We start from the raw sequence: 53218 nt of genomic DNA, 5'->3' as shown, positions 1-53218 counted from the left end.
CGGCGATCCTGCGGCCCTCAGCTCCTGGTACCGCGACTGTCTCGGTCTCGACGTCGACGAGCACGGGCTGTGGCAGCAGGAAGCCGGGCCGACGGTGTTCGCGGCCTTTCCCGCCGACACCGACTACTTCGGGTCCCGTACGCAGCAGACCATGCTCAACTTCCGGGTCCGCGACCTCGACGCGATGCTCGCGCAGTTGCGTGCCAAGGGTGCGGACGTGGATGCGGAGACGCAGGACATGGACGGCGTCGGACGGTTCGGCTGGGTCACCGACCCCGAGGGCAACCGCATCGAACTGTGGCAGCCCGCCTGACCGGCGCTTCACGCAGGCGGGCCCGCACGGNCGTCGTACGCGGCGCGGATGCGGTCGAGGAAGGCCGCGCGGATGATGCAGCCGCCGCGCCAGATCGAGGAGACCGCGCCGAGGTCGACGTTCCAGTCGTACTCCTCGCTGCCCGCCGCGATCTCGTGGAAGCCCTGCGTGTACGACACGATCTTCGACGCGTACAGCGCCTGCTCGACCCGGTCGGCGAAGGCCGCCGCCTCGGCCTCGCCCAGGGGGGTCGCCGTCGGTCCGGCCAGACCCCGTGATGCCTCGCGCAGGGCCGCGTGTCCGGAGAGGGAGCGGGCGAAGACCGCCTCGGCGATGCCGGAGACCGGGACGCCGAGGTCGAGGGCGATCTGGACCGTCCAGCGGCCGGTGCCCTTCTGCTCGGCCTGGTCGACGACGACGTCCACGAACGGCTTGCCGGTGGCCGCGTCCACGTGGGACAGCACCTCAGCGGTGATCTCGATCAGGTAGGAGTCCAGCCGGCCCGTGTTCCAAGTGCGGAAGATGTCGGCGATCTGCGCGGGGGAGTACCCGGCGACATCGCGCAGCAGCTGGTAGGCCTCGCCGATCAGCTGCATGTCGGCGTACTCGATGCCGTTGTGCACCATCTTCACGAAGTGCCCGGCGCCGTCGGGACCCACATGGGTCACACAGGGCGCCCCGTCCGCGGCCTTCGCGGAGATCTTCTCCAGCATGGGACCGAGCGAGTCGTACGACTCCTTCGGGCCGCCGGGCATGATGCTCGGGCCGTGCAGCGCGCCCTCCTCGCCGCCGGAGACGCCCATGCCGACGAAGTGGATGCCCTGTTCGCGCAGGTCGCGCTCGCGACGCCGGGTGTCCGCGAAGTGGGCGTTGCCGCCGTCGATGATCATGTCGCCGGGTTCGAGGAGCGGGGCGAACTCCTGGATCACCGCGTCCGTCGGGTCACCGGCCTTGACCATGATGACCAGGCGGCGCGGACGCTCCAGCGCGGTCACGAAGTCCTTGGCCGTCTCCGCCGCGATGAAGTCGCCCTCGCCGCCGAACTCCTCCACCAGGGCGTGGGTGCGGGACGCGGTCCGGTTGTGCACGGCGACCGTGTAGCCGTTGCGCGCGAAGTTCCGGGCGAGGTTGCGGCCCATGACCGCGAGGCCCGTGACGCCGATCTGCGCTGAAGTGCTCATTCGGTTGGCTCCTAAGGATCAGGAAATCAAGCCTAAAGATCAGGAAGGTCCTGAACGTCGGTGGTACCGGTCGTGCTCGCCAGTATTGCCGCTCGGTCCATCCTGGCCTGCCGGTACCCCGACCGCACGTGCTCACCGCAACCGGAGGGGCCCGCTCGCCACTTGAGCCACAGGGCGGCCGGTTGCCGTCTTGTCATGGCCTGTTCGTGGCGCTTACTTTTGGCCCTCCTGACGTATGTCGAGGGGGATTCTCCATGGCCGTACGCGGCCGGCACCGCCGGTATCAGCCGAACAGGATCAACCGTTCCTCGCTCCTCACGGTCACGGCGGGCGGTGCGGGCCTCGCGATACCCCTCGTCGGCGCCGGTGCGGGCAGCGCCCAGGCAGCCGATGTGAGCACCTGGAACAAGGTCGCCGCCTGCGAGTCCAGCGGCGACTGGAGCATCAACACCGGCAACGGGTACTACGGCGGGCTCCAGTTCACCCAGTCCACCTGGGAGGCCTACGGCGGTACGGCGTACGCGAGCCGCGCGGATCTGGCCACCCGGGACCAGCAGATCGCCGTGGCGGAGAAGGTACTCAAGGGGCAGGGACCCGGCGCCTGGCCGGTGTGCTCGGTGCGCGCCGGGCTCACCCGGGGCGGCGACACCCCCGACATCCACGTCGGCGGCACGAAGACCACCGACACGGCCAAGACCAAGACCAAGGCCGAGGACGCCAAGGCGCAGACCGTCAAGCGGTCCGTGAAGGACGTACAGCCGCAGACCACACCGCAGTCCCGCGCGGGCACCGTCGAGATGTACACGGTGGTGCGCGGCGACACCCTCTCCGGGATCGCCGAGACCGAGCGCGTCGACGGCGGCTGGCACGGGCTCTACGCCGCGAACCGTACGACCGTAGGCGACGACCCGGACCTGATCCTGCCGGGCCAGCGGCTGAACCTGCACGGCAAGGCCGACACCACGACCCGCACCACGACGAAACCGGCCACCAAACCGGCCACCAAGTCCGCGACGAAGAAGGCCACTTCGCACACCGCGGAGAAGAAGACCACCACCAAGAAGTCGACGAGTCACTCCCTCGTCGCCCCCGTCGACGCCCCCATCGGCACGGCGTACCACGCGGAGGGCTCCGCCTGGTCGAAGGGCTACCACACCGGCGTCGACTTCCTTGTCCCCACCGGCACTTCGGTGAAGGCCATCGAGGCCGGGCAGGTCGTCACCGCGGGCTGGGGCGGCTCGTACGGCTACCAGGTGGTGATCCGGCACGCCGACGGGCGGTACTCGCAGTACGCGCATCTGTCCGCGATCTCGGTGCGGGACGGCCAGTCCGTCGGCGCCGGACAGCGCATCGGGCGGTCGGGGTCCACCGGCAACACCACGGGCCCGCATCTGCACTTCGAGGTGCGGACGGGGCCCGGGTTCGGTACCGACATCGACCCGCTCGCCTATCTGCGGGACGGCGGCGTCAGGATTTGACTCGTGTGCGATGCCGGTCGTGGACCGGCATCATCACGTACAGCCCGGCGTGGAACGGGCCGAAGTAGCTCGGCGCTTCGGCCGACCCGGCCGGTTCCAGGGTCCCGTAACCCTCGTCGGCCGGGATCGCCGCCGGGGCCGGGACGAGGATGTCCCCGCCCGTGATGCCGAGGTCCGCGTCGACGTTCGCGCTCACGTCGACGGGCTGTCCAGGGAGGGCGTCCAGCAACTCCTCGATGGGCGACGGCGCGACGGGAGTCGCCGCGGGGGAGTCCGCGTGCTCGCTCTCCAGCCGCTCCGTGGTCAGCAGGATCAGGCCACCGGCGGCGACCACTCCGGCGCTCAGGGCGAGCAGGGTGCCCGTCGTGCCGTAGCGGAAGGTCTCGCCGAACATCGTGATGCCGACGACGGCCGCCACCACCGGGTTCACCACGGTCAGGACCGCCAGCGGAGCCGCCAGGCCCGCGCCCCGGTAGGAGGCCTGCGAGAGCATCAGACCGGCGACCGCGAAGACGGCGATCACGGCCAGGAAGGGGATGTCGGACGCCGATATCGCGCCGTTGTCCCAGTCGACCGTCACCGTCTTCGTGAACACCGAGGACATGCCGAACGCTATGCCGGACGCCGTCGCCAGCAGCACGCTGCGCACCGCCGGGTGCCGGTGTGCCGCGCGGCCCGCGATCATCAGGGTCACGACCACCGCACCGGTGAACACCGCCACGGACACCCGCTGGGCGGTGCTCAGCGAGTGGCTGTCGGACGCGCCGACCAGGGACAGCAGACCGGCGAGACCGATCGTCGCCATGATCGCGCCGCGCCAGGCGGTGGAACCGGCCTTGCGGCCGACGAACAGGGCCGCCATCGGCAGCGCGAACACGATGGTCAGCGCACCCAGCGGCTGCACCAGGCTCAGCGGGCCGTAGGCCAGCGCCACCACGTGCAGCAGACCGCCCGAACCGTTCAACGCGACCGCCGCCCACCAGCTCGGGCGGCGCAGCGGCGCGTACTCCTGGTCGGGAGAGGACACCGCGACGCGCTCCTGCACGATCGCTCCGCCCGCGTAGGCCACGGCGGAGACGAGCGACAGCACGATGGACAACGCGAGGGCGCTCATCGGCAGCTCCTCTGCGTCAGGCGGGTACCTCTGGCACCACGCGGCGAACGGTCGGCTTTCATACAGAACACGATGCCGCGTGATGTTCTTCCCGTCGTCGTACCTGAGCACCGATTGGGTAGTACTGCCGATGGAGTACGAAAGGCCCTCTGTCCTCCCCAAGGTGGGTGACACCGGACGACACCCCCTGGGTGAAACCCCTAAGAGCCTTGGTACTACTGCTGTTCGTGGACCTCGACCCCGAACTCGCCGCGCTCCGCGCCCTCGGTGGCTTCTTCGTACTACGCACGGGCGCAGCACCGAACGGCCCGCTGCCGACGCTCGCGACGATCTACGAAAACCCCGTGTCGGATGTTTACGGAAATTCACTGACTTTCCGTGTCCATAACGTCGCGGAGCGTCTCCGGGCCCCTGAGCTGCGGATTGCCGCCTCGGTCGCACAGCAGGCGCTCGCGGCCCGCTTGTGGTCGGCGGCCCTCGGCTGCGCCGCCCTCTACGGCCGCATCCCGGACCTCGACCCGCGCCTGCTGCACTGGGACGCGGGCAGCGCCGCACCGGACGACCTGTGGCTGGCCGAGGTCCGCCCGCTGCCCGTCGACGCGCTGGTGGACGTCGTGCTCCACGGCCACCTGGAACCCCTGAACGCGGCCCTGGCCGCCCACCACCGCATCTCCGCCGGCCTGCTGTGGGGCAACGCTGCCTCCGCGCTGGCGGGCGCGGCCCGCGAACTCGACCGCTGGGCACGCGCGCGTGGCCGTCCGGAAGTGGCCACGCGCGCGCGTGCCCTCACCGCGGAACTCCTCGCCCACCCCCTCCTCGCCGACACCGGAACCCTCACCGGAACCGCCTTCCGGCGCCGCAGCTGCTGCCTCTACTACCGGGTCCCCGGCGGCGGGGTCTGCGGAGACTGCTGCTTCACACAACCGCCCGGCTCTTCCGCGAAAGCCGCTTCTGGGTGACCATGAGTGCAATCAGCCGCTGAGAACAAGGGGTTACGGGTGCGAGTGGGACTGCTGACCCGGGAGTACCCGCCGGATGTGTACGGCGGCGCGGGCGTCCATGTGGAGTTCCTGGCCCGGGAGTTGAGGCCCCTGGTCGACCTGGACGTGCACTGCTGGGGCGAGGGCCGCACGGAGGGCGTCGTACGCCACCGCTCCTGGCCGACCCTGGACGGCGCCAACGACGCCCTGCGCACCTTCTCCGTGGACCTCTCCATGGCCGCCGCCCTCGAAGGCCGCGAGCTCGTCCACTCGCACACCTGGTACGCCAACCTCGCCGGCCACTTCGCCAAGCTCCTCTACGGCGTCCCGCACGTGATGACCGCCCACTCCCTGGAGCCGCTGCGCCCCTGGAAGGCCGAGCAGCTCGGCGGCGGATACGCCCTCTCCAGCTGGGCCGAGCGCACCGCGATCGAGGCCGCGGACGCCGTGGTCGCCGTATCGGGCGCCATGCGCGAGGACATCCTCGCCTGCTACCCGTCGCTGGACCCCGCCGCGGTGCGGGTCATCCACAACGGCATCGACACCACGCTCTACCGCCCCGACCACGGCACCGACGTCCTCACCCGGCTCGGCATCGACCCCGACCGCCCCTACGTCCTGTTCGTCGGCCGTATCACCCGCCAGAAGGGCGTGCCGCATCTGCTGCGCGCGGTGCGCGACCTCGACCCGGCCGCGCAGGTCGTGCTGTGCGCCGGCGCGCCCGACACGCCGGAGATCGACCGTGAGTTCCGCGACCTCTTCGAGGAGCTGAGCCGGGTCCGCGAGGGCGTGCACTGGATCCCGCAGATGCTGCCCCGCCCTGAGGTCATCCAGCTCCTCACCCACGCCACCGTCTTCGCCTGCCCCTCGGTCTACGAGCCCCTGGGGATCGTCAACCTGGAGGCGATGGCCTGCGGTACGGCCGTGGTCGCGTCGCGTGTCGGGGGCATCCCGGAGGTCGTGGCGGACGGCGAGACCGGCCTGCTGGTGTCCATCGAGGAAAACTTCGAGGAGAACCTGGCGTCGGCACTCGACTCCGTGCTCGCCGACCCGGAGACTGCGAAGCGCATGGGCGAGGCAGGGCGGAAGCGCGCGGTGGGCGAGTTCGGCTGGGACGCCGTGGCGCTGCGTACCGCGCGGCTCTACGAGGAGATCCTCAAACAGGCTTAGTGTGCGCTGCTCAGGGGCAGGCTGGGGTCAACCAGGGTGAGGGGAGCGGCCATGCGTCGTGGCGGACCTTCGGTGCTCGGGATCGTACTGGCGGGCGGTGAGGGCAAGCGGCTGATGCCCTTGACCGCCGACCGGGCCAAACCCGCGGTCACCTTCGGCGGAACGTACCGCCTCGTGGATTTCGTACTGTCCAATCTCGTCAACGCCGACATCCTGCGCATCTGCGTCCTCACGCAGTACAAGTCGCACTCGCTGGACCGCCACATCACCACCACGTGGCGCATGTCCAGCCTGCTCGGCAACTACGTCACACCCGTCCCGGCGCAGCAGCGCCTGGGCCCGCGCTGGTACCTCGGCAGCGCGGACGCGATCCTCCAGTCGCTGAACCTGATCTACGACGAGCGCCCCGAGTACGTCGCGGTCTTCGGCGCCGACCACGTCTACCGGATGGACCCCCGGCAGATGCTCGCCCAGCACATCGACAGCGGCGCGGGCGTCACCGTGGCCGGAATCCGTGTCCCGCGCGCGGAGTCCTCGCAGTTCGGCGTGATCACCCCGGGCTCGGACGGCCAGACGGTCGAGCGCTTCCTGGAGAAGCCGGCCGACCCGCCGGGCCTGGTCGACGACCCGGAGTGCGTCTACGCCTCCATGGGCAACTACATCTTCACCACCAAGACCCTGATAGAGGCCCTCCAGCGGGACGCCGAGGACATCGGCTCGGTGCACGACATGGGCGGCTCGATCCTGCCCGCGCTCACCGACCGGGGTGAGGCCGCGCTCTACGACTTCAGCGCCAACCACGTCCCCGGCGAGACCACCCGCGACCAGGGCTACTGGCGGGACGTCGGCACCCTGGACGCCTACTACGACGCCCACATGGACCTCATCGCCGAGCGCCCCGCCTTCAACCTCTACAACCGCAACTGGCCGATCTACACGCACTCCGGCCAGCTCTCCCCGGCCCGCTTCAACGCCGGCGGCATGGCCAGCGAGTCGATCATCAGCTCCGGGTGCCTCATCCGCGGTCAGGTCACGCGCTCGGTGCTGTCCCCGGGCGTGGTGGTCGACCCCGGAGCGGTCGTCCAGGGTTCGATCCTGCACGACAACGTCCACATCGGGCGCGGCGCGGTGGTCCGCGGCGCCGTCCTGGACAAGAACGTCGAGGTACCGCCGGGCGCGACGATCGGGGTCAACCCGGAGCGCGACGCCGACCTGTACACGGTCTCCAAGGGGGGCGTCATCGCCCTGGGGAAGGGCCAACTGGTCACGTAGGCACCGAACATCGGCCCCGGTGCGTCCCGACCGCACCGGGGCTTTGCCGTGCCATGACCCAGGATTGTCATGTCCCTGGACGGAAGGCGGAATCCGTGTTGTCATGCCAACTGCTGCCCATGACAACGTTGTTATGGAGGTTCCGTTGCGCATCAGACGTCTCAGAGACCGACTCGCGTTACTGCTAGCGCTGGCACTCGGCATCGCCGCCCTGGCCGCCGTCCCCACCGCGAACGCCACCACCGCCGAGGACCTCGTCGAGATCCACGGCCTGAAGGGCGAGTACTACACCCAATCCGCCCCAGGAGCCTTCGACTTCGCCGACCTCAAGGCCACCGGCGTCGACCCGAACCTCGACTTCGACAACCTGGAACCCCGACTCGCCTTCGCCACCGGCCAGTCGGACGACGTGAGCATCCGCTGGACCGGAAAGATCGTCCCGACGAAGTCCGGCCCCCACACCTTCTCGATCATCGGCGACAACGGCTTCCGCCTCTGGATCGGCGGACAGCTCGCCATCGACCACTGGGTCGACGACTGGGACCACGAACAGACCGCCGCACCCGTCGAGTTGACCGCCGGCACGGCCTACGACATCAAGGTCGAGTACTTCGAGCACTACGGCGGCTCCAACCTCCACCTCCGCTGGACCGAACCCGGCGACACCAAGGTGCCCGTCCCGCAGTCGGCCTTCCGCCTCCCCGACGGCTACGACTACGACGGCGCCCTCGCCACCACGGTCACCCGTACCGGCCGCACCCTGAAACTCGACTTCGCCCAGCCCCTCGCCACACCCCCGGCCGACCTGACCGACCACCTCGAAGCGGTGATCGGCGGCGCCAAGTGGCCCTTGGGGACGGCTCAGTTGGACCCGAAGGACTCGCGGACCCTGCTCGTCCCGCTCACCGAACCCGTCGTCGGCAACAAGACGGGCACCGCCCCCGGCACCGCCGACATCCGCTATGACGGAAACGCCGGCCTCACCGCGTCCAATGGCAACGTTATCAACGCGTTCTGGAGCACCGGCCCGAACCGTTCCACCCACGAACTGCGCACCCAGTGGGCCGACCAGGTCGGCCCGCACAACGCCCTCCCCGAGTACCCCCGCCCTCAGCTCACCCGCACCGACTGGCGCAACCTCAACGGCAGTTGGCAGTTCGCGGCGGCCACGGCGGGTGAACAGCCGCCGGTCGGCCGTGACCTCACCGAGCGCATCCTCGTCCCGTACCCCGTCGAGTCCCAGCTCTCCGGCCTGGAACGGCACGAGGACCGCATGTGGTACCGCCGCACCTTCAGCGTCCCCGCCGACTGGAAGATCGGCTCGGGCAAGCGCCTGATGCTCAACTTCGGTGCCGTCGACTGGCGGGCCGAGGTCTACGTCAACGGCACGAAGGTCACCGAACACCAGGGCGGCTACGACAAGTTCAGCACCGACGTCACCGACGCCCTGAAGCCCGGCCGCACCCAGGAACTGATCGTCGGCGTCTACGACCCCACCGACGCGGCGAACGGCGAGAACCCGCCGATCGGCAAACAGCGCCTCGACCCGAGCGGCATCTGGTACACCCCGACCTCGGGCATCTGGCAGACCGTCTGGATGGAACCGGTCGCCCCCGACCACGTCGACTCCCTCAAACTCACCCCGGACGTCACCAGGAGCCAACTCACCGTACAAGCAAAGGGAGTTCGGGACGGCGTACCGATCACGGCGACGGCGTACGACGGAAAGCGAGCGGTGGCCACCGCACACGGCCGCACCGGCACCCCGCTCACTCTGACCATCAAGAACCCCCAACTCTGGTCGCCCGACAACCCGTTCCTCTACGACCTGAAGGTCACCATCGGCAAGGACCGCGTCGGCAGCTACTTCGGGATGCGCTCGATCGCCGTCGAGAAGGTGAACGGCGTCCCGCGCACGGTCCTCAACGGCAAGCCGGTCTTCATGATGGCCACCCTCGACCAGGGCTTCTGGCCCGACGGCCTCTACACCGCCCCGACCGACGAGGCACTCGCCCATGACCTCAAAGTGCACAAGGAGTTGGGCTTCAACGCGGTGCGCAAGCACATCAAGGTCGAGCCGGACCGCTGGTTCTACTGGGCCGACCGGCTCGGCCTCATGGTGTGGCAGGACATGCCCGCGATGACCGCCGGGGTGAACCCGTCGCCCGCTGCCCGCGCCGAGTACGAGCGCGAGCTGAAGCAGATGATCGACCAGCACATCAGCAGCCCGTCGATCGTCATGTGGGTGACGTTCAACGAGGGTTGGGGCCAGTACGACGAGGCCCGCATCGCCGACCAGGCGAAGGCCTGGGACCCGACCCGGCTCGTCAACAGCATGTCCGGCATCAACCTCGGCGTGGACGGCGGCACCGGCGACATCATCGACGAGCACGGCTATCCCAGCCCCGCCCTGCCACCTCACCCGGACGGTCAACGCGCCCTGGTGAGTGGCGAGTACGGCGGCCTCGGGCTCGCGGTGCCGGGACACGCCTGGTCGGTCCAGCAGTCGTACATCGACGTCGACCCGGCCGCCTACACCGACGACTACCTCGCCAAGCTCGCCGAGGTGCACGCGCTGACCTGCCAGGGCGGCAACGGCGCGGTCTACACCCAGATCTCCGACGTCGAGGGCGAGTTGAACGGCCTGATGACCTACGACCGGCGGGTGCTCAAGCCAGACGCGCGGCGGGTGAAGGCCGCCCAGCAGGCCCTGATCCGCGACGCCTCGCAGGCGACCCCCGCAGGGTGCCCCACCACCTGAACTCCCTTGGAGGACCCATGAGATGGACCCGACGCCTGCGGTTGTGCATGGCGGGGGCGGTGGCAGTCTCCGCGCTGTTCGCCGCCCCCGCCGCAGCCTCCGTCAGCGGTCAACTCACCGACCTGGTCAACCCGTTCATCGGTACCGAGAACGACGGGAACACATACCCCGGCGCCGCCGTGCCCTTCGGCATGGTGCAGTTCTCGCCGGACACCGGCCACAACACCGGCTACGACTACTCCCAGAACCACATCCGCGGTTTCTCCCTCGTGCACCTCTCCGGCGTCGGCTGCGGCCTCGGCGGCGACCTGCCCGTACTGCCCACGACCGGCGAGGTGACACAGACCGACTACGCCCAGTACGCGGCCGAGTTCAGCCACGACGACGAGCACGCGAGCCCCGGCTACTACCAAGTCGGCCTGAAAACAGGCATCGAGGCCGAACTCACGGCGACCGCGCGCACCGGCGTCCAGCGCTATACCTTCCCGGCCACCGACAAGGCCAACGTCCTGCTCAACGCGGCCCAGTCGCTGCACTCCGGCGTCTCCTCGAAGGTGGACGTCCTCGACAACCGGACCGTGCGCACCACCATCACCGGCCGCGGCTTCTGCCAGGACACCAAGCCCTACACCGTCTACACGATCACCCGCTTCGACCGGCCGTTCACCACCTACGGCACCTGGAACGGTCCAACGGTGGCCGCCGGTTCCAGGACCGGGAGCGGCGGCGCGTACGTCCGCTTCGACACGACGAAGGATCGTACGGTCGAGGCGACCACCGCCCTGTCGTACGTCGACGCGCACGGTGCGGCCGTCAACCTCCGTGCGGAGGGCGGGAGTTCGTTCGACGCGGTACGCCACCGGGCCCAGCAGGCCTGGGAGGACCGGCTCGACGACGTCCGCGCCCAGGGCGGCTCGGACAGCCTGCGCCGGACCTTCTACTCGTCCTTGTACCGGTCCTTCCTCGCGCCCAACATCGGCAGCGACGCCGACGGCCGCTACACCGGCTGGGACCAGAAGATCCACCGCGCGAAGGGCTTCACCTACTACCAGAACTGGTCCCTGTGGGACACCTATCGCACCCAGTCACAGCTCCTCGCCCTGCTCGCACCCCGCGAGGCCCGGGACATGGCGATCTCCGTCATCAAGATCGACGAGGAGAGCGGCTGGCTGCCCAAGTGGGGCTACAGCACGGTCGAGACGAACATCATGACCGGGGACCCGGTCACGCCGTTCCTCACGAACGCTTACCAGCAAGGCCTGTTGAAGGGCTACGAGGAGCGTGCCTACCGGGCGTTGAAGCAGAACGCCGACGGCGTGCCGCCCACCGCGTCGGCGGCGGTCGGGCGGGAAGCCAACAAGGAGTACATCGCCGAAGGCTTCGCGCCGTACATCAAGGACCGCCCGCACGTGAAACCCGGTGACTCGGACTACGACCACGGGGCCTCGGCCACACTGGAGTACGCCCTCTCGGACGCGATGCTCGCGCAGATGGCCCGGGACCTCGGGCACGGCGCCGATGCCGCACGCTATGCGGCCCGCGCCCAGAGCTACCGGAACATCTTCGACCCCTCGACCGGCTTCTTCCGCGCCCGCGACGCCTCCGGCGCCTTCGTCGGTCCCGCGGACCCGGCGCAGAGCGAGGGCTTCCACGAGGGCACGTCCTGGCAGTACCAGTGGCTGGTGCTGCAGGATCTGCCCGGCATGGTCGACCTCATCGGCGGACAGCAGGCGGCCAACGCCCGCCTGGACTCCTTCTTCGCCTACGACCAGTTGCTCGCCGACCCGGCGAAGACGGCCCGCGAGGTGTGGGTCAACGGGCCGTACGACTACTACAACGCCGACAAGTACAACCCGCAGAACGAGCCCGACCTGATCGCCCCGTACACCTACCTGTCGACCGGACAGCCGTGGAAGACGACCGACGTCGTCCACGCGGCACTGACCCTGTTCACGGACGGCCCGACCGGTATGACCGGCAACGACGACCTCGGCACGATGTCCGCCTGGAACGTCCTGTCGTCGATCGGGATCTTCCCGGTCCAGCCCGGCTACGACACGTGGGGTCTGTCCACGCCCGTCTTCGAGCGGGTCGACCTGACCCTGGACCGCCGCTACTACCCGCACGGCGCCCTGACCATCAAGGCGCCCGGCTCCTCCGCCGGCGACCGCTACATCCAGGCGGCCCGGACGGACGGGACGTCGTACGACCGCACCTACCTCACGACCGGGCAGCTGAGGTCCGTACGGTCGGTGGACTTCACGGTCGGCCCGCACCCGTCGGAGTGGGGTACGTCACCCCAGGCGGGACCACCGGCACTGAAGTGACCTCAGGCGCCACTGGAGTCCCGCCCCTCCCACGGGGGCGGGACCGGGGCCGGATGTAATCTGCTGTTAACTGTGCGTAGCTTGATCGTACTTGACCGTAATCGCTTGTCGGCGCTTGACTGCTTGCTCACCCCTAGTCGACGCGAGGCAAGCCTTTGACTTCCGATCTGCTCGCTCCCCTCGACCTGGCGTTCTGGAACATCGAGTCCGACCGGAACCCGATGCACCTGGGCGCACTCGGCGTCTTCTCGGCGCACTCGCCGACCGCGGGAGCCCACGCCGCCGACCTCCTCGCCGCCCGTGCCGCCGCCGTCCCCGGGCTGCGGATGCGCATCCGGGACGTGTGGCGGCCGCTGTCCCTGTCCTTCGGGAGCGCCACCCGCGAGGAGGACCCCGACTTCGACCCCCTGCACCACGTCCGGCTGCACGCCCCGACCGCCGACTTCCAGGAGGTCGCGGGGCGGCTCATGGAACGCCCGCTGGAGCGCGGCCGGCCCCCGTGGGAGGCGCATGTACTGCCAGGCGAGGACGGTGTCTCCTTCGCCGTGCTGTTCAAGTTCCACCACGCCCTCGCCGACGGACTGCGCGCGCTGACCCTCGCCGCCGCCATCCTCGACCCGATGGACATGCCCGAGCGGCGGCCCCGCCCCGAGGAGCCCGCGCGTGGCCTGCTGCCCGATGTGCGCAAGCTGCCCGGGCTGGTCCGGGGTGCCCTGTCCGACGTCGGCCGGGCCCTCGACATCGGGGCGTCCGTCGCCCGCTCGACCCTCGACGTCCGCTCGTCGGCTGCGCTGGCCTCCGAGCCGTCGGGCACCCGCCGTACCGCCGGAGTCGTCGTAGACCTTGACGACGTGCACCGGATCCGCAAGACCGTCGGCGGCACCGTCAACGACGTGCTCATCGCCGTGGTCGCGGGCGCCCTGCGCCGCTGGCTCGACGAGCGCGGCGACGGCAGCGAGGGCGTCGCGCCCCGCGCCCTGATCCCCGTCTCCAAACGCCGCCCGCGCAGCGCCCAGCCGCAGGGCAACCGGCTCTCCGGGTACCTGATACGGCTGCCCGTCGACGACCCCGACCCGCTCGGGCGGCTCGACTCGGTGCGCGCGGACATGGACCGCAACAAGGACGCGGGCCCCAACCGGGGCGCGGGCGCCGTCGCCCTGCTCGCCGACCACGTGCCGGCGCTCGGCCACCGGCTCGGCGGACCGTTCGCCGCCCAGGCCGCCCGGCTCTGGTTCGACATCCTCGTCACCAGCGTTCCGCTGCCCAGCATCGGTCTGAAGCTCGGCGGCAACCCGGTCACCGCGGTCTTCCCGTACGCCCCGCTGGCCCGCGGCCAGTCCCTCGCGGTCGCCGTCTCCACCTTCCGCGGACACGTCCACTACGGCCTCGTCGCGGACGCGGCGGCGGTACCGGATCTCGATCTGTTCGCGCGTGCGCTCACCGAGGAGGTGGAGACACTCATCACCGCCTGCGGGTCGTGACGTGGGACGGGTTTGGTGCTGCGGCCCGGCGCTCCGTAAAATTCCCTGTTCGACGGCCGGTGCGCTCTGAGCGCCGCCGCGGACGACCCAAGGAAACGGCAGCGCGATGACGGTGACAGAGAACGGCTCCACGACCCCGGACGAGGTCGTGTACGGGCCCGGCATCGACCCCGAGCGGCTGGCCGTCTGCCTCAGCGTGCTCGACGAACTCGAGAAGATCGACGTCGACCACCCCGACGCGATCACCGTGCGCCGGGCCACCGCGGGCATCTACCGCAGCGTCAAGCAGCGCCGCCGTCAGGAGCGCCGGGCCGCGAAGACCGCGCACGACAAGGCCGTCACCGAGTCCACCGCGACCGGCTCCGCGCAGCGCATCGACGACGAGACCGAGGGTCTGCTCCCGTCGTCGGTGACCGAGGAGGGCCGGATCGCCGGGATCCTGCAGCGCCCGCGCTCCTGCTACACCTGCAAGACCCGGTACGTGGAAGTCGACTACTTCTACCACCAGCTCTGTCCCGACTGCGCCCGCCTGAACCGCGAGAAGCGCGACGTCCACGCCGACCTCACCGGCAAGCGCGCGCTGCTCACCGGCGGTCGCGCCAAGATCGGCATGTACATCGCGCTGCGGCTGCTGCGCGACGGCGCCCACACGACGATCACGACGCGCTTCCCGAAGGACGCCATCCGCCGCTTCAAGGCGATGGACGACTCCGCGGACTGGCTGCACCGCCTGGAGGTCGTCGGCATCGACCTCCGCGACCCGGCCCAGGCCGTCGCCCTCGCCGACCAGGTCGCCGAGGCGGGCCCGCTCGACATCCTGATCAACAACGCGACCCAGACGGTACGACGGCTGCCGTCCGCCTACGCCGCCCTCGTCGACGGCGAGAGCGCCCCGCTGCCCGCGGGTGAGCTGCCCGCCCACCACGTCATCGGGGCGTTCGGCTCCGGCGTGGTCGACGGCCTCGCCGCGCTGCCCGTCGGGATCAGCGGACTCGACGCCCAGCAGGTCGCCGATCTCGCCCTGGTCGCGGGCAACGCCAGCGTCGCCCGGCACCTGGACGGCACGGCCATCGACGCCGGCGGGCTGGTCCCCGACGTGGTCGACACCAACACCTGGGTGCAGACCATCGAGCAGATCTCCCCGGTGGAGCTGCTGGAGACCCAACTCTGCAACTACACCGCGCCGTTCATCCTGATCAGCAAGCTCCGCCCGGCCATGGCCGCCGCCGCCAGGGCCGCGACCAGCGGACGCGCGTACATCGTCAACGTCTCGGCGATGGAAGGCGTCTTCGGCCGCGGCTACAAGGGCGCGGGACACCCGAACACCAACGCCGCCAAGGCCGCGATGAACATGGTGACCCGCACCAGCGGCCAGGAGATGTTCCAGACCGACGGCATCCTCATGACCTCCGTCGACACCGGCTGGATCACCGACGAACGTCCCCACTACGACAAGCTCCGCCTCGCCGAGGAGGGCTTCCACGCCCCGCTCGACCTGGTCGACGGCGCGGCCCGGGTCTACGATCCGATTGTGTGCGGCGAACAGGGCGAGGACCTGTACGGCGTCTTCCTCAAGGACTACGCGCCCGGTAAGTGGTAACCCGCCACTCCGGGCACGAGGCCCGGTGACCGCCGGGTCCCGGCCCTGGTGAGCACCGCGCGAGGAGGTTCCCATGGCCAGTGCACATGGCATCGATCCGAGGGCCTTCGAAGACCCGCGCAACCACTACCCGACCGACGACCAGTTCTACGCGAGCGACCGCCCGGCCCACCCCGTCCTGCCGGAGGACCGCCCGCGCGGCGGCGGGTCCGCGGCCACGGTCAAACACCGTGGCACCTGGGCCACCATCGCTCTCGTCGCCGGGATCGTCCTGCTGATCCTTGTGGGGATCGCCCTGTTCCCGTGAGCGAGCAGGTCATGAGTGCGGCGGCCCCGCCGACCTCAGCCGGTCGTGGACGGCGTACCCGCCCGACGCGTACGCCGCCCGCACCCGTGTCCCGCCGTCCACCAGCAGATCCGCCCCGGTGATCCACTCGGCCTGGTCGGAGGCCAGCCACAGCACGGCCCGTGCGATGTCGGCCGGTTCCCCGATCCGGCCGAGCGGCAGCCCGGCGGCGACCTCCGCCTCGCCCGGCTCCCACACGAAGCGCGCCATCTCGGTGCGTACGAGTCCGGGGGAGACGGAGTTGACCCGCACTCCCGGCGCGAGTTCCCCCGCGAGCTGCTGGGTGAGGTGAAGGAGCGCCGCCTTGCTGGTGGAGTACGCCCCCACGTTCGGCCCGACATGCCCGGCACCCTCGGTGCACACATTGACCACCGCGCCGCCGTGCTCCCGCATCCACGCCCGCCACGCGCACTGCGTCAACCGCAGCGGCGCCTCGACGTTCACGGCGAACGCCGTCCGCCAGGCGTCCGGATCGGCTTCCATCAGCGGACCGTACGGCTGGTTCGTCGCCGCGTTGTTGACGACCACGTCGATCCGCCCGAAGGCGCGCAGCGCGAACTCGGCCAACTCCCTCGGGTGTTCGGGGTCGCCGACGTCCCCGGCCAGTCCGACCCCGCCCAACTCCGCCGCGGCGCGCGCCACTTCACCGGCGTCCCGAGCGCTCACGCACACCAGCGCCCCGGCCCCGGCGAACGCCTCGGCGACCGCGCGCCCGATCCCGCGCGTGCCGCCGGTGACCAGGACGGCCCGACCTCGCAGACCGTACGACGACGTCATCATCGCCGTACGATCTCATGACGGATCGTCAGTCGACAGCCCCCAGGCGGGAGTTGGGCAGCCGTGAGTTCCGGGCGGCGACGATGCCCAGTACCGTGCGCCAGTCCTCCAGGACCCCGGCGTCGAGGCCGACGACCTTGGCCGCGTCGTCGGCCTGGCGGAGGGTGATCGCGTCGTCGGCGAGCGGATCGTGCTCGAAGGCGGCGGCCTCGGCGCGGGACATCGGGCCGCCCTGGGCCCGGAGGGTCAGCGTGCTCTGCGCGGACAGGTCGTGGTCCGGTGCTGCGGTGGCCAGATAGCGCTTCGCGGGCACGTGCAGCCGGACCAGGTGGGCGACCCGCTCGCCGAGCAGTGCGCGGACGGCGTCCGCCGCGTGGTCGGCGTGTCCGGCGTCGTCTCCGGGTTGCAGGAGATGCCCGATGTCGTGGACCAGGCCGGCGACCTGGAGTTCCTTGTCGGCGGGGCGACTTCGGCGCAGCAGCGCGGCCGTCTGCAGTGCGTGGTCGTGCAGATCGACCGGATCACCGCTCCGGTCCGGGGTGTCCCAGGCACCCCGGCAGGCGTACAGCAGGTCCATCAGCTCCTCGACGCTGCGCAACTCCATGCGTCAGTCCTCCCGCGAGACAGCCTGTGCGGAACGCCAGGAGATCATGGCGAGCTTTCGGCGCAGCCAACGGGACCTGAACTGCTCGACGCCTTCGGTGACGCAGATCGTGCTGCTCGCCGGCGCGGGCGTCGGTGTTACCGGGAGTCGGGCCGTGTGCGGGCGGAGTCCGGTCCGGCCAGGCCGTGCAGGAGGGTGTCGACCATCCGCTCGATGCGGTCCTCCCCGACGGGTTGCCGGATGAGCAGCGCCCTGAAGTGCAGCGGCGCGACCAGCAGTTCGAGGGCGAGCTGGTGATCCGCGTCGGCCGGCAGCTCATGGCGGTCGACGGCGCGGTCGACGATGATCCGGGTGACGTCGTAGCGGGACTGCCAGAACAGGGCACGGCTCTCGGTCAGTTGGGGATCTTCCTCGGCCGTGGCCATCGCCTGGGCCAGTGCGATGCCCAGGGGAGTGTCCAGGTAGGCGGCGATGAGCCGGGCCAGCGCGACCATGTCGTCGCGGAGGTTCCCGGTGTCGGGGACCGGCAGGTGTTCCTGGCTGTAGGACAGCAGCGCGTCCAGGACCAGGTTCTGCGGGGCACCCCAGCGCCGCTGGATCGAGGTGGCGTGGACGCCCGACCGACGGGCGATCTCGCTCATCGTCAAGCCGCTCGTGCCGTTCTCGGCGAGCACTTCCAGGGTCGACCGCAGGACATCGGCACGGACCCGCGCGGACCGGCCGCCCGGACGGCGGGACGCCTCTGCCTGGTCGCTCGTCTCGTTCTTGCTCACGACATCACGTTAACGCACAAATCTTGCGTTTGTGTTCGAGGGGGCGTAGCGTCCGCTAACGCAGAATGTGTGCGTTAGTGCTCGGGTCGTGGAAAGAACGGAAGGAGCCGTCATGCCCTACCAATGGCCGCTGGACGCGTCGGAGCTGTTCGGCGAGCGGTATCCGCAGATGGTCAACACCGGGCTGCCGGTGGCCGACGTCGACGCGGTGCGGGCCGCGGTCACCGAGATGTGGGCGGACGCTCCGGGCGGTTGGGTCCACGAGTGGTCGAAGCTGGCCGCGGCCTACGCCGACGCGGGAGCCCATGAGCAGGCGGCGCTGGCCTACGGATGGGCGAAGTTCCCCGCCCTGGCCGACGAGAGCAAGAGGGCCGCGCTCGCCAGGCAGCTGGAGCAGTACCGGCTCGCGGCTCCCGGTTTCGGGGTGCGGTTCGAGCGGTACGCGCTGGAACTGCCGTATCAGGGGGACACGACCGGCGTCCCGGTCCACGTGCTCGCGCCCTTCGACCTCCCTGCCGATCGGCCGGTGGTGCTCGCCAGCGGAGGTGTGGACAGCTGGAAGATGGATGTGCACGGGCTGATGGTGCTTCTCGCTCTCCAACTGCGCGCCCGGGTGCTGGTGTTCGACATCGCGGGAACCGGCGAGTCGACGGTGCCGATGAGCGGCGCCGGCGGCGCGGAGATGGTCACCGGGCTGATCGGGCACGCCCGGTCGCTGGGCAACGGCGTGGTCGCGCACCTGGGCATCTCGATGGGCGGATACTTCTCGGCCCGGTCGGGACTCGGAGGTGAGGTCGACGCCGCCGTGGTGCTGGGCGGGCCGGTCGAGGCGGCGTTCACCGACGCGCGCAAGGACGCCTTCGGCATGGACGGGATCCTCGGCAACGCGATGGGCTTCGACGCGCCGCCCACCCCCGGGCAACTGGTCGCGGCCAGGGCCGAGTTCACCCTTCGCCCACTCCTCGACCAGGACCGCAACAGCCCCATGCTGGTGGTCAACGGCGCCGACGACGTCCATGTGCCGCAGCACGACACCCTGGTGTTCCAGGGCCGCCGCGACACCGTCGTGAACCTCGTCCCCGACACCGGACACTGCGCGGTGAGCAAACTGCCCGAGGTGTTCCCGACGATCATCGGCTGGCTGGACAGCGCGCTGGCCGCCACGACGGAGACGGACCGGTAAGCGGCCGGTCAGTGCTTCTGAGTGGCCCGGTGCACGAACGCGGGCGGGAGGTTCGGCCACACCACGGTCGAGCGTTCCAACTGGCCGAAGCGGCAGGCCAGTTCGGCGGTGAAATGGCGGGCGGGCGGGGTCCAGGCCGCGTGCAGATAGGCGAAGGTGGTGAACCGGCCGCCGGGCGTGAGGACTTCGGCGACGGCGTCCAGGATGCGCCCGCGCTGCTCCCTCGGCATGACCGTCCACGGCAGCCCGGAGACGACCGCGTCGGCCGGTTCGCCTGCCACGGCAGCCAGTTCGGCCGCCGAGCCCCGTACGACGGTCAGGCGTGTGTCGCGCCGGGTGGCCGACAGCCGCGCCGCGAGCACCGGGTTGAGCTCGATCGCGACGAGCCGTGCGGCGGGCGCCAGCCGGGCGAGGATCGCGTCGGTGAACACCCCGGTCCCCGGGCCGAGTTCGACCACGAGCCGGGCCTCCTCCAGTCCGATGCCCTCGGTCATCGCGGACGCGAGCCGTCGTGAACTGGCCGCCACGGCACCGGTCATGAGTGGTCGCCTGAGGAATTCGGTGGTGATCGACATGGCGGCCATGGTGGAAGCGACCCGGGTCGCCGTACGTCGTGTCCCCGGCCGGTGCGTGTACGACCGTGGGAGGACCCCAAGACGCCCGCCGGGACGATGTGGGGGAGCGGTCCCGGCCGTAGCGTGAAGTGGTGCTTCGGCTGATCGAGACCCTGTCCCGCCTGCAGCGGGGCCATCCATGGCTGACCGACGCCCTGCTGGTCGTGCTGGTGGCGGTGCCGCCGGTGATCCGACCGGAGCCGGGCTGGCGGCCGGTCTGGGTGCAGGCGGTCGTGTATGTCGCCCTGGTACTGCCCCTGTTGTGGCGTCGCCGCCGGCCGGTGCTGGTCGCGGCCCTGGTGACCGCGGTGTTCTGGGCGCAGTACCTCGGACACGTGTGGGGGCAGGAACCGGGACGCGGCGCCGTCGCCCTGGCCGCGGCCCTGGCCACTCTCACGGTGCGCGGCCTGCGCCGCGCCGCCGCGGTCACGGTGCTCTGCGCCGCCGGCTGCGTGCTGCTGTGGATTCCCGCGTGGCAACGGGACTACGACGGCGGCCCGGGCGCCCGGGGAGCCTGGCTCACCCCGCTCGCGGTGGGGCTCCTGCTCGCCGGGGCCTGGGTGTTCGGCGAGTACGTCCGCGCCCGGCGCGCCTATGTCGCCGAGTTCGAACGGCGGGCCGCGCTCGCCGAGTCGGAACGCCTCGCCCTGGCCCGCGTCGCCGTCGCCGAGGAGCGGGCCCGCATCGCCCGCGAGATCCACGACGTCCTCGCGCACAGCGTGAGCGTGATGGTGCTGAACGCCGAGGGCGGCAGGCTGATGCGGCAGATCGACCCCGCCGTCGTCGATCGCACCCTCGGCGTCATCAGCGCGACCGGCCGCGAGGCCCTCGGCGAACTGCGCCGCCTGCTGGAGGTGTTGCGCACCCCTGACACGGGCGCCGACTCCGGTTCCGCTCCCGATGGGGCCGCTCCCGATGGGGCCGGCGAACACCTCTCGGCCGATCTGCGGCGACTGATCGGACGCCTCAACACCAGCGGCAGGCAAGCCCAGTTGGACCTGCGCGGAGAACAGGACGGCCTTCCCCCGGATCTCACCGCGCAGACGTACCGCATCGTGCAGGAGGCGCTCACCAACGTCGTCAAGCACGCCCCGCCGGACGCCACGGTCCACGTACGGGTCGACACCGGGAGCGAGGGGCCCGGGCGGCTGGTCCGCGTCCGGGTGGAGAACTCGCCCGGAGCGTCGGACAGACGTGCGGTCCCGCCGCCCCCGTCCGGCCGTGGACTCACCGGCATGCGCGAGCGCACCGCCCTGTACGGCGGGCGCCTCGACGCCGGCCCCACACCCGACGGCGGCTACCGCGTCGTAGCGACCCTGCGTCCTGCCGAGCCGGAACCCACCGCGGCGACCGCATGACCGGCCTCGACCCGACCCCGGAACGTACCGCGGCATCGACGTCACCGTCCCGGGTGCTGATCTGCGACGACCAGGAACTGATCCGGATGGGGCTGCGCATGGTCGTCGACAGCCAGCCCGATCTCACCGTGGTGGGCGAGGCCGCCGACGGCGACGCGGCGATCGCGGGGGTGGCCGCAATGGAGCCGGATCTCGTCCTGATGGACGTCCGCATGCCCGGTCTGGACGGGCTCGCCGCGACCGAGATCATCTGCGCGCAGCCCCATGGGCCCCGCATCCTCCTCGTCACCACCTTCGATCTCGACGAGTACGCCTACGCGGCGCTGCGGGCCGGAGCGAACGGCTTCCTCGTCAAGGACGCCCCCGCCGAGGAGATCCTGGTGACCGTCCGCGCGGTGCTGAGGGGCGAGACCATGGTGGCGCCCTCGCTGACCCGGCGCCTGGTCGAACGCTTCGTCCTGCACGCCCCCGCGACCGCGCCCGCCCAGCGCGGCCGCCTGGCGGCTCTCACCGAGCGGGAACGGGAAGTCCTCGCCCTGGTCGCCCGGGGACTGGCCAACGGCGAGATCGCGGACCGCCTCTTCGTCGGGGAGACGACCGTCAAGACCCACCTCGGCCGGATCCTGACCAAGCTCGGCCTCCGGGACCGTATCCACGCGGTGATCTTCGCCTACGAGAGCGGGCTGGTACGGGTCGGGGACTGAGCGGCGACGCCCCGGAAATCCGGATGCAGCCCCCGGCAGCGATGGCTACAGTGAGTGACATGACGTTCACGTTCCGCGTGCGATTCGGGAGGGCGGTGGCAGCCGCTCTCTTGGCCATGGCCGCTCTCCCGACGACCGCGGTCGCTGTCCCGCAGACCCCGACCACACCCACCGACCCGTCTCTGGACCACCGGCCCCTTGCCTGGAAGACCTGTGCCCGCGGTCCCGACGACGACACCGGCAAGGCTCTCGACACGGCCGGCGCCCAATGCGCCGACCTGACGGTCCCTCTGGACCACGCGACCCCGGGCGGCCGGACGATCGGCATCGCGGTGGCCCGCCTCCGGGCCGCCGACCCCGCGCACCGCATCGGCACGCTCCTCTACAACATGGGCGGACCCGGGGATCCCGCGATCGAGTCCCTGTTGTCCGTCGGTGCGGCGATGGGGGAGACGGCCCGTCGCTACGACATCGTCGGCGTGGACCCACGTTTCACCGGCCGCAACACACCACTCAACTGCGGCTGGCGGACCGAGACCTACTTCCGCTCGGCGGGATCGGACCGGGCGGGCTTCGAGCGCATGAGGGACTTCGAGCGCGGCCTCGCCGAACAGTGCCGCGACCGCGCCGGAGCCCTTCTGCCCTACGCCTCCACGCGCAACGCGGCCCGTGACATGGACGCCGTCCGCGCCGCCCTCGGCGAGCGCCGGATCTCCTACTACGGCGTTTCGTACGGCACTTATCTCGGTGAGGTCTACACGGCGATGTTCCCCGGCCGCACCGACCGCGTCGTCCTCGACGGCGTGCACGATCCGAGCCGCCTCGCCCCCTGGGCCGAGTACGGCACCGAGCAGGTCAACGAGGACGCCCTGCGCCACTGGGCGGGCTGGGCGGCGGCCCACGACCGTACCTACGGGCTGGGCGCCACCGCCGACGCCGTGCTCGCCACCCTCGACGGCATCCAGTCAGCGGCCGTCCGGCGGCCGTTGGCCATCGGACCGTACCGGGTGGACCGGCACGTGGCGCCGCTGTTCGACTACGCGGTCCTCGGTGACGACACGGAGGAGGGGGACGCGCTCATCGCGGGTGTCTTCCGCACGCTCAAGCAGGCCGCCGACACCGGGCACGCCGAGCCGGACGCGTTCCTCACCGCCTTCCTGGCGGCGACGCTGACCGGTGACGGTTCCGCGTACGGCAGCACGCAGACCGCGTACCTGTGTGCCGACACACCGGGACCGCGGGACACCGAGGTCCACTGGCGCGCGATCGAACGGACCCGGGCCCGGCACCCGCTGTTCGGCCCGCTCCTCAACAACGTGACCCCGTGCTCGTTCTGGCCACGGCCCGAGGAGCGGCCGGTCACCACCGTCCACAACAACATCCCGGCGCTGATGGTCAACGCCACCGGCGATCCCCGGGTGCCGTACTCGGAGGCCCGGCAGATGCACGCAAGGTGGCCCGCTTCACGGCTCGTCACCGTCACTGGTTCCTACCGGCACGGGGTGTACGGCACCGACTACGGCGACACCTGCGTCAACGACACCGTCAACGCCTACCTCGCCACCGGCCGGCTCCCCGCGGCCGACCTGACGTGTTCCCCGTAGCGCGTGTCTATTATTTACCCCATGTTTTCAGCCCCATCGAGCGGCAGCCCGCTCATTTGGTTAACCTGAGGCAGACGGACAGCAACAAGGGGTCCCACCCACACCCATGGTCCGTCCCGGGGCAGGCCGTTCACAACGGCCCGCTCTCACACGAGTTACCGGCGCCACCGCGTCCGAACTGCCTTCAACCCACACCCGAGCGGGCCTCAGGTACCGGACCGAAGAACGGCCGGTATGCCCCGAGGGTGACCCGACACATAAGGAGTGCGCGGTGACACCAGAGAAGACGAATCGCGAGCAACGCCCCAAGGAATCCACGGAGCGTGCGGGCCACCGGTCCGACGAGCTCGGCAGCCTGGCCGTGTGGGCACGGTCCGCCCCCATCCGGCTCGCCGGCTACGAGGACGACCTCGCCGAGCCCCACATCCTGCCCAGCGTGGACTGACCCCCCAAGGGACCCCACGGGACCCATCGCGATCGCCGACGGCATGGGCGTGCGAAAATCGCGCCCATGCTGATCAGAGAAGCCGCGGCCGACGACTGGCCGCGGATCTGGCCTTTCTGGCACCGGATCGTCGCTGCCGGCGACACCTACACCTGGGCCCGGGACACCTCCGAAGAGGCGGCCCGGGCCCTGTGGACGTCCCCGCCCAAGCGCGTGTACGTCGCCGAGGACGAGAGCGGGACGATCGTCGGCTCCGCCTTCGTCACCCCCAACTACGGCGGCCCCGCCGACCGCATCGCCAACGCCGGCTTCATGGTCGACCCCGACCACGGCGGCCGGGGCATCGGCCGCGCCCTCGCCGAACACATCCTCACCGCCGCCCGCGACCAGGGCTTCCGGGGCATGGTCTTCAACGCGGTCGTCGAGACCAACCCCGCCGTCAAACTCTGGCGCTCCCTCGGCTTCACGATCCTGGGCACGGTCCCGGACGCCTTCGACCATCCCCGGGACGGCCGCGTGGGCCTGCACATCATGTACCGCGCCCTGTAGGCCTCCAGCCGGAACCTTCAGTCGAGTGGCGCCGTCCGCACCCACGGGCGCAGTTTCTCCAACTGCTCCGCCAGCTCCAAGAGCGCCGCCTCCGACCCCGGCCGCCCCACCAGCTGTACGGCACAGGGCGCGCCCGAGGGCAGCGTGCCGAACGGGACCGACATCGCGGGCCAGCCGGTGAGGTTCCACGGGGGAGTCATCGGCGAGTAGTTGGTGTTGGCCAGCACATTCCGCAGCCAGCCCCGCTCGTGCCACGGCCCTGCCTTGGGGGAGCGGCGGGCCAGCGCGGCCGTCAGCAGGATGTCGTGCTCGGCGAAGAACGGTGTGAGCCGTTCCCGCAGCTGTTCCCGGCTCCTCCCGGTACGGACGCTGTTGACGAACCGGCGCCCGATCGCCGCGTGCACCCGGGTCCGCCGCGCAAGCCTGCGCGGGTCCAGTCCCGCCGCGTCCACCGCGGTGCCCGCCGTCCAGTGCGCGAGCGAGGTGGTGCTCAGCGACAGCGGATACGGCGGATCGGCGCGGTGCAGCGCATGGCCCGCCTTGGCCAGCAGCCCGGCGGCCTCCCGGACGGCGGTCGTATACGGCTTGCTGACGGCGACCCCGGCGAGGGGGCTGCGCACGGAGACGGCGATCTTCCGGGCGGTGGGCTCATCAGGGCGTACGACCTGGATGTCCGCGATGACCGAAAACATCAGCCGGGCGTCCTCGACGGTCGTCGCCAGGGGTCCGTTTTCGGACATTCCGAACCAGTCACCGTCGCCGATACCGGCGGGCACGACCCCGAACCCCGGCTTGATGGTGACCAGACCGCAGTTCGCCGCCGGGATGCGCAGCGAGCCCATGCCGTCGTTGCCGAGCGCGATCGGCACCATGCCCGCCGCGACCGCAGCCGCGCTGCCGCCCGAGGAACCCCCTGCGGTACGGGTGGTGTCCCACGGGTTGCGTGCGGTGCCGTAGACGCCCTCGGTGGTGCCGAAGACACACAGCTCGGGCACGTTCGTCAGCCCCACGACCACCGCGCCCGCCGCCCGCAGCCGCGCCACGGTGACATGGTCGTGGTCCGCGGGCGTGTCCGGGGTCGCGGCCGAGCCGACCCGGGTGGACTCGCCGGTCACGGCGAGGTTGTCCTTCACGGCCAACGGCACGCCCGCGAGCGGCAGTTCGGCCAGATCGGCCCGCGCACCCACCGCATCGGCCTCCGCGAGCGCGGCCTCGGCCCGTACGACCCGGAACGCGCCGATCCGCCCGTCGAGCCGCTCGATCCGGGCGAGATGCTCGGCCACCACCTCACGAGGCGTGGCCCAATTCTCGCGTACGGCGGCGGAGATCTCGGTGGCGGTACGGCCGATCCAGCTGGTCACGGGCGCGCTCCTTCAATCTACTGGCGAGTACGTAGAGAGAACTGTGCCTCGGCAGGGGCGTTGCGTCGAGAGGTGGCGGGCCTTGGACATTCGCTCCCGTCTTCTTGGACTTTTCATGAGCCGAAGCCGGGCGGGCGCCGACTGACCTGCTGGTCATCCGATCAATGGCTCAACTTGGCCACTCCCAGCACCCGTTGACAGTCCCCGACCACAGTCCAATCATCAGTCGTCCGATCAATCGCGACCGGTGGAGTGTCATGGCTGAGCGAGGGAAGAGACGTTTCCGGCTGGTCGGCTTCGCGGCGGTGATCGCGCTGCTGGCGGTGCCCGCAGCACCGGCGGTCGCGGCCCAGCAGGAGCGGGCGGCACCTCCGGTGACCGTGCCCGCGCTGTCCAACTGGACATCCGAACCCGGGAGTTACGACTTCGGGGCCGGGACCCGGCTGGTGGCAGGCAGCGCGAGTGAGCGCAGGGTCGCCGACACCCTCGCCGGCGACCTGAAGGCGGCGGGCCACGGAACCGTGCCCGTCGTACGGGGCGGAGCCGCCCGGCCCGGCGACATCGTGATCGAAGTCCGGCCGACGCACGGCTCGTTGGGCACGGAGGGCTATGAACTTCAGGCGGGCAAACGGCTGTCGGTCACCGGAGCCACCGAGACCGGGGCCTTCTACGGCACCCGCACCCTCCTCCAACTCCTCGCCCAGGGGGACCACATACCGGCGGGGCACACGGTCGACGTACCGCGCTACAAGGAGCGCGGGGTCGGCGTCTGTGCCTGCTACATCCACATCTCCCTGCCCTGGCTGGAGAACCTGGTGCGCGAGATGGCGTACCACAAGCTCAACCAACTGCTCCTGGAAATCAAGGTGAAGAGCGACGCGCACCCCGAGGCCGACACCTGGGGCTACTACACCAAGGACGAGCTGCGCGGCCTCGTCGCCCTCGGCGACAAGTACCACGTCGAGATCATCCCGGAGATCAACTCCCCGGGCCACATGGACCCGTGGATAGCGGACCGCCCCGACCTCCAGCTCACCGACAGCGACGGAAACAAGCAGCCCGCCCGCCTCGACGTCACCCAGCAGGCGGCCTTCGACTACTACACGAGCCTGATGGACGAGTACGCGCAGGTCTTCACCGCGCCGTCCTGGCACATGGGCGCCGACGAGTACATGCTCGGCTCCGACTACTCCAAGTACCCGCAGATGCTGCGCTACGCCCAGGAGAAGTACGGCGCGAACGCCACCCCGCAGGACGCCTACATCGACTTCATCAACCGCGTCCAGGCCTACGCCGCGAGCAAGGGCAAGCAGTTGCGCATCTGGAACGACGGCCTCACCGGTGCCAACACCGTGCCGGTGGCGCCGGGCACGACGGTCGAGCACTGGCTGAACGTCCAGACGAAACCGAGCCAACTCATCGCCCAGGGCTACCCGTTGATGAACGCGGCCTACTCCCTCTACCTGGTGCGCGGCGGCTTCCACAGCGACACCGAGTCGCTGTACGACCAGAGCTGGGACCCGCGCAGCTTCGAGGGCGAGAAGCTGACCTCCAGCACCGGCATCACCGGGGCGAAGATCAGCCTCTGGCCCGACAACGGGCGCGGCGAGACCGAGAACGAGGTCGCCGCCGACACCGAGCCCGCGCTGCGCCATCTCGCCCAGGCGACCTGGGGCGACCCGCACCCCGACGCCACCTACGCCCAATTCACCGCACGGGGCACGGCAGTCGGTCACGCGCCCGGATGGCGGGACCTGACCCGGGTACCGGTCGCGGACGGGACGTACACCTTCCGGACGGCGGGTGCCTCCTTCGACGCCACCGTGCAGCGCACACCGGACGGCTACGCGACGTTGCGGACCGCCGACGGCTGCCTGGAGATACAGGGCGGCAAGCTCACCCTCAACGTCCCGCTTCAGCCAGGGGTCTCGGCCACCCCGCAGCCCTGCGACACCGCGAACACCATGCAGCGCTGGGAGTTGGCGCCCACGGCGGGCGGCTACCGCCTCGTGAACGCCATCACGCAGATGGCGCTGAGCGTCACCGACGACGGCCGCCTCGTCCAGTACCCGCCGGACCAACACCGGCCCGCAGTCTGGCACTTGACCGCCCACTGACCAGAGGAGTCCCACCCCATGGCCCTCTCCAGACGTCTCTTCGTCCTCTCGGCCACCGCACTCGCGGCGACCGGCACCGCCACGACCCCCGCCCTCGCGACGCCCCCGCCACCGTCCGACTCCCGCTACCGCATCCCCGTCAGCCCGGACGACACCGAGGCCGACCTGGTCCGCAAGGCCTCCCAAGTCCGGCCCACCGCACGGCAGGTGGCCTGGCAGCAGCTGGAGCGGACGGCGTTCCTGCACTTCGGCGTGAACACCTTCACCGGCCTGGAGTGGGGGACCGGCGACGAGGACCCGAACGTGTTCCAGCCGACCGGCCTCGACACCGACCAGTGGGCCCGCGCCCTGCGCGACGGCGGTTTCAAGCTCGCCATCCTCACCGTCAAGCACCACGACGGCTTCGTCCTGTACCCCTCCCGTTACACCAACCACACGGTGGCCTACAGCAGTTGGCGTGCCGGGCAGGGTGACGTACTGCGCTCCTTCGCCGACTCCATGCGACGGTACGGCCTCAAGGCCGGCGTCTATCTCTCGCCCGCCGACGAGAACCAGTACCTCCACGGCGTCTACGCCAACGGCAGCGCACGTGCCACACGCACCATCCCCACACTCGTCGACGGCGACGACCGCGCACCGGACGCCTTCTACACGCTGGACGCGACCGACTACGGCGCCCATATGCTCAACACCCTCTACGAAGTGCTGACCGAGTACGGCCCGATCGACGAGGTCTGGTTCGACGGCGCCCAGGGCCGCATTCCGCCGGGCCAGGTCGAGGACTACGACTGGGACAGCTGGTACACCCTGGTCAGATCACTCGCCCCGGACGCGGCGATCGCGGTGACCGGCCCTGACGTGCGCTGGGTCGGCAACGAGGGCGGCACCGCACGGGAGGACGAGTGGAGCGTCCTCCCCGTCAAGGAGGAGCAGTACGGCCGCACGGACTGGGCGCTGTCCTACGACACCCCCGACGAGGGCAGTCGCAGCGCGTTGGTGGCGGCGCAGCCGAACACCGACTACCTCCAGTGGTGGCCGGCCGAGTGCGATGTGTCGATCCACGACGGCTGGTTCTACCATCCGGGCCAACTCCCCAAGAGCGTCGACCAGTTGATCGACATCTACTTCGGCTCCGTGGGCCGCAACGCGGTTCTGCTGCTCAACGTGCCGCCGGACACCGACGGCTTGCTGGCGGACCCGGACGTGGCGCGGCTGCGTGAGTTCCGTGAGCGCGTGGACCGGGAACTGCCCGAGGATCTGGCACGCGGAGCCCGGACGGTCGTCTCACCGGGTCGGGTCACCGTCGATCTCGGCTTCCAACAGGCGGTCGACCGCGTCCGGTTGGCGGAGGACGTCGGGCGCTACGGCCAGCAGGTCGAGGCCTTCGTCGTCGAGGCGTACGTCGACGGGGACTGGGTGGTGGTGACCCGGGCCGGGACGATCGGGGCCAGTCGCATCCTGCTGCTGCCCGCACCCGTACGCGCCCGGCGCTGGCGGGTCCGCGTGACGGCGGCCCGGGACACCGTACGGATCGCGGAGTTCGGGCTGTACCGCTCGCGGGCCTGAGGACCGGGCTCACATGTCCTTGAGGAGCTTCTCCAGGAAGACCACCGACTCGGGGCCGGGCAGCGCCACCAGGCTCAGTCGGTCCATGACCGCGAGATAGCGGTCGACCTCCTCCGCCTTGTCCAAGTACAGGGCGCTGGTGAGCTGTTCGAGATAGACGATGTCCGGCAGGTCCGGGACCGGGAAGCGCAACACGGTGATCGGACCGCCGGCCGCCGCATGGCCGCCCACCTCGAAGGGCAGCACCTGCAGCGTGATGTTCGGCAGGGCGGCCGTCTCGGCGAGGTGCCGGAGCTGGTCGCGCATCACCTCGGCCCCGCCGAGCGGCCTGCGCAGCGCCGCCTCGTCCACCACGACCCACAGCCTCGGTGCTCCGGGCCTGGTCAGCAACTCCTGGCGGGTCATGCGGAGTTCGACGCGGCGCTGGATCGAGTCCGGGCTGTCGGTGGGGCGGCCGAGCCGGATGACGGCCTCGGCGTACCCGGCGGTCTGCAACAGGCCCGGGATGAACTGGACTTCATAGGTGCGGATGAGGGAGGTGGCCTCCTCCAGCCCCAGGTGCTGCTCGAACCAGGCGGGGAAGGAGTCGCCGTAGGCGCGCCACCAGCCGGGTTCGTTGGCGCGGCGGGCCGAGTCCAGGAACTCCTGGCGGGCGTCCGGCTCGTGGAGGCCGTACAGCGTCAACAGGTCGGCCACGTCCCGCTCTTTGAAGCCGACGCGGCCCAGTTCCATCCGGCAGAGCTTGGCGTCCGAGGCGCGTATGGCCGAAGCGGCCGTGTCCCGGGTGATGTTGAGGGACTCGCGCAGCCTACGGAGCCGGGTGCCCAGCATGATGCGTTGAACGGTCGGACCACCGCGCTGAAGGCTCAGCACGTCCGTACCCAGGGGGGCGTGTTCCGGTTGAGCTGCAGTCATGTTCATCCCCTCGGCGGTCGCGCCGATACTGTCCGCAAGTTCTCGGGACTCAAAACAGGATCGTAGCACCGAGGTTCCGGATAACTGCGGGGAGTGAAGGAGCCGGAAGGTGCCGGCCTGTGTCCGGCGCCTTCCGGCCATCCGCGGGTCTGCCTGACTTCAGCGGCCGGGGAGTAGGCCGTCGAAGTCGCCGTCCTTCACACCGCGGACGAACGCGGAGATCTCGGCGCTGGTGTAGACGAGCGCCGGACCTTCGGGATGGCGCGAGTTGCGCACGGCGATGTGGCCGTCGGAGAGCGCGGCCAACTCGACGCAGTTGCCCTCGGGGTTGCTGTGGTGGCTCTTGCGCCACTCCGCGCCGCTCAGCAGGGTCGCCGACATGCCGTTCGCGTGCTCGATCTGAGGCCTCATCGCTCCCCCGGAAGATCGGATGCAATTGCAGCTTCAATTGCACCCATTGGTGATGTGGAGGACGATAGCCCTCGGGGGCACCGCTCGCAAGATCATCTGCAATTGCAGCGGTAATTGCCGATGCACTTGCGTTCGCAGGGTCAGTCGGAGGACCATGTTCCGGACAGGTGTAACGCGCGCAGTTGTTCTCTTGGGGTCTCAGGGGTCGCGATGTCCGCAGAGCAAGTCGTACGGCCGGTCGACTCCCTGCGGATCGAGGGCACTTGGGAGTGGCTGTGCCGGGCCGTCGACGAGGTGGGGCGACCCGCACCGGGGCAGACCATCACCCTGGTCCCCGCCGTGGGGGACGGAGGCAACCCCGCTCTCTGTTCGGTCTTGGTCGTGCCCCCGATGCCTCAATCGGCGCATGTGGCACGGGACTTCACCCGCGCCGCGCTGGCCGACCGGGCCGGGGACGAACTCGTCGACGACGTGGCGGTCACCGTGTCGGAACTGGTGAGCAACGCACTGCGCTACGGCCGGGCGCCCAACTCCCCGGTGGTGCAGCAGCCTTCGCTCTGGCTCGCGGTGTGGGACCGGCTGCCGTACGCCGTGTGCGCGGTCACCGACGACAGCGATCGGATACCCGTGGAGGGGCACCCCGACGAGTTCGCGGAGTCCGGGCGCGGTCTCCAAGTGGTCTCCGCGCTCAGCGACTCATGGGGCTGGAACCTGCGGGCGGGCGGCGGCAAGACGGTCTGGGCACTGTTCCGGATCTGACTCGACGGACAAACAGAGGAGCGGGGTACCGGACCAACGCCGGTACCCCGCTTCTGTGTTGCCGCTCAGACCTTGCGGCCGATCCCGCAGATCGTGTCCACGACCTCGGACTGATCACGGCCCACGTCGACCGGCTCCGGGCGCCACTGCGAGATGGGGACGATGCCGGGTTCGACGGCTTCGAGACCGTCGAAGAAGGCCGTCACCCGCGCGGGGCTGCGCAGGTAGTAGGAGCTGGCGGAGTTGGCGTTGTACACCGAGATCGCCTGGTTGAGCGCCGGGTTGGTGTCGGTGCCGTCGGTCAGCGCGAGATAGCTGCCCGGGGGCAGCGCGTCGAGGAAGCGGGCCACGACCGCCTCGGGCTCGTCCGAGTCCGGGATCTGGCCCAGGATGCCCAGCATCGTCAGCGCGATCGGCTTGCTGAAGTCCAGTGTCCGGGCCGCGGCTTCGAGAATCGTCTCGGGATCGCGGACATCGGCCTCGACATAGGCGCAGGCGCCTTCGGGCGTGCTGGTGAGCAACGCCTGCGCGTGCACCAGCACCAGCGGGTCGTTGTCGACGTACACGATCCGGCTCTCGGGCGCGATGCGCTGCGCGACCTCGTGCGTGTTGTCCACGGTCGGCAGACCGGTGCCGATGTCGAGGAACTGGCGGATGCCCGCCTCCGCGGCGAGATAGTGCACGGCCCGCACCAGGAAGCCTCGTTGGAGGCGAGCCAGCAGGGCGATGTCCGGGAACATCTTGACGATCATTTCGCCGGCCTCGCGGTCGGCGGCGTAGTTGTCCTTGCCGCCGAGGAGGAAGTTCCACACACGGGCGGAGTGCGGCCGGTCGAGCTGGAGCCGGTCGGCCAGCGGGTCTTCGGAAGTCATGGGCAAAGCCTCACACGAAGTACCCGGCGGTGTCCGGCGATTCGGGCTCGAACCGGGAGACACAGCACTTTCACACCCGGGCCGGACCTGTGCTGTCCCGCTCGATCAGCCGCGGCACCGGCACCCGTACCGTGCGCGCCGGTCCGCCGTCCAGCAGCGCGGTCAACTCCTGGGCCGCCGTACGGCCGAACTCCACACTGTCCCGGGACAGCGCCGACAGCCACGGCCGGACCATCCGGCACAGCGCGGAGTCCTCCCAGGCGACCACCGACACGTCCGCCGGTACGGAGAAGCCGAGTTCGGTCGCGGCGGCCACCCCGGCGACGGCCATCACGTCGTTGTCGTAGATCAACGCCGTTGGGGGAGGGGCGACTTCGAGGACCCGGCGGGTGACGGCGGCGCCCGCCGCGTCCGAGTAGTCGGTCGTCACCGAGTGCACCTCGGTCAGCCCGCGCCGCGCGGCCTCGGCGCGCAGGGCGCGGATCCGGCGCTCGGTGTGCGCGAGACCCGGCAGACCGGCGATGTGCGCGATACGACGATGGCCGCGCACATACAACTCGTCGACCACGGAGGCCATCGCGCCCGCGTCGTCCGCCCACACCGTCGACAGACCGGGATGCCGTTCGTCCGGCGCACCGCCTATGACGACGGCGGGCAGGCCCAGTTCGTCGAGGAGGTCGGGCCGCGGGTCGGCGGTGCGCGGGTCGGCCACCAGGACGCCGTCCACCCGGTGTTCGGCCCACCAGCGCCGGTACACCGCGCACTCGTCGTCGACGTCCTCGGCCATCTGGAAGAGCAGCCCGAGATGACGCTCGGCCAGTATCTCCTGGATGCCCGAGACGAGTTGGAGGAAGAAGGAGTCGACGCCGAGGGTGTCCGCGGGCCGGGCCAGCACGAAACCGACCGTCGCCGCGCCCTCCCCGGACAGCGCCCGCGCTGCCGTGCTGGGCCGCCAGCCGAGCTGTTCAGCGACCCGGCGCACCCGGTCGCGGGTGATCTCGGAGACGCCGGGCCGGCCGTTGAGCGCGAAGGAGACCGCGCTCTCGGACACACCGGCGCGCTGCGCGATGTCCTTCATCGTCGGCCGACGCGCGGGTGACCGCTTGCCTGACAAGCCCGCTCTCCATTCCATCCGTGCCGCGCACTAATGCGCTTGAGCCAGCACACCCTAAAGCGCATTAGTGATCCACCGCAAGAATGCGAACACACCTCGCTGAACTGGGATGTTGGCCGGATCTGGCCAACTAATGAATTTAGCTGAGCGGAATCCATTGACGGGCCCCGCGAACAGCGTGCAAGGTCTGCCCCGGCACGATTGGCCAACCCCCACTGCAAAGGAGCGATCCGCCGTGCGTATCTCCCGCAGAGCCTTCGCCGCCGCTGCCGCCGCCGTAGTCCTCATGCCGCTGAGCGCCTGCGGTTCCGGAGGAGACGGCGGCGGATCGACCGACGCCTCGGGCAAGGTCGAGGGCGACATCACCTTCCAGACCTGGAACCTCCGCGCCAACTTCAAGTCCTACTTCGAGGGCGTGATATCCGGCTTCGAGAAGCAGTACCCCGGCACCCATGTGAAGTGGATCGACCAGCCCGCCGAGGGCTACGCCGACAAGATCAGCGCCGACGCCGCCGGCGGCACCCTGCCCGACGTCGTCAACGTCTCCCCGGACCTGGTCGCCCCGCTCGCCAAGGCGGGCCTCGCGATGGACCTCGACAAGGCGGCCGCGAAGTACAAGAGCGAGTACCTGCCCGGTGCTTGGGCCAGCCACCAGATACCGGGCATGACCGGCACCTACGCCTTCCCCTGGTACCTCAACACCGGACCGCTCTTCTACAACAAGTCCCTCTTCAAGCAGGCCGGACTCGACGCCGACCAGCCGCCGAAGACGTACGACGAACTCTTCGCCCAGGCACTCCAGTTGGCGAAGAAGACGAACGGCAAGGTCGCCACCCTCGCCAACGTCCCCACCGTCGAGGACTTCGGCCGCTACGGCGTCGAGCTCATGAACAAGGCCGGCACCGCCTTCGCCTTCAACGACGCGAAGGGCATCGAACTCCTCACCAAGTACAAGGAGTTGTACGACGCGAAGGCACTCGACCCGCAGGCGCTCACCGCCACCCCCGAGTCGTCCGGCAAGAAGTTCCTCACCGGTGCCGTCGCCATGAACCCGGGCAGCGCGCTGGACCTCGACAACTTCAAGAAGCAGGCGCCCACCCTGTACAAGAACATCGGCATCACCGACCAGATCACCAGCACCGGCCACGTCAACATGTACGTCATGGGCGTGATGGTCAACTCCAAGACCAAGCACACCCCCGCCGCCGTGGCCTTCGCGCACTACGTCACCGACGCCCGGCAGCAGATGTCGTTCGCGAAGAAGGTCGCCATCTTCCCGAGCACCGCGGGCTCCCTCGACGACCCGTACTTCACCAAGGAGGACGGCACCGACGAGACCCGGGTACGGATCGCGGCGGCCAAGTCCCTGAAAAACGCGGTGAATTACACGCCCGTGCTGTTCAGTGAGCAGATGAAGACCGCGCTGCGCAACGAGGTGGCCAAGGCCCTGCAGGGGAAGGAGAGCCCCAAGACGGCTCTTGACAACGCTGTCAAGCAGTGCAACACGCTCCTCCAGCAGCAGGGGTAGTCCACGATGGCCCTCTCCACCGTCTCCCGGGTGCGGCGCCAACTGCCCACCAGCCCCTGGCTGTTCGCCGCCCCCGGGCTGCTGATCACCGGCGCCTTCATCCTCTACCCGTTCGGCTCCACGCTGGCCAACGCCTTCACCGACCGGCGCACCCTGATCCCCGGCCACTTCGTGGGCTTCGCCAACTTCCGCGAGCTGTGGCACGACGACATGTTCTGGACCGGCCTGCGCAACAGCACCCTGTACATCCTCGGGGTGGTCCCCGCACTCGTCGTACTCCCGCTGCTGCTCGCCCTGTTGGTGCAGAAGAACATCCCCGGCATCACCTTCTTCCGGTCCGCCTTCTACACCCCGGTCGTCGCGTCGATCGTCGTGGTCGGACTCATCTGGGTGTGGCTGCTGGACGAACGCGGCCTGGTCAACTCGCTGTTGGAGTCGATCGGCGTCGGCCGGATCGGTTTCCTCAGCGACCAGTGGCTGTTGCTGCTGAGCGCCATGGCCGTCACGGTCTGGAAGGGCCTCGGCTACTACATGATCATTTACCTGGCCGCGCTCGCCAACGTGCCGCGCGAACTCCACGAGGCCGCCTCGGTCGACGGCGCGGGCGCGGTACGCCGCTTCTTCACGGTCACCGTGCCCGCCGTCCGCTCCACCATGGTGCTCGTCGGGGCGCTGTCCTCGGTCGCCGCCTTCAAGGTGTTCTCCGAGGTCTATCTGATGGCGGGCCCCAGCGGCGGTCCGGCCGGCGAGGACACCACCCTCGTGATGCTCGTCCAGCGCACCGGCACCGGCCTCACCGGGCGGGTCGGCTACGCCTCCGCGCTCTCGGTCGTCGTCTTCGTCGTCACCGTCGCGCTGATGCTGCTCGTGCTGCGGGCCGACCGGAAGGAGGACGCTTGAGCGTCATCGAGCGCACAAGACCCGTACAAAAGGCGGTAGTTCGCGAACCCCGTGTCACCGACGAGCACGGCCGCCGCATCCGCGTCTGGGAACTCGCCCTGCGCTACACGCTGTTGCTCGCCGTCCTCGCCATCACGGTCGGCCCCTTCCTCTGGCAACTCTCCACCTCGCTCAAGGGCCCGACCGAGGACATCTACAGCTCGCCGCCGACCTTCCTGCCTCAACACCCCACCCTGCACAACTACAAGAGGGTCGCCGACACCATCCCCGTGTGGGACTACGCCTTCAACTCGCTGAAGGTCGCCTCCGCCAACGTCGTGACCAACTGCGTCGGTTCGGCCCTCGCGGGCTACGCGCTGGCCCGGCTGCGCTACCGGGGGCGCCGCGTGGCCACCCTCGTCTTCATCCTCGCGATGCTGGTGCCGGTGGAGGGCATCATCATCGCGCAGTTCACCACCATGCGGGAGTTGGGCCTGAACAACACCCTGATCGGGGTGGTCCTCCCGGGCTGCATCGGCGCGATGAACGTGCTGCTGATGCGCAACGCCTTCCTCAACCTGCCCTACGAGATCGAGGAGGCTGCCTACGTCGACGGCGCCAACGTCTGGCAACGGTTCCTGCGGATCGCGCTGCCGTCCGTGAAGGGCACGGTCGCGGTCGTCGCGATCTTCGCTTTCATGGGCGCCTGGGACGACTTCCTGTGGCCGCTCATCGTGCTCAGCGACCCGTCCAAGTTCACGCTCACCATCGGCCTCAACTACCTGCATGGCACCTTCGCCAACGACGAACGCCTCGTCGCCGCCGGCACGGTGATCGCCGTGGCCCCGCTGATAGCCCTCTTCGCCTGCCTCCAGCGGTACTTCTTCCGGGGCGTGGGCGAAGGCGCGGTGAAGGGCTGACGTCTCCTTGTATTCGGACACGCACTTTCGGACACGCACTACAGAACCAGGATCCCGATGTCTTCTGCCGTGCGCTTCGGCGTCAACTACACCCCCAGTCAAGGGTGGTTCCACCACTGGCTCGACTTCGACCTCGACTCCGTACGCGCCGACCTCGACTCGATCGCCGAACTGGGCCTCGACCACATTCGCGTGTTCCCGCTGTGGCCGTACTTCCAGCCCAACCGCACCCTGATCCGCCCGAAGGCCGTGGACCAGCTCGTGCGGCTCGTCGACGCGGCCGGTGAGCGCGGGCTCGACGTCAACGTGGACGGTCTGCAAGGGCACTTGAGCAGCTTCGACTATCTGCCCGCCTGGACCCGGACCTGGCACCGGCGCAACCTCTTCACCGACCCGGACGTCCTCGACGGCCAGGCCGCCTACCTGCGCACCCTCGCCGCCGCCCTCGCCGACCGGCCCAACTTCATCGGCATGACCCTCGGCAACGAGGTCAACCAGTTCTCGGCGGGCCCGCATCCCGACCCCGACCGGGCGACCGAGGACCAGATCGACGCCTGGCTGGAGCGGATGCTCGCCGCCTGCGCGGAGGGGGCGCCCGGCAAACCGCATCTGCACGCCGAGTACGACGCGACCTGGTACCAGGACGACATGCCGTTCACCCCGGCCCAGGCCGCCCGCCGGGGCGCGATGACGGCCGTGCACTCCTGGGTCTTCAACGGCACCGCCCAGCGCCACGGCCGCACCTCCGTGCCGAGTGAGCATCACGCCGCGTATCTCGTCGAGTTGAGCAAGGCATGGGCCGACGAACCGCACCGGCCCGTCTGGCTCCAGGAGGTCGGCGCGCCCCAGCCGCTCGTCCCCGCCGAGCACGCGGCCGACTTCGCCTCCGCGACCATCGCCAACTCCCTTGATTGTCCCGACCTCTGGGGCATCACCTGGTGGTGCTCGCACGACGTGTCCCGCGACCTCGCCGACTTCCCCGAACTCGAATACGGGCTGGGCCTGTTGACCAACGACCGGCAACCCAAGGACATCGCGCTGGTGTTGGCCGAGGCGGCCCGCGAGCCCACGTACGCGCCCGCCCCCCGCAGCACGGCGCTCGTGGTGCCCGCCGACCCGTCGGTCCGCTCGGTCTGCGCTCCGGGCGGGCCGGTCTTCGACGCCTACTTCCGACTCGTCGCCGACGGCGCCCGACCGGCGACCGTCCTCGACGTGCGCGCGGACGACAAGGAACACCTCGCCGCGCGCGGCATCACCGAAGTCGTCACTCCCGATCAGGTACTCCCCACCCCACAAGGAGACACCAGCTCGTGAACCCCACCAGACGCACCGTCCTGCTCGCCGCCGGCGCGGCGGCCCTGCTGCCCCAACTGCCCCTGCCCGCCTACGCGGCGGGGCAGGCCGCGGTCACCGCGACCCCGCCGTACGCCAACTACTGGTACCCGGACTCCCTGCCCTCCGGCAGCCCGGGCACCGGCATCACCTGGCGCAGCCTGAAGACCTGGACGGCCGCCTCGGACACGGACCTGGCCTTCAACGCCGCCGCCGTCCCGCTGGCCGCGCGCTTCACCCCGACCCCGGCCAACAGCACCGCCCGCTCCGGTCAGGCCCGCATCCAGTCCCTGGTCTCCTTCGGGCCGACGTCGAGCAACCCCTCCCAGGGCGCGGCCACCGCCGACTACTACGCGCTCACCCACTGGTCCTACCTCGACGAACTCGTCTTCTGGGGCGGCTCGTCGGGGGAGGGCATCATCCTCGCCCCCAACGCGCCGATCGTGGACGCCGCCCACCGGCACGGCGTGCCCGTCCTCGGCAACATCTTCCTGCCGCCCGTCGCCTACGGCGGTCAACTCCAGTGGACCCGCGACCTGGTGCAGAAGGACTCCGCCGGGCACTACCCGCTCGCCGCCCAACTCGTCGCGGTGGCCGCCGCGTACGGCTTCGACGGCTGGTTCGTCAACGCCGAGACCAGCGGCGGAAACACCGCGCTCGGCACCGACATGCAGGGTTTTGTCAGCGAGTTGAAGTCCCTCGCCGCCGCGCAGGGGCAGCGCGTCACCTGGTACGACGCGATGACCGTGAACGGGACGGTCAGCTGGCAGGGCGCGCTGAACACCTCGAACCAGGCGTTCTTCCAGGCCGCGAACGACATGTTCATCGACTTCCGGTGGAGCACGAGCACCCTGGCCGCCTCCGGGACGAAGGCCGACGGACTGGGCCGCAGCCGCTACGAGTTGTGGGCGGGCGTCGACGTTGAGTCCAACGGGTCGAACACATCCGTGAGTTGGGACGCGATGGTGCCGACGACCAAGGCGCACATCACGTCCATCGGCTTCTACCGGCCCGAGTGGACCCGCAACCACCTCCCCGCGATCCGCACCCCCGGAGACTTCCACGCGGCCGACGACCGCTTCTGGACCGGGCGCTCACTCGACCCGTCGAAGCCGGACAGCACCGACCCCTGGCGGGCCCCGGCGGTGTCGGTCGTGGACCGGTCCACAGTGGGCGGCTCGCTGCCGTTCGCGAGCGTGTTCAACACCGGGCACGGGCTGCGCTGGTACGAGGACGGCGCGGTCACCTCGGACGCGCAGTGGAACCACCTCGGACTCCAGGACCGGCTGCCGTCCCGCCGCTGGGCGGTGCGCACGACAGGTCAACGGCCCACCGTCACCTTCGACTTCGCGGCCGCCTGGCGCGGTGGCAGCAGCGTGCTGGTCGCCGGTGCACTGGACGCGCCGACGACGCTGGACCTGTACGCGACTCAGCTGCCGATCACCGGTGACACCGTGGTCGATCTGACCTTCCGCACCGACAGCGGCAGCGCGAACGTCGAACTGGCCGTGGCCACCGCCGAACCGAGCACGGCGGGAGCGACACCGCCGTACACGTATCTGCCGGTGGCGGCCTCGGGCAGCGGCTGGCAGACGGTGACCGTGCCGCTCACCGGTCTCTCCGGCACGCTGCACGCCATCGGTGTGCGGCTCACCGCGGCGCAGGGGCCGGTCAGTTGGCGGCTCGGCGGACTCGCCGTGCGCGATGCCGACGCGGCATCGACGCCTGCTGCTCCCGCCGGCTTCCTCATCACCGCGGCCACCGGCGGCAACCTGCGCTTCGCCTGGGACGCCGCGCCCGGCGCCGTACGCCACTACACGCTGCACCGACTGCTGCCGGACGGCACCCGGCGGTTCCTCGGCGGCACCTGCCAGGGCGCCTTCTACGTCGGCGGGCTGACGGCCGAACAGGGCGAGCAGCAGGCGTGGTTCGAACTGCGCGCGACAGGGGAGCTCTACACAGCGTCGGCCCCCGTGACCGTCGCGTACGCCTGGTAACACCCGTAGTCCCACCCGCAACCGAGCCACGGAGCACCCCACATGCATGACGACCGCAGCCTGGTCGAAGCCCGCCTCAAGCGTGTTCTCGAAGAGCGCATCCGTCCCGCCGTGTACCCCGAGTCAGTGCCGCTGGACGTGGCCGTCTGGCACGCGCCCGACGAGCCGGTGCCCGTGGCCGAGGGGCTCGCGGGCACACCCGAACCGATCGAGGTGGGCGCCCGGTGGGGTGCTCCCTGGGGGACCAGCTGGTTCCGTGTCACCGGGACCGTCCCCCAGGAGTGGGCCGGGAAGACAGTCGAGGCGCTGCTCGACCTCGGCTTCGACGAGAACATGCCCGGCTTCCAGTGCGAGGGCCTCGTCTACCGGCCCGACGGCACCCCCGTGAAGGGACTCAACCCGCGCAACCAGTGGGTCCGGATCGGCGCGCCCGTCGCCGGCGGCGAGGAGGTGCGGCTGTACGTCGAGGCCGCGTCCAACCCGGTGGTGATGGACTACCACCCGTTCGTGCCGACGCAGTTGGGCGACAAGGAGACGGCGGGCAGCGAGCCGCAGTACACGCTCACCCGCATGGACCTCGCCGTCCTCGACGAGAACGTCTGGCACCTCGTCCTCGACCTGGAGGTGGTCGGTGAGCTGATGGCCGAGCTGCCGGTGGACTCGGCGCGCCGCTGGGACCTGCTGCGGGCGGTGGACAAGGCGCTGGACGCGGTGGACCTCCAGGACGTCAACGGCACGGCGGAGCAGGCCCGTTCGCAGCTGACGGCCGTCCTGTCGACGCCCGCCGTGCCGTCCGCGCACCGCATCAGCGCCATCGGGCACGCGCACATCGACTCCGCGTGGCTGTGGCCGCTGCGCGAGACGGTCCGCAAGGTGGCCCGGACAACGTCCAACATGACGGCACTCCTTGAGGACGAACCCGACTTCATCTTCGCCATGTCCCAGGCCCAGCAGTGGGCCTGGGTGAAGGAGCACCGGCCCGAGGTGTGGGCGCGGGTCAAGAAGGCGGTGGCGGACGGGCGGTTCGTGCCGGCCGGCGGCATGTGGGTGGAGTCGGACACCAACATGCCGGGCTCGGAGGCGATGGCCCGTCAGTTCGTGCACGGGAAGCGGTTCTTCCTCGACGAGTTCGGCATCGAGAACGAGGAGGCCTGGCTGCCCGACACCTTCGGCTTCGCCGCCGGACTCCCGCAGATCATCAAGGCGGCGGGCTCCAAGTGGCTGCTGACGCAGAAGATCTCGTGGTCGCAGACGAACAAGTTCCCGCACCACACCTTCCGTTGGGAGGGCATCGACGGCACCCGGATCTTCACCCACTTCCCGCCCGTCGACACCTACAATTGCTCCATGCAGGGCCGTGAAATCGCCCACGCGGCACGCAACTTCAAGGACAAGGGCGTCGCCCGGCACTCCCTGGCACCCACCGGCTGGGGCGACGGAGGCGGCGGCACCACGCGCGAGATGGTGGCCAAGGCGGCCCGCCTGCGCGACCTCGAAGGCTCCGCGACGGTGGCGTGGGAGACCCCGAAGGAGTTCTTCGAGAAGGCCGAGGCCGAGAACCCCGAACCTCCGGTCTGGGTCGGCGAGTTGTACCTCGAACTCCACCGCGCCACCCTCACCAGCCAGGCCAAGACCAAGCAGGGCAACCGCCGCAGCGAACACCTCCTGCGCGAGGCAGAGTTGTGGGCGGCCACGGCAGCGGTCCGGGCCGGATTCCCCTATCCGTACGAGGACTTGGACCGGATCTGGAAGACGGTGCTGCTGCACCAGTTCCACGACATCCTCCCCGGCTCCTCCATCGCCTGGGTGCACCGTGAGGCCCGGAAGACGTACGAGGGCCTGGCCGCCGAGCTGAACGGCATCATCGACGCGGGCCAGCGCGCGCTGGCGGGGGAGGGGACGCGGGAGCTGGTGTTCAACTCGGCGCCCCATACCCGCGAAGGCGTCCTCGCGGGTGGCGCCCAGCCGCCGGTGGTCCTGGGCGAGACGGCACTCGCGTCCCGTGTCGGCGGCGGACACGTCCTGGAGAACGGTCTGCTCCGCGTCGAGATCGACGCCCGGGGCCTCGTGGTCTCCGCCTACGACATCCAGGCCGACCGCGAGACGATCGCACCCGGCCGGGCCGCCAACCTGCTCCAACTCCACCCGGACTTCCCGAACATGTGGGACGCCTGGGACGTCGACGAGTTCTACCGCAACACGGTCATGGACCTCACCGAGGCGGAGGAGGTCGTCGCCGACGGGAACACGGTGCGGATCGTACGGTCCTTCGGCGCGTCCCGGGTCACCCAACTGCTGTCCCTCGCACCGGGGGAGCGGCGGCTGCTCATCGACACCGAGGTCGACTGGCACGAGACCGAGAAGTTCCTCAAGCTCGCCTTCCCGCTCGACGTGCACGCCGAACGGTACGCGTCCGAGACCCAGTTCGGGCACTTCCACCGCCCCACTCACACCAACACCTCATGGGAGGCTGCCAAGTTCGAGGCCTGCAACCACCGCTTCGTCCACCTGGAGGAACCCGGCTGGGGCGTCGCCGTCGTCAACGACTCGACGTACGGCCACGATGTGACCCGTACGGTCCGCACCGACGGCGACGCCGGTACGACCACCACGGTCCGCGTCTCCCTTCTCCGCGCCCCGCGTTTCCCGGACCCCGAGACCGACCAGGGCGTCCACCGTTTCCGGCACGCGCTGGTGCCCGGTGCGGCCATCGGCGACGCGGTGCGCGAGGGCTGGCGGATCAATCTGCCGGAACGGCGGGTCACGGGCGGGCAGGAGGTCGCCCCGCTGGTGGCCGTCGACCGGGACGCGGTCGTGGTCACCGCGGTGAAACTGGCGGACGACGGGAGCGGGGACGTCGTCGTCCGCTTCCACGAGGCCCACGGGGGACGGGCCAGGGCCACGCTGACGGTGGGCTTCCCCTTCGACTCCGTCGAGGTCACCGACCTGCTGGAACGTCCATTGGCCGATGCCGGAGAGGTGACCCGCGAGGGTGACCAACTGGCCCTGCGGCTGCGGCCGTTCGAGCTGGTGACGCTGCGGTTCGGACGCTCCTGAGCCGGTGCGGCTTTCCCCGGCGGCCGTGATCGCCCGATGATGGGGCGATGAGACGAAGAACGGCCGCCGGACAGGCCTGGGCCTCGCAGCCGGATCCGCTGCTGGCGCTCGCCCGGCAGGAGTTGGGGTTCTACACGCGGGCCTGCGACCGGGCGAGGTGGTTGCACTACACGACGGAACTCGGCGCGCTCGCCGCCACGTCCGCGACGGTCGTGGCGGCGGGCCTGCACGCGCCCGCCTGGCTCACCGCCCTGATCGCGGGCGGCGCCGTCTTCTTCACCGGTATGCGCCAGCTCTTCAGCCCGGGCTCGCGCTGGGTCCTGGCCGCACAGGCACGGGAGGGCCTGCGGCGGGCGATCGACCGCTACCTGCTGCTCCCGCAGACCGACCGCGACGCGGACGTGCGGGCCACCCTGCAGCGGGCGATCGAAGAGGTGGGCACCAGCGAACTACGGGGCTGGGCGGAGGTCCAGGGCCAGCGGGGCGAACCGCCGCTGCCCACTGCGGGCGCCTGAGGGGAGGACAACGCGGTTGCCCCCAGCGGACGCGTGAGGCAGGGCAACGCCGTCGCCCGCCGAGGGCGTCCGAGCGCCAGGACAGCACAGGAGGCCACCCGAACTCCCGCCCCTACGCGCCGAGTTGCGACCGCAGCCACTCCTCGACCTCGCCCACGTGCGAGGCCGCCGCCGCCCGTGCCGCCTCCGGGTCGCGGGCCACCAACGCCCGGTGGATGGCGGCATGTTCGCGGCGGGTGCGGGTGAAGGCGCCCTCTTCCTGGTAGCCGCGCCAGACGCGGGCGCGGAACGTCCGGGACGACAGGCCCTCCAGGATCGCGGCCATGGTGTCGTTGCCCGCGGCGGCGGCGATCTCGCGGTGGAAGGCGAGGTCGTGGGCGAGGATCTCCTCGGGGTCGTCGGTGGCGTTCATCGCCGTGAGGTGTTTCTCCACCTCGGCCAGCTGGTCCGGGGTGATGCGGGCGGCGGCCAGGGCCGTCGCCGTCGACTCCAGGATGCGGCGGACCTCCAGCAGTTCCACCAGACGCGGGCCGCGGGAGAGATCGGCGACGACACCGAAGGTCTCCAGCAGGTCGCCGGCCTCCAGCTGGGTGACGTAGATGCCCGAACCGTGCCGGGCCTCAAGGACGCCCAGCACCGTGAGCGCGCGGATCGCCTCGCGCATCGAGCTGCGGGAGATGCCCAGCTGGGCCGCGAGATCGCGCTCCGTGGGCAGCCGCTGGCCCGGCTCCAGACGGCCCTCGCCGATCAACGCCTTGATCGAGTCGATGGCGCGCTGCGTCACGGTGCCCTTCGGCGGAGCCGTCTCGTCCACGCAATCCTCCACTCACCGGGTGCGCCGCAGTCTAACCGCTCAGGTGGTCCGACCACTACGGCGAAAATCCCGGAAAACTGCCTCTGCGGGGTGTTGTTTCGGGGAAGTGGTCTGATAAATATGCGGTCATCTGCTCGGACACGCTCAACGAGGAGCCACCAAATGCTCGGCAGGACAGTGGGGATACGCAGCAGGTTGCGCATGGTCGGTGCGGTGGCCGCGGTCACGGGTACCGCGCTCGTGCTCACCGCGTGCGGCAGCACCAAGGACACCGGCGCGAGCAGCGCCGGCGGCAGCAGCGGCACCGGCAAGGTGGGGGTGATCCTGCCCCTGCTGACCTCGCCGTTCTGGCAGTCGTACAACGACTACGTGCCGAACATGGCGAAGTCCGAGGGTGTCGACGCGCTGAAGACGGTCAACTCCAACAGCGACCCCTCGCAGCAGATCACCGACATCAACAACGAGCTGAACCAGGGCGTCAAGGGTCTGGTCGTCGCCCCGCTCGACAGCGCCGCCATCGAGGCCGGCCTCGACCAGGCCGACCGCAAGGGCGTACCGGTCGTCGCCGTCGACGTGGCTCCCGACAAGGGCAAGGTCGCGATGGTCGTCCGCGCCGACAACGTCGCGTACGGCGAGAAGGCCTGCGAATACCTCGGGGCCCACATCACCAGCGGCAAGGTCGTGCAGATCATGGGCGACCTGGCGTCCGTCAACGGCCGTGACCGGTCCGAGGCGTTCAGGGACTGCGTCAAGAAGAAGTACCCGAAGCTGAAGGTCCTGGAGATCCCCGCCAAGTGGGAGTCCGACACGGCGGCCTCCAAGCTCGACACGCTCCTCAACGCCAACCCCGACATCAAGGGCATCTACATGCAGGCGGGCGGCGTCTATCTCGCGCCCACCCTCCAGACCCTCAAGTCCAAGGGCATGCTGAAGACGGCGGGCCAGGCGGGGCACATCACGATCGTCTCGAACGACGGCATCCCGCAGGAGTTCGACGCGATCCGCAAGGGCGAGATCGACGCCACCGTCTCCCAACCGGCCGACGCCTACGCCAAGTACGGCATGTACTACATCAAGGCCGCGATGCAGGGGAAGACCTTCAAGCCCGGCCCCACCGACCACGACTCCACGATCGTCAAGCTGCCCAGCGGCATCCTGGAGGACCAGCTGCCCGCGCCCCTGGTCACCAAGGACAACGTCGACGATCCCAAGCTCTGGGGCAACACGGTCAAATGAGCAACCCACTGACCACTCCGCTGGTGGAGGCGACGGGAATCGTCAAGCGGTACGGCCCCACCGTCGCCCTCGCCGACGGTCGACTGACCGTATTGCCGGGCGAGTCCCACGCCCTCGTCGGCCGCAACGGCGCCGGCAAGTCCACCCTCGTCACCGTCCTCACCGGACTCCAGGCCCCCGACGAGGGCACGGTCCGCTTCGACGGCGAGCCCGCGCCGGCGCTCGCCGACCGGGACGCCTGGCGCGCCAAGGTCGCCTGCGTCTATCAACGGCCCACCGTGGTCCCCGAGTTGACGGTCGCCGAGAACCTCTTCATCAACCGTCAGCCGACCTCCCGGGGCGGAGTCATCAGCTGGCGCAGGCTCCGCACCGAGGCCGCCGAACTCCTCGACACCTGGGACGTGCGCGTCGACCCCGAGGCACGCACCGCCGACCTCAAGGTCGAGGACCGCCAAATGGTGGAGATCGCCCGGGCGTTGAGCTTCGGCGCCCGGTTCATCGTCCTCGACGAACCGACCGCCCAGCTCGACAACCGGGAGATCGAACGGCTCTTCACCCGCATGCGGGCGCTCCAGGAGTCCGGCGTCACCTTCCTGTTCATCTCGCACCACCTCCAGGAGGTGTACGAGGTGTGCCAGACCGTCACCGTGCTGCGCGACGCCCGCTGGATCACGACGGTCCCGGTCGCCGACCTCCCGCGCCGCGCCCTGGTCGAGGCCATGGCGGGGGAGTCCATCGCCGAACTGGACGTACAACTGCGGGAGTTGGACGACGCGGCACCCGTCCTCCTCGACGCACGCGGGCTCACTTCCGAGTCGTACGAGAACGTCGACCTCACCGTGCGTCGCGGCGAGGTCGTCGGACTCGCCGGGTCGAGCGGCAGCGGCAAGATCGAGCTGGCCGAGTCCTTCACCGGGCTGTACACGCCGACGGCCGGCACTGCTCAACTCGACGGCGAGGAGCTGCCGTTCGGGGATGTGCAGGCCGCGCTCAAGGCCGGTGTCGGATGTGTCCCGCGTGACCGCCATGGCCAAGGTCTGGTCTTCGGGATGTCCATCGGCGACAACGCCACCATGACCGTCCTGGACCGGCTCGGCCGCTTCGGGTTCGTCGGCACCGAGCGCAAGCGCGGCTTCGCCACCGAGCTGATCGACCGGCTCGACATCCATGCCGAGGGTCCCGACCAGCCCGTCTCCGACCTGTCCGGGGGCAACGCGCAGAAGGTCGTCATGGCTCGCGCCCTCGCCTCCGACCCCAGGCTGCTGGTCCTGATCAACCCCACCGCGGGCGTCGACGTGAAGTCCAAGGAGTCACTGCTCGCCCGTATGGACAGCGCCCGCGACGACGGCACCGCCGTGCTGGTCGTCTCCGACGAACTCGACGACCTGCGGCGCTGCGACCGCGTCCTCGTCCTCTTCCATGGCCGTGTCGTCGCCGAGCACCCGGCGGGCTGGCGCGACCACGAGCTGATCGCCTCCATCGAAGGAGTGGACCATGGCTGACACCAAGGCGGCCCCGCCGCTCGCCGCCCCACGCGCCACCGGGGCGGCCTCGGCCCGCACGGTCCTGCTCCGCCGGGCCCGTGAACTCGCCCTCGTACCGGCCCTGTTGGTACTCCTGGTGCTCGGCGCGATCGTCAACGACTCGTTCCTCACCGAACGGAACCTGATCTCCATCCTGGGCGCCTCCGCCGCGCTCGCGATGGTAGTCCTCGCCGAGTCGCTGATCCTGATCACCGGCAAGATCGACCTCTCGCTGGAGTCGGTGGTCGGCATTGCGCCCGCGATCGGCGCCCTGCTGGTCCTGCCGGCCGCCGAGTCGGGCTGGGGCACGGAGTGGTCGGCGCCGATCGCCCTCGTCGCGATCCTCGTCGTGGGCGGGATCATCGGCGCCTTCAACGGCATCCTGGTGGTGAAGTTCAAGCTCAACGCCTTCATCGTCACCCTCGCGATGCTGATCGTGCTGCGCGGACTGCTGGTCGGCGCCACCAAGGGCAAGACGCTGTTCGGGATGCCCGACTCCTTCTTCACCCTGGCCACCAGCACCTTCCTCAGCGTCCCGATGTCGGTGTGGCTGGCCGCGGTCTGCTTCGCGGTCGCCGGGTTCGTGCTCAAGTACCACCGCGTCGGGCGCGCCCTGTACGCGATCGGCGGCAACCAGGAGGCGGCCCGCGCGGCCGGCATCCGCGTCGACCGGATGCTTCTCGGGGTGTCGATCGTCGCCGGTGTCCTCGCCTCCGTGGGCGGGATCATGCAGACCGGCTACGTCGGCGCGATCAGCGCCAACCAGGGCAACAACATGATCTTCACCGTGATGGCGGCGGCGGTCATCGGCGGCATCAGCCTCGACGGCGGCAAGGGCACCATGTTCGGCGCTCTGACCGGCGTACTCCTCCTGGGAGTCGTGCAGAACCTGCTCACCCTCGCCCAGGTCCCCTCCTTCTGGATCCAGGCCATCTACGGCGGAATCATCCTGGTCGCCCTCATGATCGCCCGCGTGACGACCGGCCGCGCCCAGGACTGACCCCACCGGCTTCCGGCACCCGCACGGCACCGGATCCCTGTACCCGACCGAAAGGCCTTCCGTGTCACCGATCCCCGGCCCGTCCGCTCGCGTCACCGCGGTCGACACCTACGACATCCGTTTTCCCACCTCGCGCGAACTCGACGGTTCCGACGCGATGAACCCGGACCCCGACTACTCGGCGGCCTACGTCGTCCTGCGCACCGACGCGGCCGACGGGCACGAGGGGCACGGATTCAGCTTCACCATCGGGCGGGGCAACGAAGTCCAGGTCGCCGCGATCCACGCGCTGCGGGACCATGTGATCGGCCGGTCGGTCGACGAACTGTGCGCGGACCCGGGGACGTTGAACCGCGACCTGATCGGCGACAGCCAACTCCGCTGGCTGGGGCCCGAGAAGGGCGTGATGCACATGGCGATCGGCGCCGTGGTCAACGCGGCATGGGACCTCACCACCAAGCGCGCGGGCAAGCCCCTGTGGCAGCTCCTCGCCGACGCCGACCCCGAATGGCTCGTCAGCCAGATCGACTTCAGGTACATCACCGACGCCCTCACCCCGGACGAGGCCCTGGACATCCTGCGGCGCGGCCGGGCGGGCGCCGAAGACCGCCGAACCAGCCTGGTGGAGCAGGGTTTTCCCGCCTACACCACCTCCGCGGGCTGGCTCGGCTACGACGACGAGAAGCTCACCCGGCTCGCCGTGCAGGCCGTCCGGGACGGCTTCCGGCAGATCAAGCTGAAGGTCGGCGCCGACCTCGACGACGACATCCGGCGCTGCCGCGTGGCCCGTTCGGCCGTCGGCCCCGACATCCGGATGGCGATCGACGCCAACCAGCGCTGGAACGTGGACGAGGCGATCCGCTGGACCAAGGCCCTCGCCGAGTTCGACCCGTACTGGATCGAGGAACCCACCAGCCCCGACGACATCCTCGGCCACGCCGCCATCCGCGCCGCCGTGGCCCCGGTGAAGGTCGCCACCGGCGAACACGTCCAGAACCGCGTCGTGTTCAAGCAGTTGCTCCAGGCCGGCGCCCTCGACATCCTCCAGATAGACGCCGCCCGCGTCGGCGGAGTCAACGAGAACCTCGCGATCCTGCTGCTCGCCGCCAAGTTCGGGGTACCCGTCTGCCCGCACGCGGGCGGTGTCGGCCTGTGCGAACTCGTCCAGCATCTCTCGATGTTCGACTACCTCGCCGTGTCCGGCACCACCGACGACCGCGTCATCGAGTACGTGGATCATCTGCACGACCACTTCCTCGATCCGGTGGTGATCCGCGAAGGTCACTACATGGCACCCACCACGCCCGGGTTCTCGGCCACCATGCGGCCCGAGTCCATCGCGCGCTACACCTTCCCCGGCGGCACCTTCTGGGCCGCCGACATCGACACCCAGAAGGGACACGCGGCATGACCGACTTCGAGGGCCTCAAGGCCCTGGTCACCGGCGGCGCCTCCGGCATCGGCCGGGCCACCGCCGAACTCCTCGCCGAGCGGGGCGCGTCGGTCGCCGTCCTCGACCTGGACCCCAGCAGCGTCGAGAAGCCGCTGCTCGGGTACCGCGCCGACGTCACCGTCGACGCCTCCGTACGGCAGGCCGTCGCCTCCGCCGTCGCCGACCTCGGCGGACTCGACATCGTCGTGAACAACGCGGGCATCGGCGCCCAGGGCACCGTCGAGGACAACGACGACGACGAGTGGCACCGCGTCCTGGACGTCAACGTCGTCGGCATGGTCCGCGTCACCCGCGCCGCGCTCCCGCACCTGCGCGAGTCCTCCCACGCGGCGATCGTCAACACCTGCTCCATCGCCGCCACCGCCGGACTGCCCCAACGCGCCCTCTACAGCGCCACCAAGGGCGCCGTGCAGTCCCTCACCCTCGCCATGGCCGCCGACCACCTCCGCGAGGGCATCCGCGTCAACTGCGTCAACCCCGGTACGGCGGACACCCCTTGGGTCGGCCGCCTCCTCGACTCGGCCACCGACCCGGCCGCCGAACGCGCCGCCCTGGCCGCCCGCCAGCCCTCCGGCCGGCTCGTCTCGGCGGCCGAAGTCGCGGGCGCCATCGCCTACTTGGCGAGCCCGCTGTCCGGGGCCACCACCGGCACCTCGCTCGCCGTGGACGGCGGCATGCAGGGTCTGCGCCTGAGGCCGGTGGGCCAGTGAGCACCCTCGGCAGCAGCGGGGTCGAGGTGGGCGGCCTCGGCCTCGGTGCCGCCCCGCTGGGCAACCTGTTCACCGAAGTCGACGACAGACAGGCACAACAGGCCGTCAACGCCGCCTGGCAGCAGGGCATTCGCTACTTCGACACGGCACCCCACTACGGCATCGGCCTCTCCGAACGCCGCCTCGGCGCCGCGCTGCGGGACCGTCCGCGCGCGGAGTACACGATCTCCACCAAGGTCGGCCGCCGTCTCGAACCCGTGGAGACGGTGACAGGCGACGACCTCGCCGACGGTTTCGCCGTGCCCGCCACCAGCCGTCGCGTCTGGGACTTCACCGCCGACGGGATCCGGCGCACCCTGGACGCCAGCCTGGAACGGCTCGGCCTCGACCACGTCGACGTCGTCTACCTCCACGACCCCGACGACCATGCCGAACAGGCCTTCCGCGAGGGCTATCCCGCCCTGGAGAAGCTCCGCGCCGAGGGCGTCGTCGGCGCCATCGGCGCGGGCATGAACCAGGCCAGGATGCTCACCCGCTTCATCCAGGACACGGACGTCGACGTGGTGCTGTGCGCGGGGCGCTACACCCTGCTCGACCAGAGCGCCCTCACCGAACTCCTCCCGTCCGCCGTCGCCCGCGGCAAGTCCGTCGTCATCGGCGGCGCCTTCAACTCCGGCCTCCTGGCGGACCCGAAGCCGGACGCGACCTACAACTACGCCCAGGCACCGGCCGAGTTGCTGGACCGGGCGCTCCGTATGAAGGAAGCGGCCGAGCGGCACGACACCACCCTGCGCGCCGCCGCCCTGGCGTTCTGCGCCGCGCACCCGGCGGTGGCGAGCGTCCTGGTCGGCGCCCGCTCGGAGGCCGAAGTACGGGACTGTGCCCAGCAGTTCGCCACCCCGGTGCCCGCCGCGTTCTGGGAGGAACTGCGGTACACCGGGCTGCTGCCTGCCGACGCCCCGGTACCGACAGGGGAGTTGTCATGAGAGCGGCCCTCCACACCAAGGTGCGCGCCGACCGCTTCCACGTCCTGGAGTGCGCCGACGCCGCCCTGCCCGTCGTAGGGGAGCTGCCATGACCGTCGACGCCCACCACCACGTCTGGGACCTCTCCGTCCGCGACCAGGACTGGATCACCGGCCCCGAACTCCAGCCGATCCGCCGCGACTTCACCGTCGCCGACCTCGAACCCGAGGCGCGCGCGGCCGGCGTCGACCGGACCGTCCTCGTCCAGACGATCACCGTCGCCGAGGAGACCCCGGAGTTCCTCGCCCTCGCCGAGGCGCACGACCTCGTCGCCGGAGTCGTCGGCTGGACCGACCTCACCCGCCCCGACATCGCCGACGAACTCGCCCGGCTGCGCGAACTCCCCGGCGGCCACTACCTGAAGGGCATCCGCCACCAGGTCCAGGGCGAACCCGACCCGAACTGGCTGCTGCGCCCCGAGGTACGCCGCGGCCTCGCCGCCGTGGCCGACGCGGGGCTCGTCTACGACCTGCTCGTGCTGCCCCACCAGTTCCCGGCCAGCGTGCAGGCAGCCGCGTCCCTGCCCCAACTCACCTTCGTCCTCGACCATTTGGGCAAGCCGCCCGTCGCCTCGGGCCGACTGGAACCGTGGGAGACGGCCCTGCGCTCCCTCGCCGCGCTCCCCAACACCCACTGCAAACTGTCCGGCCTGGTCACGGAGGCCGACTGGAAGACCTGGAGCACACAGGATCTGCGCCCCTACACGGACGTGGCGCTCGATGCCTTCGGGCCTGACCGGCTGATGTTCGGCACTGACTGGCCGGTGTGCACCCTGGCGGCGACCTACGGTGAAGTCGCCGCTGCGACAGGCGAGTTGACCGACGGTCTCAGCGCGGCGGAACGCGCCGAGGTCTTCGAAGGCACGGCGACCCGCGTCTACGGCCTCTGAACCACCTTCGACAGCCTGGTCGGCGGGAAGTACTCCCGCACGAACGTCCGCTCCCAGCAGGCGCCCGTCTCCCTCAACTCCCGCCAACTCGTGTAGCGGTAGCGGAAGAGGCGGGCCCGGACGTAACGCGGGGGCGCCTCCGGCGGGAACGGCGAGCGGCGCAGCAGCCGTAGCGTGTCCCGGTCGTTCGCCAGGAGCCGTTCCACCAGGGCGCCGAACCACGGCTCGGCGTAGCCGGGGGAGAGGGCCGCGAACCACATCATCCAGTCAAGGCGCAGATGGTAGGGCGCGAACTGGCGCGGCCAGTGGCGCGGTCGGCCCGGCTTGCCCCTGAACTCGTACTCCCGCCAGTCGGAGTCCTCGCGCGGGACGGAGTCCGTGGTGCCCTCGACCACCACCTCGTGGCGGATGCGGCTGACGTTGCCGAACGCGCCGTAGGTGTTGACCAGATGGAGCGGGTCGAAGGAACGGTTCATGGTCTGGTGGCGGGAGAGCATGTTGCGGACCGGGCGGTGACTGAGCCACAGCAGCAGGGCGGCGACGGCCAGGACCACGACCTCGTACCAGAGGGGCGGTGGGGCGGGGGTGGGC

The 53218-nt window shown here is 70.3% G+C and carries 45 protein-coding genes and 1 pseudogene; 33 read left to right on the top strand and 13 right to left on the bottom strand.

Annotation, left to right across the window (positions count from 1 at the left end; translation table 11 throughout):
* Positions 1–313: VOC family protein (locus JHN45_RS17960; RefSeq protein ID WP_201049713.1), on the top strand; the 313-nt coding region annotated here is incomplete at its 5' end.
* Between the two features lie 11 nt (positions 314–324).
* Here the strand turns inward: JHN45_RS17960 and gndA are convergent.
* Positions 325–1494 (bottom strand): annotated as a pseudogene (gndA, locus tag JHN45_RS17955) (NADP-dependent phosphogluconate dehydrogenase); the annotation flags it as partial.
* A 254-nt stretch (positions 1495–1748) separates the two neighbouring features.
* On the opposite strand from gndA, the gene JHN45_RS17950 reads away from it, so the two are divergent.
* Complete coding sequence (locus JHN45_RS17950) at positions 1749–2972, top strand: transglycosylase family protein (protein ID WP_200709839.1); 1224 nt, start codon at positions 1749–1751, stop codon at positions 2970–2972.
* On the opposite strand, the gene JHN45_RS17945 is transcribed toward JHN45_RS17950, so the two are convergent.
* Positions 2962–4086, bottom strand: coding sequence for a DMT family transporter (locus JHN45_RS17945; protein ID WP_200709838.1), 1125 nt, complete (start codon positions 4084–4086; stop codon positions 2962–2964). The two genes, JHN45_RS17950 and JHN45_RS17945, sit on opposite strands and share 11 nt — an antisense overlap.
* A 209-nt stretch (positions 4087–4295) precedes the next feature.
* On the opposite strand from JHN45_RS17945, the gene JHN45_RS17940 reads away from it, so the two are divergent.
* From JHN45_RS17940 to JHN45_RS17905, 8 genes are all read left to right on the top strand, one after another.
* Positions 4296–5045 carry a (2Fe-2S)-binding protein gene (locus tag JHN45_RS17940; RefSeq protein ID WP_201049712.1) on the top strand — a complete coding sequence of 250 codons (750 nt, stop codon included), beginning with the start codon at positions 4296–4298 and terminating at the stop codon, positions 5043–5045.
* A 39-nt stretch (positions 5046–5084) separates the two neighbouring features.
* Complete coding sequence (gene glgA / locus JHN45_RS17935; RefSeq protein ID WP_201049711.1) at positions 5085–6236, top strand: glycogen synthase; 1152 nt, start codon at positions 5085–5087, stop codon at positions 6234–6236.
* 51 nt (positions 6237–6287) lie between these two features.
* Positions 6288–7508 carry a glucose-1-phosphate adenylyltransferase gene (gene glgC / locus JHN45_RS17930; RefSeq protein WP_201049710.1) on the top strand — a complete coding sequence of 407 codons (1221 nt, stop codon included), beginning with the start codon at positions 6288–6290 and terminating at the stop codon, positions 7506–7508.
* Between the two features lie 145 nt (positions 7509–7653).
* Positions 7654–10269, top strand: coding sequence for a PA14 domain-containing protein (locus tag JHN45_RS17925; RefSeq protein WP_201049709.1), 2616 nt, complete (start codon positions 7654–7656; stop codon positions 10267–10269).
* 17 nt (positions 10270–10286) lie between these two features.
* Complete coding sequence (locus JHN45_RS17920; protein WP_201049708.1) at positions 10287–12596, top strand: GH92 family glycosyl hydrolase; 2310 nt, start codon at positions 10287–10289, stop codon at positions 12594–12596.
* 155 nt (positions 12597–12751) lie between these two features.
* Positions 12752–14077, top strand: coding sequence for a wax ester/triacylglycerol synthase family O-acyltransferase (locus JHN45_RS17915; protein WP_201049707.1), 1326 nt, complete (start codon positions 12752–12754; stop codon positions 14075–14077).
* A gap of 106 nt (positions 14078–14183) precedes the next feature.
* A complete protein-coding gene (locus JHN45_RS17910) occupies positions 14184–15677 on the top strand; it encodes an SDR family NAD(P)-dependent oxidoreductase (protein ID WP_201049706.1) in 1494 nt (497 codons plus the stop codon).
* Positions 15678–15750: 73 nt separating this feature from the next.
* Positions 15751–15984, top strand: a complete 234-nt coding sequence (locus JHN45_RS17905) for a hypothetical protein (RefSeq protein WP_201049705.1) — start codon at positions 15751–15753, stop codon at positions 15982–15984.
* 9 nt (positions 15985–15993) lie between these two features.
* On the opposite strand, the gene JHN45_RS17900 is transcribed toward JHN45_RS17905, so the two are convergent.
* From JHN45_RS17900 to JHN45_RS17890, 3 genes are all read right to left on the bottom strand, one after another.
* Entirely contained in the window at positions 15994–16800 is an 807-nt protein-coding gene (locus tag JHN45_RS17900) for an SDR family oxidoreductase (protein WP_200709843.1), read from the bottom strand.
* A gap of 28 nt (positions 16801–16828) precedes the next feature.
* On the bottom strand, positions 16829–17404 hold the full coding sequence (locus JHN45_RS17895) for an HD domain-containing protein (RefSeq protein WP_200709830.1): 576 nt from the start codon (positions 17402–17404) through the stop codon (positions 16829–16831).
* 137 nt (positions 17405–17541) lie between these two features.
* Positions 17542–18177, bottom strand: a complete 636-nt coding sequence (locus JHN45_RS17890) for a TetR-like C-terminal domain-containing protein (protein WP_200709829.1) — start codon at positions 18175–18177, stop codon at positions 17542–17544.
* 112 nt (positions 18178–18289) lie between these two features.
* On the opposite strand from JHN45_RS17890, the gene JHN45_RS17885 reads away from it, so the two are divergent.
* Entirely contained in the window at positions 18290–19360 is a 1071-nt protein-coding gene (locus JHN45_RS17885; RefSeq protein ID WP_200709828.1) for an alpha/beta hydrolase, read from the top strand.
* 8 nt (positions 19361–19368) lie between these two features.
* On the opposite strand, the gene JHN45_RS17880 is transcribed toward JHN45_RS17885, so the two are convergent.
* Positions 19369–19935: a class I SAM-dependent methyltransferase gene (locus JHN45_RS17880; RefSeq protein ID WP_236583786.1), complete on the bottom strand. Its 567-nt coding sequence runs from the start codon at positions 19933–19935 to the stop codon at positions 19369–19371.
* A 131-nt stretch (positions 19936–20066) separates the two neighbouring features.
* On the opposite strand from JHN45_RS17880, the gene JHN45_RS17875 reads away from it, so the two are divergent.
* The 5 genes from JHN45_RS17875 to JHN45_RS17855 all read left to right on the top strand — a co-directional run bounded on the left by JHN45_RS17875 (position 20067) and on the right by JHN45_RS17855 (position 24634).
* Positions 20067–21332, top strand: coding sequence for a sensor histidine kinase (locus tag JHN45_RS17875; protein WP_200709826.1), 1266 nt, complete (start codon positions 20067–20069; stop codon positions 21330–21332).
* Positions 21329–22036 (top strand): response regulator transcription factor, encoded by a 708-nt coding sequence (locus tag JHN45_RS17870; RefSeq protein ID WP_200709825.1) that lies wholly within the window; start codon positions 21329–21331, stop codon positions 22034–22036. The genes JHN45_RS17875 and JHN45_RS17870 overlap by 4 nt, the downstream gene beginning before the upstream one ends.
* Before the next feature lie 59 nt (positions 22037–22095).
* Entirely contained in the window at positions 22096–23640 is a 1545-nt protein-coding gene (locus JHN45_RS17865; protein ID WP_200709824.1) for an alpha/beta hydrolase, read from the top strand.
* Between the two features lie 271 nt (positions 23641–23911).
* Complete coding sequence (locus JHN45_RS17860) at positions 23912–24085, top strand: hypothetical protein (protein ID WP_200709823.1); 174 nt, start codon at positions 23912–23914, stop codon at positions 24083–24085.
* Between the two features lie 66 nt (positions 24086–24151).
* Positions 24152–24634 carry a GNAT family N-acetyltransferase gene (locus JHN45_RS17855; RefSeq protein ID WP_200709822.1) on the top strand — a complete coding sequence of 161 codons (483 nt, stop codon included), beginning with the start codon at positions 24152–24154 and terminating at the stop codon, positions 24632–24634.
* Between the two features lie 17 nt (positions 24635–24651).
* Here the strand turns inward: JHN45_RS17855 and JHN45_RS17850 are convergent, their stop codons facing one another.
* The gene (locus JHN45_RS17850) at positions 24652–25995 is read right to left on the bottom strand and encodes an amidase (RefSeq protein ID WP_201049703.1); all 1344 of its coding nucleotides are present in this window, start codon (positions 25993–25995) and stop codon (positions 24652–24654) included.
* A gap of 257 nt (positions 25996–26252) precedes the next feature.
* On the opposite strand from JHN45_RS17850, the gene JHN45_RS17845 reads away from it, so the two are divergent.
* Both JHN45_RS17845 and JHN45_RS17840 read left to right on the top strand, forming a co-directional pair.
* On the top strand, positions 26253–28112 hold the full coding sequence (locus JHN45_RS17845; RefSeq protein WP_201049702.1) for a family 20 glycosylhydrolase: 1860 nt from the start codon (positions 26253–26255) through the stop codon (positions 28110–28112).
* Between the two features lie 18 nt (positions 28113–28130).
* On the top strand, positions 28131–29678 hold the full coding sequence (locus JHN45_RS17840) for an alpha-L-fucosidase (RefSeq protein ID WP_201049701.1): 1548 nt from the start codon (positions 28131–28133) through the stop codon (positions 29676–29678).
* 9 nt (positions 29679–29687) lie between these two features.
* Here JHN45_RS17840 and JHN45_RS17835 read toward each other — a convergent pair whose 3' ends face one another.
* Together JHN45_RS17835 and JHN45_RS17830 are read right to left on the bottom strand one after the other, a co-directional pair.
* Positions 29688–30593 (bottom strand): helix-turn-helix transcriptional regulator, encoded by a 906-nt coding sequence (locus JHN45_RS17835; protein ID WP_201049700.1) that lies wholly within the window; start codon positions 30591–30593, stop codon positions 29688–29690.
* Positions 30594–30752: 159 nt separating this feature from the next.
* Positions 30753–31004 (bottom strand): DUF397 domain-containing protein, encoded by a 252-nt coding sequence (locus tag JHN45_RS17830; protein ID WP_200709817.1) that lies wholly within the window; start codon positions 31002–31004, stop codon positions 30753–30755.
* Positions 31005–31214: 210 nt separating this feature from the next.
* Here JHN45_RS17830 and JHN45_RS17825 point away from each other — a divergent pair, with 210 nt between their 5' ends.
* Positions 31215–31763, top strand: a complete 549-nt coding sequence (locus JHN45_RS17825; RefSeq protein WP_201049699.1) for an ATP-binding protein — start codon at positions 31215–31217, stop codon at positions 31761–31763.
* A gap of 65 nt (positions 31764–31828) precedes the next feature.
* Here the strand turns inward: JHN45_RS17825 and JHN45_RS17820 are convergent, their stop codons facing one another.
* Positions 31829–32635 carry an SAM-dependent methyltransferase gene (locus JHN45_RS17820; RefSeq protein ID WP_201049698.1) on the bottom strand — a complete coding sequence of 269 codons (807 nt, stop codon included), beginning with the start codon at positions 32633–32635 and terminating at the stop codon, positions 31829–31831.
* A 70-nt stretch (positions 32636–32705) separates the two neighbouring features.
* A complete protein-coding gene (locus JHN45_RS17815; RefSeq protein WP_201049714.1) occupies positions 32706–33713 on the bottom strand; it encodes a LacI family DNA-binding transcriptional regulator in 1008 nt (335 codons plus the stop codon).
* 271 nt (positions 33714–33984) lie between these two features.
* Between JHN45_RS17815 and JHN45_RS17810 the strand changes: the two genes are divergently transcribed.
* The 7 genes from JHN45_RS17810 to JHN45_RS17780 are packed head-to-tail and all read left to right on the top strand — an operon-like array spanning position 33985 to position 43977.
* Positions 33985–35277, top strand: a complete 1293-nt coding sequence (locus JHN45_RS17810; RefSeq protein ID WP_201049697.1) for an ABC transporter substrate-binding protein — start codon at positions 33985–33987, stop codon at positions 35275–35277.
* 6 nt (positions 35278–35283) lie between these two features.
* The gene (locus JHN45_RS17805; RefSeq protein WP_201049696.1) at positions 35284–36177 is read left to right on the top strand and encodes a carbohydrate ABC transporter permease; all 894 of its coding nucleotides are present in this window, start codon (positions 35284–35286) and stop codon (positions 36175–36177) included.
* Complete coding sequence (locus tag JHN45_RS17800; RefSeq protein ID WP_201049695.1) at positions 36174–37076, top strand: carbohydrate ABC transporter permease; 903 nt, start codon at positions 36174–36176, stop codon at positions 37074–37076. The genes JHN45_RS17805 and JHN45_RS17800 overlap by 4 nt, the downstream gene beginning before the upstream one ends.
* A gap of 57 nt (positions 37077–37133) precedes the next feature.
* A complete protein-coding gene (locus JHN45_RS17795) occupies positions 37134–38390 on the top strand; it encodes a cellulase family glycosylhydrolase (protein ID WP_201049694.1) in 1257 nt (418 codons plus the stop codon).
* Positions 38387–40405, top strand: a complete 2019-nt coding sequence (locus tag JHN45_RS17790; RefSeq protein WP_200709810.1) for an endo-beta-N-acetylglucosaminidase — start codon at positions 38387–38389, stop codon at positions 40403–40405. Before JHN45_RS17795 ends, JHN45_RS17790 begins: the two co-directional genes overlap by 4 nt.
* Positions 40406–40447: 42 nt before the next feature.
* Entirely contained in the window at positions 40448–43462 is a 3015-nt protein-coding gene (locus JHN45_RS17785) for a glycoside hydrolase family 38 C-terminal domain-containing protein (RefSeq protein ID WP_200709809.1), read from the top strand.
* A 47-nt stretch (positions 43463–43509) separates the two neighbouring features.
* Positions 43510–43977: a DUF4231 domain-containing protein gene (locus JHN45_RS17780; RefSeq protein ID WP_200709808.1), complete on the top strand. Its 468-nt coding sequence runs from the start codon at positions 43510–43512 to the stop codon at positions 43975–43977.
* 112 nt (positions 43978–44089) lie between these two features.
* Here JHN45_RS17780 and JHN45_RS17775 read toward each other — a convergent pair whose 3' ends face one another.
* Positions 44090–44791: a FadR/GntR family transcriptional regulator gene (locus JHN45_RS17775; RefSeq protein ID WP_019068307.1), complete on the bottom strand. Its 702-nt coding sequence runs from the start codon at positions 44789–44791 to the stop codon at positions 44090–44092.
* 162 nt (positions 44792–44953) lie between these two features.
* On the opposite strand from JHN45_RS17775, the gene JHN45_RS17770 reads away from it, so the two are divergent.
* The 7 genes from JHN45_RS17770 to JHN45_RS17740 all read left to right on the top strand — a co-directional run bounded on the left by JHN45_RS17770 (position 44954) and on the right by JHN45_RS17740 (position 52627).
* Positions 44954–46027 carry a sugar ABC transporter substrate-binding protein gene (locus tag JHN45_RS17770; RefSeq protein ID WP_200709807.1) on the top strand — a complete coding sequence of 358 codons (1074 nt, stop codon included), beginning with the start codon at positions 44954–44956 and terminating at the stop codon, positions 46025–46027.
* On the top strand, positions 46024–47529 hold the full coding sequence (locus JHN45_RS17765) for a sugar ABC transporter ATP-binding protein (protein ID WP_200709806.1): 1506 nt from the start codon (positions 46024–46026) through the stop codon (positions 47527–47529). Before JHN45_RS17770 ends, JHN45_RS17765 begins: the two co-directional genes overlap by 4 nt.
* Complete coding sequence (locus JHN45_RS17760) at positions 47522–48550, top strand: ABC transporter permease (RefSeq protein ID WP_200709805.1); 1029 nt, start codon at positions 47522–47524, stop codon at positions 48548–48550. The genes JHN45_RS17765 and JHN45_RS17760 overlap by 8 nt, the downstream gene beginning before the upstream one ends.
* Positions 48551–48611: 61 nt before the next feature.
* Positions 48612–49961, top strand: coding sequence for an L-fuconate dehydratase (locus JHN45_RS17755; RefSeq protein WP_200709804.1), 1350 nt, complete (start codon positions 48612–48614; stop codon positions 49959–49961).
* Positions 49958–50713 (top strand): SDR family NAD(P)-dependent oxidoreductase, encoded by a 756-nt coding sequence (locus tag JHN45_RS17750; protein ID WP_200709803.1) that lies wholly within the window; start codon positions 49958–49960, stop codon positions 50711–50713. The genes JHN45_RS17755 and JHN45_RS17750 overlap by 4 nt, the downstream gene beginning before the upstream one ends.
* Positions 50710–51699, top strand: a complete 990-nt coding sequence (locus tag JHN45_RS17745; protein ID WP_200709802.1) for an aldo/keto reductase — start codon at positions 50710–50712, stop codon at positions 51697–51699. Before JHN45_RS17750 ends, JHN45_RS17745 begins: the two co-directional genes overlap by 4 nt.
* Positions 51700–51787: 88 nt before the next feature.
* Positions 51788–52627 (top strand): amidohydrolase, encoded by an 840-nt coding sequence (locus JHN45_RS17740; protein ID WP_200709801.1) that lies wholly within the window; start codon positions 51788–51790, stop codon positions 52625–52627.
* Here JHN45_RS17740 and JHN45_RS17735 read toward each other — a convergent pair.
* Positions 52615–53218: lipase maturation factor family protein (locus JHN45_RS17735; RefSeq protein ID WP_201049693.1), on the bottom strand; the 604-nt coding region annotated here is incomplete at its 5' end. The two genes, JHN45_RS17740 and JHN45_RS17735, sit on opposite strands and share 13 nt — an antisense overlap.

Origin of the sequence: Streptomyces sp. MBT53 (assembly GCF_016654115.1) — a bacterium.
Classification (GTDB): domain Bacteria; phylum Actinomycetota; class Actinomycetes; order Streptomycetales; family Streptomycetaceae; genus Streptomyces.
This window is presented reverse-complemented; position numbering and strand designations above follow the sequence as displayed.

Excerpts from the sequence above, each read along its gene's own strand:
- JHN45_RS17835 (WP_201049700.1), bottom strand. The coding sequence starts at position 30,593 with ATGACTGCAGCTCAACCGGAACACGCCCCCCTGGGTACGGACGTGCTG.
- JHN45_RS17870 (WP_200709825.1), top strand. The coding sequence starts at position 21,329 with ATGACCGGCCTCGACCCGACCCCGGAACGTACCGCGGCATCGACGTCA.
- JHN45_RS17855 (WP_200709822.1), top strand. The coding sequence starts at position 24,152 with ATGCTGATCAGAGAAGCCGCGGCCGACGACTGGCCGCGGATCTGGCCT.
- JHN45_RS17740 (WP_200709801.1), top strand. The coding sequence starts at position 51,788 with ATGACCGTCGACGCCCACCACCACGTCTGGGACCTCTCCGTCCGCGAC.
- JHN45_RS17905 (WP_201049705.1), top strand. The coding sequence starts at position 15,751 with ATGGCCAGTGCACATGGCATCGATCCGAGGGCCTTCGAAGACCCGCGC.
- JHN45_RS17910 (WP_201049706.1), top strand. The coding sequence starts at position 14,184 with ATGACGGTGACAGAGAACGGCTCCACGACCCCGGACGAGGTCGTGTAC.
- JHN45_RS17770 (WP_200709807.1), top strand. The coding sequence starts at position 44,954 with ATGCTCGGCAGGACAGTGGGGATACGCAGCAGGTTGCGCATGGTCGGT.
- JHN45_RS17795 (WP_201049694.1), top strand. The coding sequence starts at position 37,134 with ATGTCTTCTGCCGTGCGCTTCGGCGTCAACTACACCCCCAGTCAAGGG.
- JHN45_RS17840 (WP_201049701.1), top strand. The coding sequence starts at position 28,131 with ATGGCCCTCTCCAGACGTCTCTTCGTCCTCTCGGCCACCGCACTCGCG.
- JHN45_RS17785 (WP_200709809.1), top strand. The coding sequence starts at position 40,448 with ATGCATGACGACCGCAGCCTGGTCGAAGCCCGCCTCAAGCGTGTTCTC.
- JHN45_RS17780 (WP_200709808.1), top strand. The coding sequence starts at position 43,510 with ATGAGACGAAGAACGGCCGCCGGACAGGCCTGGGCCTCGCAGCCGGAT.
- JHN45_RS17820 (WP_201049698.1), bottom strand. The coding sequence starts at position 32,635 with ATGACTTCCGAAGACCCGCTGGCCGACCGGCTCCAGCTCGACCGGCCG.
- JHN45_RS17885 (WP_200709828.1), top strand. The coding sequence starts at position 18,290 with ATGCCCTACCAATGGCCGCTGGACGCGTCGGAGCTGTTCGGCGAGCGG.
- JHN45_RS17945 (WP_200709838.1), bottom strand. The coding sequence starts at position 4,086 with ATGAGCGCCCTCGCGTTGTCCATCGTGCTGTCGCTCGTCTCCGCCGTG.
- JHN45_RS17895 (WP_200709830.1), bottom strand. The coding sequence starts at position 17,404 with ATGGAGTTGCGCAGCGTCGAGGAGCTGATGGACCTGCTGTACGCCTGC.
- JHN45_RS17900 (WP_200709843.1), bottom strand. The coding sequence starts at position 16,800 with ATGACGTCGTCGTACGGTCTGCGAGGTCGGGCCGTCCTGGTCACCGGC.
- JHN45_RS17750 (WP_200709803.1), top strand. The coding sequence starts at position 49,958 with ATGACCGACTTCGAGGGCCTCAAGGCCCTGGTCACCGGCGGCGCCTCC.
- glgC (WP_201049710.1), top strand. The coding sequence starts at position 6,288 with ATGCGTCGTGGCGGACCTTCGGTGCTCGGGATCGTACTGGCGGGCGGT.
- JHN45_RS17845 (WP_201049702.1), top strand. The coding sequence starts at position 26,253 with ATGGCTGAGCGAGGGAAGAGACGTTTCCGGCTGGTCGGCTTCGCGGCG.
- JHN45_RS17815 (WP_201049714.1), bottom strand. The coding sequence starts at position 33,713 with ATGAAGGACATCGCGCAGCGCGCCGGTGTGTCCGAGAGCGCGGTCTCC.
- JHN45_RS17765 (WP_200709806.1), top strand. The coding sequence starts at position 46,024 with ATGAGCAACCCACTGACCACTCCGCTGGTGGAGGCGACGGGAATCGTC.
- JHN45_RS17760 (WP_200709805.1), top strand. The coding sequence starts at position 47,522 with ATGGCTGACACCAAGGCGGCCCCGCCGCTCGCCGCCCCACGCGCCACC.
- JHN45_RS17865 (WP_200709824.1), top strand. The coding sequence starts at position 22,096 with ATGACGTTCACGTTCCGCGTGCGATTCGGGAGGGCGGTGGCAGCCGCT.
- JHN45_RS17920 (WP_201049708.1), top strand. The coding sequence starts at position 10,287 with ATGAGATGGACCCGACGCCTGCGGTTGTGCATGGCGGGGGCGGTGGCA.
- JHN45_RS17880 (WP_236583786.1), bottom strand. The coding sequence starts at position 19,935 with ATGTCGATCACCACCGAATTCCTCAGGCGACCACTCATGACCGGTGCC.
- JHN45_RS17805 (WP_201049696.1), top strand. The coding sequence starts at position 35,284 with ATGGCCCTCTCCACCGTCTCCCGGGTGCGGCGCCAACTGCCCACCAGC.
- JHN45_RS17825 (WP_201049699.1), top strand. The coding sequence starts at position 31,215 with ATGTCCGCAGAGCAAGTCGTACGGCCGGTCGACTCCCTGCGGATCGAG.
- JHN45_RS17950 (WP_200709839.1), top strand. The coding sequence starts at position 1,749 with ATGGCCGTACGCGGCCGGCACCGCCGGTATCAGCCGAACAGGATCAAC.
- JHN45_RS17830 (WP_200709817.1), bottom strand. The coding sequence starts at position 31,004 with ATGAGGCCTCAGATCGAGCACGCGAACGGCATGTCGGCGACCCTGCTG.